The sequence below is a fragment of the Leifsonia aquatica genome (genome assembly GCF_014190775.1).
GTDB classification, from domain to species: domain Bacteria; phylum Actinomycetota; class Actinomycetes; order Actinomycetales; family Microbacteriaceae; genus Leifsonia; species Leifsonia aquatica.
The window spans coordinates 56,350-114,020 of sequence record NZ_JACHVP010000006.1 but is presented as its reverse complement, the minus strand read 5'-3'; the positions used below and the strand labels follow the sequence as shown (position 1 = coordinate 114,020).

At 64.0% G+C, this 57,671-nt stretch carries 53 protein-coding genes and 1 pseudogene (2 of these 54 only partly in view); 33 read left to right on the top strand and 21 right to left on the bottom strand.

Translation table 11 applies throughout. The annotated features are described in order from the left end of the window. The 10 genes from FHX33_RS20330 to FHX33_RS20285 all read left to right on the top strand — a co-directional run. Nucleotides 1-188, top strand: partial view of a hypothetical protein gene (locus FHX33_RS20330; RefSeq protein ID WP_183428914.1) — the 3' portion only. The gene continues 325 nt to the left of window position 1, outside the view; only the last 188 of its 513 coding nucleotides appear in the window; the start codon falls outside the window, past its left edge; it ends in the stop codon at nucleotides 186-188. A gap of 5 nt (nucleotides 189-193) precedes the next feature. Continuing rightward, a complete protein-coding gene (locus tag FHX33_RS20325) occupies nucleotides 194-349 on the top strand; it encodes a hypothetical protein (protein ID WP_021763921.1) in 156 nt (51 codons plus the stop codon). After that, nucleotides 346-669, top strand: a complete 324-nt coding sequence (locus FHX33_RS20320; protein WP_021763920.1) for a hypothetical protein — start codon at nucleotides 346-348, stop codon at nucleotides 667-669. The genes FHX33_RS20325 and FHX33_RS20320 overlap by 4 nt, the downstream gene beginning before the upstream one ends. Beyond that, on the top strand, nucleotides 666-1,718 hold the full coding sequence (locus FHX33_RS20315) for a hypothetical protein (RefSeq protein ID WP_183428913.1): 1,053 nt from the start codon (nucleotides 666-668) through the stop codon (nucleotides 1,716-1,718). The genes FHX33_RS20320 and FHX33_RS20315 overlap by 4 nt, the downstream gene beginning before the upstream one ends. Before the next feature lie 3 nt (nucleotides 1,719-1,721). Then, a complete protein-coding gene (locus tag FHX33_RS20310) occupies nucleotides 1,722-3,254 on the top strand; it encodes an SCO6880 family protein (RefSeq protein ID WP_183428912.1) in 1,533 nt (510 codons plus the stop codon). Between the two features lies 1 nt (nucleotide 3,255). Then, nucleotides 3,256-4,704: a P-loop NTPase family protein gene (locus FHX33_RS20305; protein WP_183428911.1), complete on the top strand. Its 1,449-nt coding sequence runs from the start codon at nucleotides 3,256-3,258 to the stop codon at nucleotides 4,702-4,704. Continuing rightward, on the top strand, nucleotides 4,701-6,506 hold the full coding sequence (locus FHX33_RS20300; RefSeq protein ID WP_246397625.1) for a type IV secretory system conjugative DNA transfer family protein: 1,806 nt from the start codon (nucleotides 4,701-4,703) through the stop codon (nucleotides 6,504-6,506). Before FHX33_RS20305 ends, FHX33_RS20300 begins: the two co-directional genes overlap by 4 nt. After that, nucleotides 6,506-6,910, top strand: coding sequence for a hypothetical protein (locus FHX33_RS20295; protein WP_168688427.1), 405 nt, complete (start codon nucleotides 6,506-6,508; stop codon nucleotides 6,908-6,910). The genes FHX33_RS20300 and FHX33_RS20295 overlap by 1 nt, the downstream gene beginning before the upstream one ends. Then, entirely contained in the window at nucleotides 6,907-7,377 is a 471-nt protein-coding gene (locus FHX33_RS20290) for a hypothetical protein (protein WP_021758340.1), read from the top strand. The genes FHX33_RS20295 and FHX33_RS20290 overlap by 4 nt, the downstream gene beginning before the upstream one ends. 111 nt (nucleotides 7,378-7,488) lie before the next feature. Then, nucleotides 7,489-7,935: a single-stranded DNA-binding protein gene (locus tag FHX33_RS20285; RefSeq protein WP_021758341.1), complete on the top strand. Its 447-nt coding sequence runs from the start codon at nucleotides 7,489-7,491 to the stop codon at nucleotides 7,933-7,935. A 130-nt stretch (nucleotides 7,936-8,065) separates the two neighbouring features. Here FHX33_RS20285 and FHX33_RS22310 read toward each other — a convergent pair whose 3' ends face one another. From FHX33_RS22310 to FHX33_RS22305, 11 genes are all read right to left on the bottom strand, one after another. Continuing rightward, nucleotides 8,066-8,812 (bottom strand): TatD family hydrolase, encoded by a 747-nt coding sequence (locus FHX33_RS22310; protein WP_081703887.1) that lies wholly within the window; start codon nucleotides 8,810-8,812, stop codon nucleotides 8,066-8,068. Further along, a complete protein-coding gene (locus FHX33_RS20275) occupies nucleotides 8,790-10,052 on the bottom strand; it encodes a hypothetical protein (RefSeq protein ID WP_021758343.1) in 1,263 nt (420 codons plus the stop codon). The genes FHX33_RS22310 and FHX33_RS20275 overlap by 23 nt, the downstream gene beginning before the upstream one ends. After that, nucleotides 10,049-10,807, bottom strand: a complete 759-nt coding sequence (locus FHX33_RS20270; RefSeq protein ID WP_155828964.1) for a hypothetical protein — start codon at nucleotides 10,805-10,807, stop codon at nucleotides 10,049-10,051. Before FHX33_RS20270 ends, FHX33_RS20275 begins: the two co-directional genes overlap by 4 nt. Further along, the gene (locus FHX33_RS20265) at nucleotides 10,807-12,549 is read right to left on the bottom strand and encodes a KAP family P-loop NTPase fold protein (RefSeq protein WP_169730317.1); all 1,743 of its coding nucleotides are present in this window, start codon (nucleotides 12,547-12,549) and stop codon (nucleotides 10,807-10,809) included. Before FHX33_RS20265 ends, FHX33_RS20270 begins: the two co-directional genes overlap by 1 nt. 649 nt (nucleotides 12,550-13,198) lie before the next feature. After that, nucleotides 13,199-15,937, bottom strand: coding sequence for an AAA family ATPase (locus FHX33_RS20260; RefSeq protein ID WP_183428910.1), 2,739 nt, complete (start codon nucleotides 15,935-15,937; stop codon nucleotides 13,199-13,201). A gap of 306 nt (nucleotides 15,938-16,243) precedes the next feature. Further along, nucleotides 16,244-17,110: an ArdC-like ssDNA-binding domain-containing protein gene (locus tag FHX33_RS20255; RefSeq protein ID WP_183428909.1), complete on the bottom strand. Its 867-nt coding sequence runs from the start codon at nucleotides 17,108-17,110 to the stop codon at nucleotides 16,244-16,246. Between the two features lie 281 nt (nucleotides 17,111-17,391). Further along, nucleotides 17,392-18,102 (bottom strand): DUF4396 domain-containing protein, encoded by a 711-nt coding sequence (locus FHX33_RS20250; RefSeq protein WP_021763096.1) that lies wholly within the window; start codon nucleotides 18,100-18,102, stop codon nucleotides 17,392-17,394. Between the two features lie 145 nt (nucleotides 18,103-18,247). Continuing rightward, complete coding sequence (locus FHX33_RS20245; RefSeq protein ID WP_021763097.1) at nucleotides 18,248-18,835, bottom strand: DUF305 domain-containing protein; 588 nt, start codon at nucleotides 18,833-18,835, stop codon at nucleotides 18,248-18,250. Nucleotides 18,836-18,926: 91 nt separating this feature from the next. After that, the gene (locus FHX33_RS20240) at nucleotides 18,927-19,391 is read right to left on the bottom strand and encodes a DUF6153 family protein (RefSeq protein ID WP_155829023.1); all 465 of its coding nucleotides are present in this window, start codon (nucleotides 19,389-19,391) and stop codon (nucleotides 18,927-18,929) included. A gap of 84 nt (nucleotides 19,392-19,475) precedes the next feature. Continuing rightward, a complete protein-coding gene (locus FHX33_RS20235) occupies nucleotides 19,476-20,138 on the bottom strand; it encodes a hypothetical protein (protein WP_155829024.1) in 663 nt (220 codons plus the stop codon). 191 nt (nucleotides 20,139-20,329) lie between these two features. After that, entirely contained in the window at nucleotides 20,330-20,680 is a 351-nt protein-coding gene (locus FHX33_RS22305) for a DUF6153 family protein (RefSeq protein ID WP_374222285.1), read from the bottom strand. Between the two features lie 224 nt (nucleotides 20,681-20,904). On the opposite strand from FHX33_RS22305, the gene FHX33_RS20225 reads away from it, so the two are divergent. Beyond that, nucleotides 20,905-21,156: an SHOCT domain-containing protein gene (locus FHX33_RS20225; RefSeq protein ID WP_248616253.1), complete on the top strand. Its 252-nt coding sequence runs from the start codon at nucleotides 20,905-20,907 to the stop codon at nucleotides 21,154-21,156. A gap of 17 nt (nucleotides 21,157-21,173) precedes the next feature. On the opposite strand, the gene FHX33_RS20220 is transcribed toward FHX33_RS20225, so the two are convergent. The 5 genes from FHX33_RS20220 to FHX33_RS20200 form a co-directional block, all read right to left on the bottom strand. Beyond that, entirely contained in the window at nucleotides 21,174-21,491 is a 318-nt protein-coding gene (locus FHX33_RS20220; RefSeq protein ID WP_021763103.1) for a metal-sensitive transcriptional regulator, read from the bottom strand. 17 nt (nucleotides 21,492-21,508) lie between these two features. Next, nucleotides 21,509-23,626, bottom strand: coding sequence for a heavy metal translocating P-type ATPase (locus FHX33_RS20215; protein WP_081703971.1), 2,118 nt, complete (start codon nucleotides 23,624-23,626; stop codon nucleotides 21,509-21,511). Nucleotides 23,627-23,770: 144 nt separating this feature from the next. Beyond that, a complete protein-coding gene (locus FHX33_RS20210; RefSeq protein WP_420870892.1) occupies nucleotides 23,771-24,022 on the bottom strand; it encodes a YHS domain-containing protein in 252 nt (83 codons plus the stop codon). Between the two features lie 23 nt (nucleotides 24,023-24,045). Further along, a complete protein-coding gene (locus FHX33_RS20205; protein ID WP_021763106.1) occupies nucleotides 24,046-26,343 on the bottom strand; it encodes a heavy metal translocating P-type ATPase in 2,298 nt (765 codons plus the stop codon). Between the two features lie 40 nt (nucleotides 26,344-26,383). Then, nucleotides 26,384-26,593, bottom strand: a complete 210-nt coding sequence (locus FHX33_RS20200) for a heavy-metal-associated domain-containing protein (protein WP_021763107.1) — start codon at nucleotides 26,591-26,593, stop codon at nucleotides 26,384-26,386. A gap of 2,144 nt (nucleotides 26,594-28,737) precedes the next feature. Here FHX33_RS20200 and FHX33_RS20195 point away from each other — a divergent pair. From FHX33_RS20195 to FHX33_RS20150, 10 genes are all read left to right on the top strand, one after another. Further along, the gene (locus tag FHX33_RS20195; protein ID WP_169730334.1) at nucleotides 28,738-29,400 is read left to right on the top strand and encodes a M23 family metallopeptidase; all 663 of its coding nucleotides are present in this window, start codon (nucleotides 28,738-28,740) and stop codon (nucleotides 29,398-29,400) included. 107 nt (nucleotides 29,401-29,507) lie between these two features. Further along, nucleotides 29,508-30,320 (top strand): F510_1955 family glycosylhydrolase, encoded by an 813-nt coding sequence (locus FHX33_RS20190; RefSeq protein ID WP_021763109.1) that lies wholly within the window; start codon nucleotides 29,508-29,510, stop codon nucleotides 30,318-30,320. Between the two features lie 62 nt (nucleotides 30,321-30,382). Next, a complete protein-coding gene (locus FHX33_RS20185; protein WP_183428907.1) occupies nucleotides 30,383-31,594 on the top strand; it encodes a peptidoglycan DD-metalloendopeptidase family protein in 1,212 nt (403 codons plus the stop codon). Further along, nucleotides 31,587-32,219: a TlpA family protein disulfide reductase gene (locus FHX33_RS20180; RefSeq protein WP_338042928.1), complete on the top strand. Its 633-nt coding sequence runs from the start codon at nucleotides 31,587-31,589 to the stop codon at nucleotides 32,217-32,219. Before FHX33_RS20185 ends, FHX33_RS20180 begins: the two co-directional genes overlap by 8 nt. A gap of 56 nt (nucleotides 32,220-32,275) precedes the next feature. Then, a complete protein-coding gene (gene lgt, locus FHX33_RS20175) occupies nucleotides 32,276-33,244 on the top strand; it encodes a prolipoprotein diacylglyceryl transferase (protein WP_021763113.1) in 969 nt (322 codons plus the stop codon). Beyond that, entirely contained in the window at nucleotides 33,237-34,934 is a 1,698-nt protein-coding gene (gene resB, locus FHX33_RS20170) for a cytochrome c biogenesis protein ResB (RefSeq protein ID WP_021763114.1), read from the top strand. Before lgt ends, resB begins: the two co-directional genes overlap by 8 nt. Continuing rightward, nucleotides 34,931-35,929: a c-type cytochrome biogenesis protein CcsB gene (gene ccsB, locus FHX33_RS20165; protein WP_021763115.1), complete on the top strand. Its 999-nt coding sequence runs from the start codon at nucleotides 34,931-34,933 to the stop codon at nucleotides 35,927-35,929. Before resB ends, ccsB begins: the two co-directional genes overlap by 4 nt. Nucleotides 35,930-35,975: 46 nt before the next feature. Next, nucleotides 35,976-36,254 carry a hypothetical protein gene (locus FHX33_RS20160; protein ID WP_051336973.1) on the top strand — a complete coding sequence of 93 codons (279 nt, stop codon included), beginning with the start codon at nucleotides 35,976-35,978 and terminating at the stop codon, nucleotides 36,252-36,254. A 46-nt stretch (nucleotides 36,255-36,300) separates the two neighbouring features. Continuing rightward, entirely contained in the window at nucleotides 36,301-37,044 is a 744-nt protein-coding gene (locus FHX33_RS20155; RefSeq protein ID WP_039922287.1) for a cytochrome c biogenesis CcdA family protein, read from the top strand. Between the two features lie 35 nt (nucleotides 37,045-37,079). Then, entirely contained in the window at nucleotides 37,080-37,484 is a 405-nt protein-coding gene (locus tag FHX33_RS20150; protein WP_021763118.1) for a DUF3566 domain-containing protein, read from the top strand. Nucleotides 37,485-38,574: 1,090 nt separating this feature from the next. On the opposite strand, the gene FHX33_RS20145 is transcribed toward FHX33_RS20150, so the two are convergent. Both FHX33_RS20145 and FHX33_RS20140 read right to left on the bottom strand, forming a co-directional pair. Next, a complete protein-coding gene (locus tag FHX33_RS20145) occupies nucleotides 38,575-39,066 on the bottom strand; it encodes a hypothetical protein (RefSeq protein ID WP_183428906.1) in 492 nt (163 codons plus the stop codon). 278 nt (nucleotides 39,067-39,344) lie between these two features. Continuing rightward, nucleotides 39,345-39,749 carry a four-helix bundle copper-binding protein gene (locus FHX33_RS20140; RefSeq protein WP_021763120.1) on the bottom strand — a complete coding sequence of 135 codons (405 nt, stop codon included), beginning with the start codon at nucleotides 39,747-39,749 and terminating at the stop codon, nucleotides 39,345-39,347. Nucleotides 39,750-40,736: 987 nt separating this feature from the next. On the opposite strand from FHX33_RS20140, the gene FHX33_RS20135 reads away from it, so the two are divergent. From FHX33_RS20135 to FHX33_RS20120, 4 genes and pseudogenes are all read left to right on the top strand, one after another. Beyond that, a complete protein-coding gene (locus FHX33_RS20135; RefSeq protein WP_039922298.1) occupies nucleotides 40,737-42,005 on the top strand; it encodes a Mur ligase family protein in 1,269 nt (422 codons plus the stop codon). Continuing rightward, entirely contained in the window at nucleotides 42,002-42,718 is a 717-nt protein-coding gene (locus FHX33_RS20130) for a type 1 glutamine amidotransferase (protein ID WP_021763124.1), read from the top strand. The genes FHX33_RS20135 and FHX33_RS20130 overlap by 4 nt, the downstream gene beginning before the upstream one ends. A gap of 83 nt (nucleotides 42,719-42,801) precedes the next feature. Continuing rightward, nucleotides 42,802-43,686, top strand: a complete 885-nt coding sequence (locus FHX33_RS20125) for a M15 family metallopeptidase (protein WP_081703967.1) — start codon at nucleotides 42,802-42,804, stop codon at nucleotides 43,684-43,686. Between the two features lie 240 nt (nucleotides 43,687-43,926). After that, nucleotides 43,927-45,110 (top strand): annotated as a pseudogene (locus tag FHX33_RS20120) (IS256 family transposase); the annotation flags it as partial. Between the two features lie 63 nt (nucleotides 45,111-45,173). On the opposite strand, the gene FHX33_RS20115 reads toward FHX33_RS20120, so the two are convergent. The 3 genes from FHX33_RS20115 to FHX33_RS20105 form a co-directional block, all read right to left on the bottom strand. Continuing rightward, a complete protein-coding gene (locus FHX33_RS20115; RefSeq protein ID WP_021763128.1) occupies nucleotides 45,174-46,688 on the bottom strand; it encodes a multicopper oxidase family protein in 1,515 nt (504 codons plus the stop codon). A gap of 113 nt (nucleotides 46,689-46,801) precedes the next feature. Then, a complete protein-coding gene (locus tag FHX33_RS20110; protein ID WP_021763129.1) occupies nucleotides 46,802-47,410 on the bottom strand; it encodes a DUF305 domain-containing protein in 609 nt (202 codons plus the stop codon). 83 nt (nucleotides 47,411-47,493) lie between these two features. Next, the gene (locus FHX33_RS20105) at nucleotides 47,494-47,937 is read right to left on the bottom strand and encodes a DUF6153 family protein (RefSeq protein WP_021763130.1); all 444 of its coding nucleotides are present in this window, start codon (nucleotides 47,935-47,937) and stop codon (nucleotides 47,494-47,496) included. 162 nt (nucleotides 47,938-48,099) lie between these two features. Between FHX33_RS20105 and FHX33_RS20100 the strand changes: the two genes are divergently transcribed. From FHX33_RS20100 to FHX33_RS20065, 8 genes are all read left to right on the top strand, one after another. Beyond that, complete coding sequence (locus FHX33_RS20100; RefSeq protein WP_208041044.1) at nucleotides 48,100-48,309, top strand: SHOCT domain-containing protein; 210 nt, start codon at nucleotides 48,100-48,102, stop codon at nucleotides 48,307-48,309. A gap of 450 nt (nucleotides 48,310-48,759) precedes the next feature. After that, nucleotides 48,760-49,512, top strand: coding sequence for a hypothetical protein (locus FHX33_RS20095; protein ID WP_155829027.1), 753 nt, complete (start codon nucleotides 48,760-48,762; stop codon nucleotides 49,510-49,512). 295 nt (nucleotides 49,513-49,807) lie between these two features. Further along, nucleotides 49,808-51,067: a coiled-coil domain-containing protein gene (locus tag FHX33_RS20090; protein ID WP_155829028.1), complete on the top strand. Its 1,260-nt coding sequence runs from the start codon at nucleotides 49,808-49,810 to the stop codon at nucleotides 51,065-51,067. Nucleotides 51,068-51,214: 147 nt separating this feature from the next. Next, entirely contained in the window at nucleotides 51,215-51,514 is a 300-nt protein-coding gene (locus FHX33_RS20085) for a metal-sensitive transcriptional regulator (RefSeq protein ID WP_021763134.1), read from the top strand. Between the two features lie 173 nt (nucleotides 51,515-51,687). Then, on the top strand, nucleotides 51,688-52,035 hold the full coding sequence (locus FHX33_RS20080) for a heavy-metal-associated domain-containing protein (RefSeq protein ID WP_021763135.1): 348 nt from the start codon (nucleotides 51,688-51,690) through the stop codon (nucleotides 52,033-52,035). After that, a complete protein-coding gene (locus tag FHX33_RS20075; RefSeq protein WP_021763136.1) occupies nucleotides 52,032-54,308 on the top strand; it encodes a heavy metal translocating P-type ATPase in 2,277 nt (758 codons plus the stop codon). The genes FHX33_RS20080 and FHX33_RS20075 overlap by 4 nt, the downstream gene beginning before the upstream one ends. A gap of 445 nt (nucleotides 54,309-54,753) precedes the next feature. After that, the gene (locus tag FHX33_RS20070) at nucleotides 54,754-57,207 is read left to right on the top strand and encodes a heavy metal translocating P-type ATPase (protein WP_021763138.1); all 2,454 of its coding nucleotides are present in this window, start codon (nucleotides 54,754-54,756) and stop codon (nucleotides 57,205-57,207) included. Further along, nucleotides 57,204-57,671, top strand: the 5' end (the start) of a protein-coding gene (locus FHX33_RS20065) for an ABC1 kinase family protein (protein WP_246397621.1). 1,197 nt of this gene lie beyond the right edge of the window; the window shows 468 of its 1,665 coding nt (coding positions 1-468); the start codon lies at nucleotides 57,204-57,206; its stop codon lies beyond the right edge, outside the window. Before FHX33_RS20070 ends, FHX33_RS20065 begins: the two co-directional genes overlap by 4 nt.

Genomic DNA, 57,671 nt, shown 5'->3' with positions numbered 1-57,671 from the left:
TCCACGGACAGACGACTTGGACGGTCCCGAACGAGAAGAGCCGATCGTTCGCCGCCGCCTACTACGTCCCCGCCGACGTCGACCAACTCGAACTCACCGTGAACATCCCGTCAGAGGGCAAGGCGAACATCCTCACCGTCCCCCTTCCGGCCTCCGCGACCGGCGCAGCCTCCGCGAGCGGGGAGTGACCGTCATGGACCTGCTGATCAACCTCCTCGGCCTGCTGACTCTGATCTGTATCGCTCTGCTCGGCATCGCCGCCTCCGGCTACCTCGCCGCCCGGCGCATGCGCGAAGCACAAGAACCCGAACCGTCGACCGATCCCACGGAAAGGAACCAAGAATCATGAACACCCTCAACGAAGCCCTCGTCACCGTCCACGCACGCATCATCACCGTGGCGGCGGTGCCGAACCCCAGCCCGGACTTCTCCGGGCCCGGCGTCGGGGCCTTGCAGACGATCGCGAACGTCGTGTTCGCCATCGTGCTCATCCTCGGCGTGATCGGCGGCCTGATCGCCGCCGGGTTTATCGTCGTCGGCCACGTCTCCAGCAACGGCCGTGTGCAGAAGGCTGGGATCATCGGCGTGCTCAGCTGCCTCGCCGGGGTCGCAGTCGCCGGCAGCATCGCCGGACTGATCAACTGGGGCCAGTCGCTCCACGTGGCGTGACCATCATGATCGCCACTGTCGCTTCCGCACCACCGGATCCGTTCGCCCCGAACTACGGCTGCTTTGTCGCCGACTTCGGGTGCCAGGCATCCCAAACGATCGCCCAGTTCATGGGGTCCACCATCAAGAACCTCGGCGACTTCATCGCGACGATGATCGCCGGCTCCTTCAACACGAACATCGACCAGGGCAGCTGGAACATCGCCCACTCGCAGTTCCTGTTCTGGATCGCCGTCACCGCACCCGTCATCTTGATCGTCGCGCTGGTCCAGATCGGCATCGCGATGATCCTTCAGGACTGGTCACGCATCGGCCGCACCGCCGTCGGCGCCGCCCTTGCCATCCCGTTCAGCGCGATCTGCGTGTGGGGGATGCAGAAGGCTTCCGGCATCACCGACGACATCACGCACGCGCTTACCACCGCCGTCCAAGGCGGCGACCTGAGCCAAAGCCTGCTCCGGGTCGTCGGCCTCTTCGACGCCCCGAAGCAGATCCACGGCGCCGTGATGAAGACCATGCAGTTCTCCCAGGACGGCGTGATCTGGGGTATGGCCATCCAAGGGGCACAGGGTCCAGGTTCGGTTGGCGAATACGTGATGGCGTTGCTCATCGTCGGCTTGATGATGATCGCATCGCTGTTCCTGTTCATCGCCATGTCGATCCGCGAGTTCGGACTCCTGGCGCTTGCCGCGATGGCCCCGGTCGGGCTGATGATGATCGGCCAGCCCAAGCTAACCGCCTGGGCCCAACGTTGGCTGAACCTCTCTGTCGGGTTGCTTATCGCCAAGCCCCTCGCCGCCGGTGTGGTCCTTCTGGCTGTAGAGCTGACCAAGGCCAGCCTCAGTATCGGCGTCATCCTCGTCGCCGCCGGCGCGGTGATCGCCGCGTCGTTCAGCCCGTTGTGGGCGACCAAGCTCGTCTCGTTCGCCGGTGCTGAAGTCGGCACCGCGCTCCACCACCGGTTCTCCGTCCGCGATCAGTTCTCCCGGGCGAGCACCGCCGCCGCGCCCGTCCGCACCGCGGCACGAGTCGTCAAGGTTGGGAGATAACTCATGACCACCCTCACCGCTGACCAGATCATCACGGAGGAAGGCGCACCCCGGGTCCGCTTCGCCGCGCGGGAACGCCGCGGGATCTTCCTCGGTCTGACGTTCCTGCAGCTGGTGGTGATCGGCGCCGCCGTCGCGGTCCTGCTCTCCACGCTGTTCATCGACACGAACGCGATCTGGGTGATGATCCCGATCGTTGCCGTCGTGGTGTTCTTCGCGCTCGCCACCTACCGGCGCGAACCCGTGATCGTGATCGTCGCCCAAGCGGCCCGCTACGCGCGCAGGAGCCTGACCGGCCAGACGATCTTCCGTCGCGATGTCTGGCTCCGGGTGAGCGTTGCCTCCCTCAACGTCGGGCACGCGCAGGTCGCCGCGGTCACCCCGGTCGTGACCTCCAAGTTCCTCCTCCCCGGCGCGCTCGGGGACGCGCAGATCGTCCAGATCCCTGGTGCCGGCGGCTTCATCTACAACGCCCGCGGAAGACTCGCCTCCGTCACCGTCAAGGTCGGATCGAAAGCCTGGGCGCTTCGCGACAAGGGCACTCAAGAAGCCGCGTACGACGGGTTCGTGGAATGGCTCAGCTCGCTGGAGAACCTGCCCGGTGTCCGTGAGACCACCATCCGGATCCGCGTCGACCGGGCGTCCTCGAATGAGTTGCGGGACTACTTGGTCGTTAGGGAGAACGAACACGACCCGCAGGTCACCGCCGAGCTGCGCGAGCAGTATTGGGCGCTGACCCAGGCGGCCTCGAAGCGGTCGATGGGGTTCACGAACTACATCACCCTCACCTTCGACACCGCCGCGCTCAACGGCGCTATCCGCGACGCGGGGAAAGGACTCACCGGCCTTGCCGCCGTGCTCAAGGAGCGGGTCGCCGGCATCGAGACGTCCATGGAGCACGCCCGGCTCACCCCGGCCGGATGGCTGACTTCGGACGAGCTCGACGAGCTGAACGCCCTGTCCGCCGACCCCGTGGCCGCAGCGACGCGACGTGAGCAGGACTCCGGGATCGTATCTGCGCCGTCGCCGGTGATGGGGATCGACGAGGGCTGGGATGCGATGCGGGTGGACGAGTCCTGGCACCAGACCTTTTGGGTCGCCGAGTGGCCGCGCACAGACGTCCGCACCGGATTCCTCGAGCCACTTCTCTATACCGGCGATGCGACCAGGGTGATCACCCTGCAGGTGCGGCCGGTGGCGACTCACAAGGCGCTGGCCCAGCTGAATCGGGCCCAGTCGGACATGGAGACCGCAGCGACGATTCGGATGAAGCTGTCGTCGCGGATTCCGCTGACCCATCTGCGGGAGGAGGAGGACCTCGCGGTGCGGGAGCATGACCTTGTCGACGGGTTCGGCGACGTCCAGTACCGCGGGTTCGTGACGATCTCCGCCGAGTCCAAGGACGCTCTCGCCAAGGCGCGCACTGATATCGAGCAGGCCTCGCATCCGGCACGTCTCGTGCTGGCGTCCATGTCAGGGCAGCAGGCAGCCGGGTTCGTCACCGCGGCACTCCCGGTCCCGCTGGAAGGGGAATGACATGAAGCAGTCAGCTGTCATCGGTCGCATCCCGGCGAATGAGAAGCCGGGAGCGAACGGCCGCCACCGCCAGACCGCCACGGCGGAGAAGAACTCGTCCTGGAAGCTGCAGACTGCGGAGTTGCCGGCGTCGAAGATGCCGGCGTGGGGGTGGAAACAGCCGCACAACCTGCGTGGCCCACTGCGCGCCACCCCACCCGCACACCGCTGCTCGTCCAAAGTGCTGGGTGGTGCGTATCCGTTTCTGGCCGAGACCGGGGACATCCTCACCGGCGCGTACATCGGCGAGAACCTGCTCTCCCGGGCTCCGTTCTGCTTCGACCCCTGGGACGCGTACTCCGCCGAAGCCGTCCGCTCCCACTCCGTCGCCATCCTCGGCGTCAAGGGCACCGGCAAGTCGATGCTGGCCAAGTCCTGGTCCTCCCGGCTCGCCCGGCTGGGTCGCAAGATCGCCGTGCCGCACGACCCCAACGGGGAGTGGGTGCGCGTTGCCGCGTACGTTGGCGGCACCTCCATCTCCGTCGGCCCCGGCAAGGCTGCGCGGATCAATCTGCTCGATGAGGGTCCACGGGACCTCTCGTTCTCGGATGAGGACTGGAACCAGAACGTACTCCAATACCGTCGTGCGACGGTGAAGACGATCATCCGCCGGCTCCGCGAGGGCGGGAACCTGGAGCCGGTCGAGCACACGGCCCTCGACGTCGCCCTCGACGCCCTCCGCGGGAACTCCACCGTTACCATCACTCACGTCTACGACCGCCTCGTCGACCCCAACGAAACCATCCCGACAGAGGTCGCGGACGCTGGCCACCGCCTCGCTCACTCGCTGCGTCGAATGGTGTCCGGAGACCTCACCGGCTTCTTCGACGGGCCCTCCACCGTCCGCTTCGACGCGGACGCCCCAATGATGGTCGTCGACACCTCCGCACTGAAGGGCGCGTCGCCGGAAGCGCAGGCGCTCGCTCGGCTGGCGACCGCGAACTGGATCCGCCGCTCCAGCTTGGGCGCGAACCGGCAAGCTCGCGTCATCATCCATGAAGAGGCCGCAGTCGAACTTCTCAACGACGTCTCCGGCGGCGACGGCCTCGCCGACCGCGTGGAGGACGAGAAGGTCGCCCGCCACCTCGGCACCTCCAACTGGTACCTCCTGCATCGAGTCGCCGACCTGGACGCGCTTGGCGACCGCAACAGTGCCCTCCACTCCCGCGCTCTCGGCCTCCTGGCCGACTGCGAGACCCGCATCTCCTACGCGCAACATTCCGGTGAGATCGCGCGGTCGCGGGAGATCCTGGGCTGGAACGACACCCAGGCCGACCTCGTCCGCAAGCTTCATAAGGGTGAAGGGCTGTGGCAGATCGGACAGGACCGGGTAGCGAAGATCCGCAACATCTGCACCGACTACGAACTCGGCATCTTCCGCACCGACGCCATGGGGGGTGAGCGGGCATGAGAACCCATGGCTCCACCTGGACCCAGTTGGCCGTCTACTGCCTCTTCGCCCTCGTCGCCGCCGGCGCCCTCACCACCGGCATCGCCAACGCCACCATCACCATAACCTGCGGCGGGGGAGGCCAGCCTGGGAGCGTCTTCGCCGGCCTCCAACTGGCCATCGGCGGCGACCCCAGCGGCTTCGCCCTCGCTCGCGGATGCGAAGCACCGGTGACCTTGGTCCGAGGGCTCGACCTCCTCGCGGTCTTCCTGCTTCTGAGCCTCGTGGCGGTGGTCGTGGTTTGGTGGCTTCGGTACCGCCAGTCTGATCGGCACTTCATCCACGAGCTCCGCGGCCGTGACGGGCTCGCCAAGCCCGGTGAGGTTCGCATGCACACCTCCGCACGCACGGCGCTCCAGCGTGCCAAGACGCTGCGCCCAGCGTTGGTGAACCCGGATCCGTCGGCTGCGGGGTGGAAGGTTGGCAGCGCTCACGGGCAGGACGTCTACGTGTCGATCGAGGACTCGATCGTCGTGGAAGGCGCGCCCCGCTCTGGAAAGGGCTACCGGTTCATCATCAACGCCATCCTTGACTGGGACGGCCCGCTCATCACCACCTCCACTCGCAACGACAATCTCTCCGCCACTATGCGCGAACGCGCCCGGCTCGGCGAGGTCACGGTGTTCGATCCCCAGGAGCTCACCGGCGTCCGCTCGGCGCTGCGGATCTCGCCGGTCGCCGGGTGCGAAGACCCCCTGGTGGCGGACCAGCGCGGTCAGGCGATCATCGCCGGCACCGCCCTGGGCGCCTCGAAGACCAACCAGGAATGGGCGCAAGTGTCTTCCTCCGTGCTCTCCCGACTGCTCCACGCTGCAGCAGTATCCCAACGTGGCACCGATGCCTTGGCCCGGTGGGGCTCCAACCCGCGCCTCGCACGCGAAGCCGTGAGCGTGCTCGCCAACCAGGGGTCCCCCGGCTGGTCGGAGGACTTGGACGCGATCATCAACGGCGATGAGAAGCTCCTGGCGAACTCCTGGTTCGGCGTCTTCGGCGCGCTCCGACCGCTGTCCATCCCGTCGATCAGGAAGGCGATGACGCCGGGGCCGGGGGAGCAGTTCGACCTCGACGCGTTCCTCGCCGGATCTAACAGCCTCTACCTTGTCGGCACCGGCGCCGGCGCCGGATCCGTCGGCGGGTTCCTCGGCGCGGTCCTCGACGACATCGTCGAGACCGCACGACGGAAAGCTCTTGCCTCGCCCGGGTCGCGGCTGGATCTGCCGCTCGCGCTGGTCCTGGACGAGATCGCGAACATGTTCTCCTGGCCTGCGCTGCCACGGATCATGGCCGATGGTGGCGGCATCGGCATCTCCACCATCGTCGTCCTCCAGGCCCTCTCGCAGGCCGAGACCGCCTGGTCGCGGTCTGAGGCCGACACGATCTGGTCGGCCGCCACCGCCAAGCTCCTCCTCGGCGGCGCATCCGACGTCGACCACCTGCGCGACATCGAATCTCTTCTCGGGACCCGGCGGATCCGGAACACGGGGCACTCCTATAACGACAACGGGTCGTCCACGAACGTGCAGAACGAGAAGGTCCCGGTGATGACAATCGACGAGATCCGCCGCATGCCCGAGACCGTCGGACTGCTCGCCTACCGCAACCGGCGCGGAATCCTGCTTGACCTGCGTGGCTGGACCGACCGCGACGACGCCCGCCAAGTCAGCGCGGGCAAGAAGCTCACCGAGCTCGACCAGCAGGTCGTGTTCGCCGAACAGTACCAAGCCGCGCTCGATCGCCGAGGATCAGCTGGAGAGGGAGACTGATGTCCAACCGTCGCCGTCCCGCCCGGGGCAACACGTACCGCACCAACTACCTGCACTCCGGAGCCTGGTTCGCCCGCCGCGACCGATGGTTCCTCGACGAGCAGACCCGCAACGGCGAAATCCGCTGCGCCCTCTGCCTCGGCGCCGGTGGCTCCCACTCGCTCGAGCTGCACCACCTCGACTACCGCGGCGTCACCCAGACCCCGCACGGATGGACCGCCCACGAGCCGCATGAAGACCTGACCGCGCTGCACCCGCGCTGCCACGAATACGTCCACCAGCTGATCGACCGCGACCGTGCCCTCTCGGGGTTCGTCTCGCGCCGCACCGCTTCCGTCCAGGCGATCGCCCGGCTGCAGGCCAAGATCGCCCACTACATCGAAGCGTCCCTGGAGCAGCCGTGACCGACGACATCCCCCTCGACGACCTCGTCGCCTCCCTCGCCGAGGGATGGGAGAACCAAGCGCCCCGGCAGAGTCCTGGAATGCTCGGCATCCGCGTCATCAACTGGCGCACTCTGGAGGACGAGGACGCCCGACGGGTGTGGACCGACCTGCGGGAGTGGGTGGTCTGGTTCACCCACCGCTACAACATCGCCACGCGGAAGATCCCGCCGTGCTGGTTCAAGCACGGCGCACTCGTCGAAGAACTCTCCGCACTCCACACCGCCTGGCTGGTCTCCTACGACAGCCTCGACGCCGGCTACGGACCCATCGGCTGGCACGAACGCCTCGCCGTCGCCCTCCCACGCCTGGCGACTTGGTACAACGGCGAATGCCACAACGGCCACACCGAACTCACACAAACCGGCGACGACGCCGTCCCGGCGGAGTGGACCGACTGGATCCGCCAAAGCCACGCCAATGCGTGAGAGTCAGGGACGCGATTTGCGCGCTCTCTGCGCGCATTCTCTGCCCTTGAACCGGAAGTTCTAAGTGAAAAGCGACCCAACCCGTGGCCGCCAAATAGAAAGGAAACAACAATGAGCACACGAGTCCCCATCAGTATCGAAGGCAACCTCGTCGCCGACCCTGACTACGGCGAATCACAGAACGGCACCAAGTTCGCCAAGTTCACCGTCGCCGTCACCGACCGCAAGCTCGAAGACGGCAAATGGGTCGACGGAGACACCCAGTACCACCGCACCACCGTCTTCGGCCGCACAGCCGAGAACGTCCGCGCCAGCCTCGCCAAAGGCGACACCGTCATCGTCAACGGCAACCTCGAGTTCCGCCACTGGACCGACCAGGCCACCGGCGAACCCCGAGCCGCCACAGAAGTCGTCGCCGACAGCGTCGGGCCGTCGCTCCGCTACACGACAGCGGAGGTGACCCGTCGCGTCCCAAAAGCTGACGGCCTGGACGCATCCGCGACCGGGCCTAGCTCGGATGCCCGGACACCGCAGGCTGCTTCTGCGACGATCAACTAACCCTTGCCGTCTGGTGGGGCGCGACCTTGTCGGGCCCCATCAGACGCATAGCGGTGGGACGCCGAATTGCTTTCGACAACACCCTCGACGTCCAGTCGCGCTGAGAATGTTGGCCCGTCCGAAAGTGTTCTTAGGCCCTTTCCAAGGCATCAGCCAGCTCTAGCGGTAATCGATGGACCACCTCTGCCTGGAGCGACAGCCTTCGCAGATTGCGATACCAAAGCTCGCGCACTTCGCCAACGTCCTTACGAGTAAGGCGGGCAACAGTCTTTTCCAAGGCACGGACGTCGCCCGGGACACGAGCCCCGGTTCGCGTTCGCGACGAAGGAAAGTCTGTTTCTGGTAGCACCCGGTCGAGAGGCAGCGCAGTCAGTTGAGCGTCCGACATCGCGGCGTTAACTGAAAAGAAGCACCCCAACGCCGCAGCCCGCGAAACCTCCTGGGGGTTTCCGAGGAACCAATGAAGAATTACTCCCGGGTGGCTATTCTTCTCGAGTGCATTAATGACCTCGCGCGTTCGTCCGGTCGAATGCACAGAGATGAGCGAGGCGCCCGCATTGACGAGAACTTCGCGGAATATGCGAGCTTGGGCCTCCAGGTCTCCACGACGATCGAGTCCCACCTCCCCGATTATCGGAGATAGCTTCGCAAGTCGGCGGAAGCGGTCTCCGGACCATTGGTTGAGAGACGATGCGTTGGCGGGATGAGTGCCGATTGCCCACACCAGCCCACGCTGACGATTGCTAGTCGCAGCATGGAACTCGTTTAGGGAACGAGTCATCGCGAAGATGATGGCGCCTTCGAGGGACTTCACCTGAGCCTGGGTCACGTCGTGAGCGACGTGAGCATGGCAATCAAGGGCTGGGAAGTTGTACATGTCCAATTTCTGCGAGACCGCGTCTTACGAGGTCCATTACGCCGGCGAAGTCGGTGTCGCGCGGCCACCGAGCGGAACTCAACACAAGCTCTTCGGGGATCCCGAATTCTGCAGCCTCACGAAGGCTCACGATATCGCGCCACCGTTGCTTCAACAGCCCGTCCAAGTCACTGCCGTCAAGGAGCTCGCAGTCATAATCGCTCGGATCCTCGATTCCCGCGCCCAAGAAGGCGCCGCGCCTTACGACGCAAGCGACACATAGACCGCAATTGTGGTTGGAATCGCCTCCGTGAAATTGTGTTCCCCCCTTTGCGCAAGAGAAGGAGGACTTGAGGGCATCGGCAAACTTGGGCGTTGCAAGGTCCGGGAGAGCGGCAGCGACCAGTTCCCCCTTGGTCATCGACGTGAATGGATTCGTGATTTCCACACCGATGCCCAAAGTCTCCAACAGGGACGACACGAGAAGGAACGTGTATGGATGAGTCGAGCGAGTTGTTAGCGTTCCACCTCGACCCGCATCCAACGGCGGGTTGATGCTCGTGAATCCGTTCTCTGGTACCCATAGCGTGCTGGCACCGTGTGAGTGAGCAGACATCGCTCCAAGGGCCATGAACATCAACGATCGCGATCGGGGACCGTGGTTCTTTCGCCGCGAGGTATCTCGCAGGTAGAACTCGAATCGGTCGTAGGGCACGTCCCCAATTGCGTCATCAATGAGCCGCTGCGCGTGTCGAACCGCGCGTGATGCGTCGCGGTGTCCCACAAAACGGATGCTCGATTCGTCTCTGAGGCCAATGGCGGCTCCGCAGAGCGAGTCGAGCCCTCCCGAAAGCAGCTGGATTCGGTCAGCTGGCTCGGCAACTTGGAGCGGCAGCCGTGCGTCCTCCGGGTTCAGAATGAAGGCCCACGAATCGCCAGTGAGCCAGTGAAGCAAGTCGGCAAGATCGGTCAGAGCCCCGGCCTCCCAGGGCTGCGGATCCTCGACAAATGTGGTTACGCGGAGCTGCCGATGAAGCGAGACGGCTGGCTTCGACACGGCGCTATCTGCCAGATACGCTGCTGCCGCAATTCGATAGAAGTCGCGCGCCGCGGGACTGGCAGCGGCAAATTGTTCGAGATCCCAAGACAAATTGGAAATCACGTTTGCGTCTACATCGCCTTCGCGTGGCCAAACGAGCGGGATCTGGTCTGAATCAACTTCCATGCCCGCGGGTGCGACTGTTACCGAGTGACTTGTCACTTGTCGTCTCCTCGACCAAACAATCGACAGGCTTTGGCAGCCAGCTTGGAAGCGTAATCGGCGACGGTTTGAGGCGTCGCATTCACTAGCTGTCCAGTGACCTGCTGGACCTTTCCGCTGATATAGGTCCTCACGCGTTCCTCCAGACGACGCATTGAAGACCCGATCGCCGAGACTCGGCGCTGGCTAGTGGTTAACTGAACCACAGTCCTCCGCCAAGCCAGCTCACTGACGAACCGTCCGATGGTTTCGGCCAAGGTCCCGGCCGCTTGCTTCTCGGAAGATCGCATCGTGGCGATTAGTGCTTGTTGGAGGGCCGCGTCATCTGGATGTGACGGCGGACCGAGGATCAATCCGATCAGCTCCGTTAGCAGCTTCAGACCGCTTAAGCCCTCGAGCGACGTGAAGTCGACCCCGTACTCGACTAGGTGTGGGATTTCGCCATTTTCGATTGACGCTAGAGCGTCAAGGACCAGCGACCCGCGCGCTGCTTCCCTGGTGAAGGGAGCGCCACCACTATCTCTTCCGTCGCCAGAGCTCGACGCTCCAGCGATCCCACGGCCGCCGAGCAAATCACTGACGTCGTACGACTTGCCGCGTCGGTCGCCTCTTGCCAACGATCGTCCAAGCGTGGCCATCACGGTGGTAGCGATTGGGGCCTCGTTATCGGAACCCAGCGCGTCGGCACTGTCGTATAGCGAATCAACTGTGTCGGACCATGCTCCGGAACCACCGAATGCCCCCGAGGTGCCCATTAGAACGGATTCTCCTGTAGCTCTTCGCTGATTGCGGTACGCAGGTCCTCGGTCGTAGAGTCGCGGTCCCGGAGGGCAAGAAGCACCTCGCGGAATGGGCCGCTAAGCCAAGGAAGATGTTCAGCGCCGATCGCGTTCAGCACGTAGTCGTCCAGGAGCGATTCGACAATGAATTGCTTCAGATCTGGACGAGCATGCGCAAGGGCCTGGAGAGACGGCAACGCCGCACTCTCGCGGTCACCGACGATCGCAGTCGCAAGGTGACGAGCTACGTCCTCGTCGCCAGTTGTAGGCGCATCCTGCATTCGCTGAATCGCTCCGGTCCGGGTCAGCTCGGATACATCAAGCAGGTCTGCGAGAAGCGCGGCCTGGGCGGCGTCAAGGGCCGCAGAGGATTGCAAAGTGGCCACTACAGCCGTCGCAAACGAAACGTACCGATCGACCCACTCAGCTGCGAGCGAGGCGGCAGGAGCCTCCTGTGCCCATGAGGCGATCTCGACAGGCGTGGTGTCGGATCCCTCTTCCCAGGCGCGAAGGAGTTTTGCCCTTCCGTCGGCGCTCGCTCCAACGAGGTCGCGAAAGTAGTGAGGATAGTTCTGTTCAAGGAGCCAGAGCTTCATCAACACGTCAATTGGAAAGCCATCGAATTGAGCCCCCAACATCTCAGCCCTAACGGCGAAATTGTTCAAGAATCGCTTGAGCTGTCGTGGGGTTTCCCGTCGGGAGCTACTCATCCCTCGCACGATCTGATTCGCGAGGCGTAGGTGCTCCTCTGTTGGCATATCACCGGCGGCATTCACCACGGCATATGGAACTTCACCGTTTGCTCGTCGCTGGGTTGCCCGTTCAGCCACTGCAATGGCTGCGGCTTCGCCCTGTTCAGCCTGGACGAAAAGTGCGGCCAAATACGCGACGGCGTCCTGTGATGCGAGGCGCGGCAGCGTAAAGGGCAACTGTACGATCTTCTCGGTGTATCGGTCGGCGAATTGACCTCGGGACCCACCGTTGCGGTCGAGCGCATTGCGCAGGCTCTCTCTGATGAAGTCGTCGTCTGCGGCGATTACGAAAGCCATGCCTTTGACGCTGAGAAATAGTTTGATTGCCTCCAATGCGCCTAGAACGTCATCGGGGAGAGATCTGTCTAGGTCGTCGATAAGGACAACGACTCTGGCGATGTCAGGAATCTCGGCGAGCAATGCGCCGAAGTCCTCACGAAAGGCACGCATTCCCTTTGAGGGTGTCTCAGCTTCAGGCGCGGGCGTTAGTGCGTCCACCATCCCCGAGATGTCCGGTGTGAGAGTAAGTGCAGACTTAATGGCGACCTGTGCAACCTTGCTCCAGGAGACCCTCTTGCGCAACGCATTGAGCCGGTCTATTGCGTCCTGCGCAAACGATGCGATCTTGCTTTCCTCTTTCGCGCGCGCGTTATCCGCGCGAAGTTGTATCTCAACTGCGATTCCCTCCAGCACTCGAGCAATTAGAGTGCCGCGAGGATCCCCTGAGTCAACGAACTCCCATGGGTCTATCTCAACAACCACCGTCGACGGCCGGCTTCTCAATTCGACGCCAACGAGATTCAGCGCGGTGCTCTTGCCTCCTCCCCATGGGGAGTTGAGACCGACAGTCACTGTTTCAAATCGTTCGTCGACGACAACGTTCGCAATCGTCTGCGCGACTGTTCTTAAGCCCGTCAAATCCTGCGTCGCAGGATTGTCGTCGAACAGGTATTGCGAAGCCCCCACGAATACTCCCGAAAACGTTCCACGCTCAAACCATGAAGGGCTCTCGCGGCTGGCGATCGTCTAGGCCCAAGCGACCTGGGTAGGCGAACCGACCCTCTCGGTGCGATCCTGGCTGTCAGGCGTCGCCCGAATACTGGTGTCTGAAGCGTAGCCTCACTGGTTGGCCCAACGACCCTTTTCGGTTGCCCCAGTTTGGATGACATTATCGGCGCGAGGTTGACTGATGCACACTTGGGAGATGGCAGTAGAGTCGCCTGCTCCAATCCCTTCTGGTGTGTCACGTGAAGGCGCCGTCAAACTGTGCCGTGAATGGATGGTGTATCTCGGCGCGGCCGACACCGTCATCGCGTCTCCGGACGTTCGCTCGACGTGTGATCTCTACAGCCATAGGTTCGTCGCGTGGGTCGATCATCATCGCGGAAACTTGGAGCCTGAGTTTGTCGAGCGTGCGGCAAGAATCTCCTCGGCGGACGGACGTCGCCCCCTCATCTTCGCCCGGGGAGGTGTACTTCCGGACGCCCAACGGCGAGCCGATGCTCTCGAAGTTGCCCTCTTTTGTTACGTGGCGATCGACGGTTCCCTTGAGGGCGCAAATATGCTCGGCTACCAGCTCCGCGCTGGCGGTTTGAGTTAGCGGGCTGCGCAATCGTCAACGCTGAATTGACGCCGCGCGTCCGCGTTGGTCCGGGGAAGACTGGGCCGGACCGGTCGCCGACGGATGAAGCGTCGCAGCGCGGCGGAACTCCTGACTCGCTGCAGAACGCGACTTCTCGAGTGTCTCCTCGATCGGCTGTCGCTGCATCATCTCCACTAGCTCGGAGTGGGCAGCTGATGGCGTGGGAGCCACGAGGACGATGTCATTGCGTTGGCGTCCGCGAGTCAGCCCTACATACAGGCCCGCCGCGTCAACTCCCGGACCGACCAGCGACCTGTCCGTCGTTTCGCCCTGCACGCCGTAGACGGTCGATGCATAGCCCAAGTGCACGTGGTCGGCAGCGTAAGACGTACTGATTCTCCGAACGTCTGACGAGTCTTCTGCGGCCGCAAGAACGACGTAGCCGTCATCAGTGATCTTTTTCACCGTCCAGGACTGGCGATTATCGACGCCGGTCGTCGAGTCGTTGCGCCGCGTCTGAACGATGTCACCGATTCCGATGACCTGTCCTGCTTGTCCGATGAACTTTCGTCTTGTCGAAACCTGACCGGCTGCGAGTCGACGGGCTTGGATTGCCTCGCTGATGGTTTGCGATTCGGCATGAGTCGCCGTGATGAGCGCGATCGTTTCCCCAACCCCATTGGCCTGAAACCACGCATCGACCATCGCAAGACCCGCACCGGCATCGTTGTCCGTTAGTACGACATGTCCCTTCTCAATCAGTTCATTGGCGATCGCGTGCATGTCTTCAGAGCTGTCCGGCTCCCGGAGTCTCAAGCTCAGCTGTGCCCACTCAGGATCACGGAAGCGATGGATGGTGGTGAGTTCTACGCGACGTGGCGACCGTCTCCAGAACAGTGCCATTGCGCCGGAATGTCCGACCGGAAGGGCTTGGCGTTGATCACCAACCAAGGCGACCCCTGCTCCAGTTCGCCCGATAACGTCGAGAAGCGCGTTGGCAGCCTCGAGCTCGAGCATCCCTGCTTCGTCGACAACGATCCTGTCACCCGCACTAACTTCGCGGACAGGGCCTCGATAGGTGACCCCAGAATCCGCATCTACGTCCCCCGGACTCAACTTGATCCAGTCGACGCTGCCCGCTTCGTTTACCCTCCAGCGCCACCCGTAGTCGTGAAGGAGTTGGTGAAGGGAGGACGACGAGCTGTTCGCCTCTCTGCCCGCAACAGACGACGCCTTCTTTGTTGGCGCGACGATGATCATCTTTCGACCGCTCTGCCGGAGCGCAGCGCCCGCGACCTTTAGCATGGTCGTCTTGCCGGCCCCAGCCGCGCCGCTAACGCAAACGATTCCGGCGGTTCCCGCAAGCGATGACGCACCCGCAAGCTGATCGCTGTTAAGCTCTCGGTCAGGTTCGATGAGAGCGGCGATTGCGACGATTTCGTTTGGCGCTCGGTCATCTCCGTTGTAGGAGAGCCGGTCGATTCTGAGGGCGACCGTGGTCTTCAAGGCTGCTGTCGATGTCGCCATTCGGTGCTTGACGTGATGCGGAATCTCCGCAGCGTCGATCAGAGTAACGGTGTGTGATCGTTCAGCGAGCTTGATGACCTTGTCGACGATGATTTCGAGTTCCGCCCGGCTGGCTCGCACCCCAGTACCCGCGAGTGCGCGGATCGCTCCGGCCCGGATGTCCATATCGCTGAACCGTCCACCCGTTCCAGTCGATCGGGCATCCGCATCCACGACCGTCTTCGCAGCAAGCAGGTCGATATCGAGATCATCGAGTACCGCTGATCGTGCCACGAGCTCGCTTCGAGGTTGGCGCAGTTTCGGATCGGCTCGCAGGAGCTCGGCCATGACGATGGACGCCCAATCCTCCTCGTTCAACTGCCTCGGCTTGTTCGGACGACCAGCCGCCCATGCCCACTGATCGATTTGGGCTAGCACCGCGAACGAAGGCTCATCACCCGGGTGCTCCTGTTTCCACTGAAGGAGATGCGCCGCCTTGTTCGATTCGATCTGAGCGGAGCGCTTCGACAGCGGCCGCACAAGATGCTGTAGCTCCGCGATCTCCCCGTCCGAGTTCAAGGTGAAGCCCTTGGCAGCCAGCGCGGCGATCCAGGCGGGGTCGGTCCGGGCGGCCAGGTCGCCTTCGGCATTCACGACATTCTGGAACCGCAGTGCCACACGGGTGTCGACGTTGGACCACTTCCCGTCGAGGCCCTGGACCTTGACGTTCAGCCACAAGTGACGGTGCTTGTGCGGGTCCAGCGAGCGGGACCGTTCGTGCTGCAGCTCGACTACTTCGATGCGGGCGAGGTCTTCTCGGATGGCGCCCTGCTTGCCGCGGCGGGCATTGAGCTCGGCCTGCCATAGCTTGATAATCCGGTCCCGCAACCGGTCCTGCAGATCCTCGTACGCCGCCGCCACCTCCGGATCCAACATTGCGGCGATCGAGAAGGACTTTGGGGCGTTGATCGTCGCATCCAGAATCAGATCCGCAACCGGCGACTCCAGGTCCCGGCCTCGGCGTTCACCGGTGAGCGGGTCCACGCCGTCGACCCAATCCTTCAGCTGGGAGCGGGTGAGCAGGTCATCGCGGATGGCGCCGTTCTCGACGATATAGCGGGTCATCACGGCGTCCGCGTAACCGGCCGCCGCGACAGCGCCCTCAGTGGTCTTGGCCGTCAGGGTGGCGTCGCAGACGCCTCCGAAGGCGTAGTGAACCGCCTGCTTGACCCCTTGGGCCGCCTGCCCGCGCTTCCAGCGCGCCACTCCACCTCTCACACTTAGAACTTCCGGTTGCGCGCGCTTTTTGGCGCGCACGGCGCGCGCACACTCGAAGAGTGCCTACGTGCATTCGCTCTTTCGCTTTGTCCTTTCGTCGTGTGTTCGTTTCCTCCCTCGTCGTTCCTTCTCTTGGCTTTCTCTCCTTCTGTCCGTTCGCTCTCTCTCTTTCCTGTTCTCCGGTTTCTGTTTTTCGCTTCGGTTGTCACGTGTGTCGACCCATAGGCCGCAACCGTCGCCGCGCGCGAAAGAACCCCAGCCACGCGGGTCGGGGTTCCTCTCCTGGCTGATCAGCTATTCGCGGTTCTCAAGGATTTCCGCGATCGTGTGGGCGGCCTGCAGTACTCGCTTTGCTGTCTCTCGGATGACGGTGACGTCTTCTTCTGCCCAGCCGGCGATGTAGCCGATGCTGTACGCGCTGGTATCGAAGCCGGCCAGACCGGCGACGATATAGGCGACGGATTCGGCTTCCACCTCCAACCTCCCGCGATGAGTGCGGTACTCGTCGAGGTCATCGATGTGGTGCAGTTCGATGTGAGCTGTCTCGTGGAGGAGGGTCTTGGCGGACTGCTCGGTCGCGAGGTTTTCCGCCAGGCTAACCTTCTTCGTTTCAGGGTCGGTGTGACCATTCGCGCGCGTCAGGAGTACCAGGTGGACGCTCCATCCGTGTGTCTCTAGGTGAGCCGTCAGCGGGCGGATCACGCCGTGGTCGTCGTCGCCGGTCAGTCGTCGGGTGGGGTCTTCCGGCAGTGGGTCCGCTCCTTCGATCGGATCTGTCTGCGTGATGTCGAACACCGAGAGGGTGGGGAAGTACCGCACTGTGTGCTCTTCGGCCGGGGTCTCGGAACCGGATTCAGTCGTGCTCTCGGTCTTCTTCTCGCGGAACCCGAAGATCTTGATCGACTTCTCGCCCTTGCGGACCTGACGCCCCTTCGCTTGCCACTGTCGGAAGCCCGCGACCATCGTCGCTTCGGGCTTTTGGGCGAGAATCAGCAGGAGGTTGTTGAGGCTGTAGTTGTGGAAGGAGCGGGCGAACTCCAGGAATGCCCGCCATTGGCCGCTTTCGGCGAGTCGCTGGACCTGCTCCACGATTGACGCGTGCAGTGCCTCCGCTTCTGCATGGCGTTCCTGCGGATTCCGGGTGATGACCTTACCGCTCATGATTCCCTACCTCCCTCATCGTTCTTTGGCCGATTTCGGCGCTGTGCGCCGTCGCGCGGTCGGCCCGGAGGGCGGGGGTTCCGGCATCCCCATCACACAAGAGTCTGGGATCGCAGGTGCGGAGCACCTTCCCCAGCCAAAGGCAGAAGTCAGGTTGACGGGTTCATCGGCCGCAGGGTCGAGCGTGCGTAAGCTCTAGGAGCGAAATCAGCGAACCGGCCCGCGTCCGGTTCAGGTTCCGTTGGGGTTAGACACGTACGGCGAGGCGCCGATGGTCGACGTCACATCCGTTCTTTGATCCCGACGTGGATGAGTAGCCAGTTGACTGGGTATGCGGTAGAGAATCCGAGCAGCATCGCCCATTGCATCGCGAACCAGAACTCGGGCGAGTTCACAGGGGCGCGGCCGCCGAACAGTGCCGGGAAGAGCAGGAGTTGGATCAGCGCCATCGCCCCGTACATTCCGATCTGCCATGACGTGATGGAGGCGGCGTCCGCTTTGAGAGCTTCGATCAGGCCTTGGTGTAGGTTCAGCCCACGCATGGGGGCGATGGCGAAGTATTGGAAGATGATTCCGAGGCCGAAGGCGAGGATGAAGTCGAGGATCCAGACGGCGAACATCTTATCTTTGAAGAGCCACCCCCACCCGAAGACGACGGCGACCGCGGGAATCAGGAAGGCCACCCATTCTGCGACGAGGTCGCCGAGAGCGCAGCCGGCCCCGCAGTGGTTTGTTCCGGTCGCGACCGCGACAGGCATCGGCGTCTTCTCGTCGTTCTGAGAGCGAGTGCGGCCCCAACGGAGGTAGCCTCCGAACCAGAGGAGACCGCCGAACAGCATGGAGGCGGGCCAGACCACGTTCATCACGGCCATCTTCTGGGGCCGCCGGATGACGTCGATTGTCACGATCAGAGCGCACGCGACGCCGACGCTGATCGAGGTCCACGCAAGAACGTTCAGCCAACTGGGGAAGGATCCAAGGGCGGGGGTCACAATCCACCGTTACCCGGAACGAAGCGCCGAGTGTAGCCGGTTGACTCCGCAGCTGTCTCTGTCCAGTGCAGCCAGAAGGCGAAGGGGCGGGTGCCGCCGTTAGGGGGGTGGGGGAGTGACGGCACCCGCCGTCAGTGGGACGGTTTCAGAGGCTGCTGAGCATGCTCTTCATCGTGGCGATCTCGGCGGTCTGATCGGTGGCGATCTTCTTTGCCAGAGCCACGGCATCCGTGTTCTTTCCCGTCTTGATTTCCTCGTTCGCCATCTCGATGGCTCCCTGGTGATGCGTGATCATCTGGGTGAGGAACAGCTTTCCGGCTTCCGCTCCGGAGGCGTCCTTCAGTTCGCTCATGTCGGATTCGGACATCATGCCGCCCATGTCGTGGGACATTCCGGTGGACGCATTCCAGGTCTTCAACCAGCCGTTCATTGTGTCGATCTCCGGCTGCTGAGCATCCTTGATCTTCTGCGCGAGCTCGGTGACCTTTGGATTCACGTCGCTCTTGTTGAGGACCATGTCGGACATCTCGATGGCTTGCTGGTGATGCATGACCATGTTCTGCGCGAACGACACGTCGGCGTCGTTATGCTCACTGGTCGCGCGGCTCGTGGAGGAGCTGCCCATACCCATGTCCATGTCGGAGTGACCGGCTGTCGGAGTGCCCGAGCAGCCGGTGAGGATGAGCGCGGTGGCCAAGGCGCCGGAGGCGAGCGCCATCGTCTTGAACTTCATGCGTAATGCTTCTCTCTTGCTCGATTGACTGTTCGTGTGGGCCCACCGGATGGCAGGCCGGACTGTCCGGTGCGTGCCGGAACGGTACGAATCAGGTTCGGCTGATCGAGAGGACGAGAAGCGATGGAGGTGATGGCGGCGCCGGGGCGGCTGGGTGCGCGGCCGGGAGAGCGGCGACGAGTCGATGCAGGTCGTTGCCGCGCCGAGTAACGATCACCCGCAGGGTAAGGATCAGTGTGAGGACAAGCAGGGCGAGCAGGCACACCATGTCCGCCATGTTGTGGCCTGACCCGCAGGTCCCGTTGCAGTCCTCACCCGCGTGAGCGAGACCGCTGGATGAAGCAGGCACCATAGCGGCCGTGTCCGCTGCGGCCGGAGCCGACATGACGCCGTCGTGGTGTGCCAGCGCGTCGACGTGGTGCGCGCTGTGGTCGCCGACGACCGCGGTCAGGGTGTGCATGGCGAGCAGTCCGACAACGATTCCGGTCACCGCCAGAAGGAGAACGACCAGGCGTTGCAGCGCGGTCAGTCGCTGCAGGCGGAAGCTCTTGCTCACCACGACACCTCCCCGCGTTCCCCGGACGCGACCAGGATAACGTGCTGCCGCGAAACGAACCTGTACACCCGAGTCGCCGTCCGACTAACCTGCTGCTGCCCAGTCGAACGGGGCGGGCGCAGTTGCCTTCCGTCCGTGGCTGGTGACGACGATATCGATGTCTTGGCGGTCCGCCAGACGGAGGGCTGGGAGCGGCGTATCGCTTCGCTTCCCGTCGACGAAGAGGGTGACGCGGCGGTCGTCTGCTCCGTCCACGTACGGTCCGATCGTGTGCGCCTTGAGGCGGACGCCCCATTCCGTGAAGAGTTGACCCAGGGTGAAGGGCCGTTGGGTGGCCGACTCCACGTGGATGATCCCCGACGTGTCGTGTGTGTGCAGGGCGGACATCGTTCCCTGGAGTGGATCCACGCCGAGGTTGGCTGGAACCGTGACCGCGCTTCCATCGATGGTTATGGACAGATGCTGGTGGATGTGAAGCACGTCGCCTTCCATTGTTGCGACCTCCAGTCCGGCTTGTTTCGCCCGGCTCTCCGGGTCTGCCGGCGCCGCCCAGGGTGGTGCGCTTGCTGTGGCGCGTGGAGCGGTTGTCGTTCCTGATGCGACCGCTGCCACGGTGATGCCGGTCCCGATCGCGAGCACGGCAACGGCTGCGCCGGTTGTCGTCCAGATCAGTCGTCGCTTACGCCTCTTTCGTTCGGCGGCCGCGCGCTCGGATGCTTTGATTCTTGCTGATTCTCGATGATTCATGGTCGTTGTCCTGTGCGGTTCGAAGTGCGGGCTGAGATGTTCTCAAGGGGCAGAGGCGTCGTTTGACGTTGGCGCGCGTCCTGGGCGCAAGATGACGACGTCTGGACAGTCGCTGCCCCCTGCGGGGCCATTACCGACGGCCGTGATCCGGTCCGGATGGTTCGCCGACGTGATGGACGGCGTCGCCTGACTCAGGTTCGACTGATGGAGAGAACGTGCAAGGACGGCCCACCTCGAGGTGGGGAAGCCGTAGTTGCCTGGAATACCGCGACCGGTGGGGGGCCCTGAACAGCTTCGCTTCTGCTGATTCCGAGGGTCGCCAACGGACCAGGCACGGTGGTCGTCAGCAAGGCGAGCATGCACAGCGTGTCGCTCATGCTCTTCCCTGTACCGCTCATCCCGTCGCACGTGCCGGTTGTCGCGGTCCCATCGCTGCGGGATATCAAGGTCGCGGCGTGGGCCGACGGCATTCCGGACGTGGTGCTCATGGCCGGCGCAGTCTGAGCGGCTTGTGCCGCGGAGGTGGGGGCTACGGCGTGCATGGCGAGCAGGCCGACCAGTATGCCGATCACGCCGAGCAGGAGAACGATGCTCCGACGTGGTCCGCTCAGTCGTGGCACACGCAAGCTATTGCTGACCACGACACCTCCTGCGTCTTCTATCGGATGCCCGATCAGGGTAGCGCGTCCGGCTGAATGGGACTAAAGCCCCGGCTCGCAGGACCAGGAGCAGCGCATACTGAGCGTGATCACTGGAGGAGGCAGACGTGTACGGGTGGATGATGGGCGGCATGGGGGCGTGGTGGATCATTTGGCTGATCGTGCCGTTGCTGATCATCGCGGTTGTGATCGTGTTGGTGGTCACTCTCAACCGGCGTGGTCCGTCCGCCGGAAGTGGTGCGGTTCAGCAGGGGCGTCCGTCGCCTCGGGAGATTCTCGATGAACGGTACGCCCGTGGCGAGATCGACCACGACGAGTACGCCAGGCGTCGGGACGAGTTGGGTCGTTCTGGAAGCTGAGCCGACGGCTCGTCATCTTATGAACGCACGAGTCGCGCGATAGCGTCACTGGCTTCCTGGAGCTTGGCCTGCCCTTCCTCCCCGCCTATCAGCACGGCGTCGGCGACGCAGTGTTTGAGGTGGTCATCGACCAGGCCGAGTGCCACGCTCTTCAGCGCGGAAGTGAGCGCCGAGATCTGGGTGAGGATGTCGATGCAGTACTGCTCTTCGTCGACCATCCGGGCGATCCCGCGGGCTTGTCCCTCGATGCGGCTCATGCGCCGTATGTATCCGGCTTTGTCGGTGATGTAGCCGTGCTGGTGTTCGTGCTCGGTGGTGGCGGTGGACTCGTTCATGATGGCTCCAGGGGAGGTCAGCTTCGGGATGCGGGTGTCGGCGTCGCCGGTTGGGTGCGGGATCGGTCGAGGGCAACGCGGGCGCTGGTCGCTGGCCGCAGGTCCAGCCGGCGCAGAAGTTGGGCGTTGAGGGCGACGACGATCGTGGACAGGGACATGAGGATCGCGCCGACCGACATGGGGAGGACGAAGCCGATGGGTGCGAGGACGCCGGCTGCGAGTGGTACGGAGATGAGGTTGTACCCGGCTGCCCACCACAGGTTCTGCTTCATCTTGCGGTAGCTGGCCCGGGAGAGCTCGATCACGGACAGCACGGAACGTGGGTCGTCGCTGGCGAGGATGACCCCGGCGGAGGCGATCGCGACGTCGGTTCCGGCGCCGATTGCGATGCCGACGTCGGCCTGGGCGAGAGCGGGGGCGTCGTTGACGCCGTCACCGACCATGGCCACCTTGCGGCCCTCGGTCTGGAGCTCCTTGACCTTGGCGGACTTGTCTTCCGGCCGTACCCCGGCGAAGTACCGGTCGATGCCGAGCTCGTTGGCGACCGATCTGGCGACGGCGTCGGCATCGCCGGTGATCATCACGACCTGCACGTTCTGGGCGTGCAGGGCATCGACCGCCTGCCGCGACTCCTCGCGGATCTCGTCGGCCAGCTTGAGCGCACCAGCCACCTTTCCGTCGACCAGGATGTGCAGGATGATCGCGCCGTCCTCTCGCCAGGAGTCGGCGATCCGGAGTTCGTCCACTCCAGCTTCGTGCAGCAGGTTCGGACCGCCGACCTGGACGTGGTGGCCGTCGACCGTCGCCGACACTCCCACCGCGGGAGAGGATTCGAAGCCCGTCGCCGGAACGACCGTCACATTGTGAGCGGCGGCGGCGTTGACGATGGCCCGCGCCAGCGGATGCTCGGAGTCCGCCTCGGCCGCGGCGGCCAGAGCCAACAGGCGATCGGAGCTGGTGCCGTCGGTGGTCTCGATGGCGGTGACGGTCGGCTCGCCCTTGGTGAGCGTGCCGGTCTTGTCGAACAGCACTGTGTCGATGGTGCGCATGCTCTCCAGGGCGAGACGATCCTTGATCAGCACTCCGCCGCGGGCGGCGCGCTCGGTCGAGATGGCGACGACCAGCGGGATGGCCAGACCGAGTGCGTGTGGGCAGGCGATGACCAGAACCGTGATGGTGCGCACGACGGCCTCATCCGGCAGACCGAGCATGGTCCAGACGACCGCGGTGATGACCGCCGCGCCGAGGGCGAACCAGAACAGCCACCCGGCCGCTGTGTCGGCGATCCGCTGGGCGCGGGACGAGGAGTTCTGGGCGTCGCTGACCAGGCGTTGGATACCGGCGAGAGCGGTGTCGTCGCCGACAGCGGTGATCTGAACGCGCAGACCGGAGTCGGTCGCGACAGTGCCCGCGACGACGGCGTCGCCGACGTCGCGGCGGACGGTGCGGGATTCGCCGGTGATCATCGACTCGTCCATGCTCGCCGACCCGGCGACGAGGCGCCCGTCGGCGGGGATACGGCCGCCGGGGCGGACGACGACGACATCGCCGACCTCGAGGTCGGCCGGAGCGACCTGTACGGTGCCATCACCCTCGACGCGTTCGGCCTCGTCGGGCAGCAGCGCTGCCAGCGAGTCGAGGGCGGAGGTGGTCTGGGCCAGCGACCGCATCTCGATCCAGTGGCCCAGCAGCATGATCACGATGAGGAGCGCGAGCTCCCACCAGAAGTCGAGTTCGTGGTCCAGGATCCCCAGACTCGCGCCCCAAGACGCCAGGAACGCGACCGTGATCGCCAACGCGATCAGCAGCATCATGCCGGGCTTGAGCGCTCGCAGTTCGCTGACGGCGCCGGTGAGGAACGGACGACCACCCCACACGTACATGACCGTGCCAAGGACCGGCGATATCCACGCCACCCAGGCGGCGTCCGACAGCGGGTACCCCAGGATCATGGCGAACATCGAGGAGAAACCGACGACGGGGACGGCGATGATGAGCATGATCCAGAACAACCGACGGAACTGGGCGACATGGTCACCGTGTCCCGCGTGCCCGGCCATCCCGCCGTGTCCCGCGTGCCCAGCCATGTCATGCCCGCTGTGCCCGGCCATGTCGTGTCCGGTGTGCTCGCCCATATCGTGGTTCTCGTGGTTTTCGGCGGTCTCCGTCGAGGTGGTGTGGGCGCGGTGGTCGCGCCCGTCGTGCTCGGTGTGGTCGTTCAATGTGTAGCCCTTCACCTGGGTGATGTGCTGGTGTCCGCCGGTACCGCGCGGTGGCGGTTATGCGGTGATGTATGCCGTGGGGTCGGCGTCGAAACGCGGTGCGCAGCCGGCACAGCAGAACCAGTACCGCTCGCCGTTGTAGTCGCGGTAGAGGCCTTGTGCCTCTGCCTTCGCCTTGCTGACGGTGCTGCCCTTCATCACGACGCACTCGGTGAGATCGTCGGCGCCTGTCCCGCCGAGGAGGTTGGTGCTTCCGGTCGGCATGGTGGCGGCGTGGTGGTGGTTGGTGTTGCAGCAGCTGTCGCTCATGGAGCGCTCCTTCTCGTGAGTGGTCATGCGGTTTCGAGGACGGACGCCGGTATGCCGGTGTCCGTTGGGGTCGTGGAGTTCTTGGAGCGGAAGCCGCGTAGGCGGAGGCTGTTGCTCACCACGAACACGCTGGAGAACGCCATGGCCGCTCCGGCGATCATCGGGTTGAGCAGCCCGAACGCCGCCAGTGGAATCGCTGCGACGTTGTAGGCGAATGCCCAGAACAGGTTGGTCTTGATGGTGCCCAGAGTGCTCCGGGCCAGCCGGACGGCGTCCGCGGCGGCTCGGAGGTCACCCCGGACCAAGGTGATGTCTGCTGCTTCGATAGCGACGTCGGTGCCGGTTCCCATTGCCAGTCCCAGGTCGGCGGTTGCCAGGGCGGCGGCGTCGTTGACGCCGTCGCCGACCATCGCAACGGTCTTGCCTTCGGCCTGCAGTCGGCGCACGGTGTCGGCCTTGTCCTGGGGGAGCACCTCGGCGATGACGGTGTCGATGCCCACGGCGTGGGCGACCTCGCGAGCGACGGTCGCGTTGTCTCCGGTGAGGAGGATGGGGGTGAGCCCGAGCTGTTTGAACGCGTCCACGGCTTCTCGGCTGGTCGGCTTGATCGCGTCCGCCACGACGAGCAGTCCTCGCGCTTTCCCGTCCCAGGCCACGCAGACCACGGTCTGCCCGGCGGCTTCAGCGGTGTTCTTGGCCGTTGCGAGGCTGTCGTTGAGAACGATGGACCAGTCCTTTAGCAGCGACTGTCGGCCCACGAGCGTCAGGTGGCCGTCGACGATGCCCTGTACGCCGCGACCTTCGATGTTCACGAAGGATTCCGGGTTGGGGAGGGTTCCGCTGCGGTCGGCGGCCGCGGCCGCGATGGCCCGGGCGATCGGATGCTCGGACGCGGCTTCAACGGCGCCGGCCATCCGGAGCAGCACCGACTCGTCGACGTCGGGCGCGGTGATGACCTGGACCAACGTCATCTTCCCAGCTGTGACCGTACCGGTCTTGTCCAGGACGATGGTGTCGACGGTCCGGGTGGACTCGAGTACTTCGGGTCCTTTGATCAGAATGCCGAGCTGCGCTCCACGTCCGGTTCCGACCAGGAGTGCCGTCGGGGTGGCCAGTCCAAGAGCGCAGGGGCACGCGATGATCAGCACCGCCACGGCGGCAGTGAACGCTGCAGCCGCCGGGTGACCGGTGACCAACCAAGCGACCAGGGTGAGCGCGGCGATGCCCAGGACGATCGGGACGAAGACGCCGGAGATGCGGTCGGCGAGACGCTGCACCTCCGCTTTCCCGGATTGGGCGTCCTCGACGAGCTTGGCCATCTGCGCCAGCTGGGTGTCGCTGCCGACGCGGGTGGCGCGCACCAGGAGGCGGCCGCCGGAGTTCACGGTGGCGCCGGCGACGGCGTCGCCCGCCGTGACCTCGACGGGCACGGATTCGCCGGTCAGCAGTGACATGTCGATCGCGCTGGAACCGTCGACCACGATCCCATCGGTGGCGATCTTCTCGCCGGGCCGGACCACGAACTCGTCACCGGTCCGCAGCGTCTCGATCGGGATGCGCGCCTCCAGGCCGTCGCGGATGACCGCTACATCCTTGGCGCCGAGTTCAAGGAGCGCCCGCAGGGCCGCGCCGGCCTGCCGCTTCGATCGCTTCTCGAAATAGCGTCCGGCGAGCACGAAGGTGGTGACTCCGGCGGCGACCTCGAGGTAGATGTTGCCCGCGCCGTCCGAGGCGGCCACCGTGAAGCTGAACCCGTGAGTCATCCCCGGCATCCCCGCCGTTCCGAAGAACAGGGCGTACAGCGACCACGCGAACGCGGCCAGGGTCCCGATCGACACCAGGGTGTCCATAGTGGCCGCTCCGTGGCGGGCGTTGATGAACGCGGCCTTGTGGAACGGCCACGCACCCCACACCACCACCGGCGCCGCCAGTGTGAGTGACAGCCACTGCCAGTAGGTGAACTGCAGTGCTGGGATCATCGCCAGTGCGATGACCGGAATGGACAGTGCGACGCTGCCGATCAGGCGGTTCCGCAGTCCCAGGAGTTCCGGGTCGGCGTCTTTCGTGTCGGTCTCGGGGTCCTCGGCTGGGAGAGCGGCGGTGTAACCCGTCTTCTCCACCTCGGCGATCACGGTGGACACATCCATGCCCTCCGGCATGGACACTCGCGCCTTTTCGGTCGCATAGTTCACCGTTGCGGTGACGCCGTCCAGCCGGTTCAACTTCTTCTCGATCCGCATAGCGCACGACGCGCAGGTCATCCCACCGACCTCGAGCTCGAGGGTGGCGCCGCTTGCGGCGGGCGAGGGAGATGCTGTCATGTCGTGGTGCTCCTCAGATTGGAACGGCCGTGCGGGTTTCCTACTTGCGGACGGCGGCGTAGCCGGCCTCGTCGACCGCGGCGAGTACGGCGGCGTCATCCACGCCGGTTCCGGTGGTGACGTGCAGAATGCCGTCGGTTGCGGACACCTTCACGTTGTCGACGCCGGCGACCTGGGCCACCTCGGTGGACACTGCCCGCTCGCAGTGCTCGCACGTCATTCCGGTCACCTGGTAGTCGATCGTTTCCATCAGTCCTCCATGATTGCTGGGATACCCTCGGAGGGTATCGAGGTCTGACAACATGATACCCCTGGATGGTATTCCCAAACCCGGGATGCCGGTTCGTGGTAGCGGGCTCCTTTCGTGGTGCCAGCTCTTTGCTCGGTTCCTTGCAAGCCCTGCCGCGAGTTCTCGATGCCCCTTGTAGTCCGAATCCTTACTTGCTTGGCGGTGTGGCATAGGCAACCTCATGTTCGAGCAATACGCAGCGCTTTGGAAGGCCGGCCAAGCAATCGCCGCCTGCCAGCCGACCTCGTCACGGCATCCGGGTTACTCCTCGCAATCTCCGTCCTTGGCCCCCGCCGTTGTGGGTCATCGGCCGACAGCCGCCGCGTGCATCGTAGCCACTGGGATCACCAGTTCCAGCAGCTTCGCGAATCCCGCCGATATCGTCGGCCTGACCACCGTGCGAGCGTTTGCCTTTGTGTCGGAGCCGCAGACTGTGCCGCGCTTGAGCACGCCCGCGGTCCCGCGGTCCGCTCCTCTCGACCTCGTCGATCCGCCTCATGGGTCTCAGTCTCATGCGACGGAACAGCGCTCGAACCGTCTGACCACGGTGGACGCGTTCTCGTCTCGACGGGAGAGACACGCGTTCGAAGGCCACTGAATGGAGGTGGAACTTCCCACGAGCGGACGTAGACGAGCCGTCCGCACCGAATCCTCCCCCGTCCACCCGAAGCCCGCGGAAGGTCGTTTTGTTACTGGATTTGGTGTGGACAATCGCGTGCTGCAGGCAATGAAGTCGCATTAGTGAACTTCAATACCGTCGGTCTGAGTGACATCAATCGAAGGTGCACCGGCCGGATCGAATGTTCCTGTAGTGCGTCCTCGCATTACGCCAACGGCGGAGGTCATGCAGTGGACTTCTATCTCCCGAATGGTCGTCCGCTCACCGGTGGAGATCCAGGGTCGCTGAAACTCATTCGCGCGCTAGACCCTCTGGCGCCGACGGATACAGATTTGAGACAGATCGGCTGCCGGGCGAGCGTGGCTGTCACCAACTTCCTGCCGTTCAACGACACCTGGGATCGCCTCCACATCGATTTTCGGCAGCGCAAGGAACCACGCTCAAGCTCTCCACCTGGCCTGCAAATGCAGACAGATCATCCGGTCTGCTGCTCCGACCCAGCACAGCTCGCTATGATGCGGGTTGCCCCTACCCGTCAACCCAGGACTGAAACATGACGCTCACGCGACTTGACCCGAAACGGGGCGTTGCTGCGCGTCGGCGTCGGGTATTGCTCGCGCTGCTTTCCTTGTTGGCGTTGGCGGTCGGGATGTTTGTGATGACATCCATGAACTCGACTCACCCGCATGAGGTCGTCGCAGCTTCGGCTGGCAGCCATTCCAGTGCCCGCTCCGTTGCAACTCACCCACACGGTGAGGCGCCCGCTGTTCCGGTTTCTCGATCCGCAAGTGCGCTGTTGAGCCTTCAGGGCTCTCCTGGACCGCAGTGCGACACGGTCTGCGAGCTGAGTTGTGCGATCGCGGGCGCTGCGTGCGTTCTGATCGTGATTGCGGTTGCCGTCTCGCTTTTCGCGATAAGCAGAGGGCTCGCGCTTGTTGACCTTGAGCATCGAATCGTGGCTGTCCCCATGTCGTCGATTACGACTGTGCGAGCGCATGGTCCGTCGTTAGTCGCACTCTCGGTAAGCCGCACCTAGACCGGCACCTCTGGACCCCACGGCGAAACGCCGACCTGACTAGCAAAGCACTAGCGGTTGGCTGGCCTGGGCTTTTGCGCTCCACTGCTGTGACGTGATCGACGCTTCTCTTCGGATGGTCTCCGTCACACACCCTCCCCAGTTAATCGGCGACGAATGTGGCCTCCGGTCGGCATGTCTCGTCGTCACCCTTCCGAGCCGACCTACGGGTCTTCTCACGCCAAAACGTCGGAGCCTTTCGCCACGATGCCCGCACACTCTCGCCATCGACAAAGCGCGAACGCGCTTCCCGCGACCGCGCTTCCCGCGACCGCCTACCAGCACGAGTCACGCCGCGCCCGACGCGCCGCCAAGCGGCGTCGACCGGTCACCCGTCCCGCGGCAAACACTCGGCAACGACGTACCCGCAAACGATGGGCGCCGATTGCTGCGCTGGCGCTAGCCGGAACCTTGTTCGGAACCTACGCCCTCCCGGCCTATGCGATCGTGCCCGGCGAACGGCAACAGATCGCAACGGCACGACCGGGAGAGCTGCAGACGGTAACAGTCGCCGCTACCGACCCGGCAGCCGTCACACGCGAAGAAGTTGCTGTGACCGCGCCGCCGCCGCCGCCGAAACCGAAACCAAAAGCCACCGTCACTACCCCGAACACCTTCCTGCGGACAGCGAACACGTTCACAAACGACCCCGCCTCCCCGATCCAGTGGCCATTCGATGTCGGCGTGCCCATCAGCGACGGATTCGGCTACCGAGTCGCGCCCTGCTCTGGTTGCTCCTCCTATCACGAGGGCATCGATATGAATCCGGGCGCCGGAACCCCGATCCAGGCGATAGCGGACGGCGTCGTCCGCGAGGTGGGCAATCCGTCCGGAAGCCTGGGCGTGTACGCCATCATCGACCACCAAATCGAGGGACAAACCGTCAGCAGCCTCTACGCCCACATGGCCTACGGTTCGCTCGCGCTCAGTGTGGGACAAACCGTCAAGGTCCGACAACTGGTCGGCCTGGTCGGCAGCACAGGGGCCAGCACCGGCGCCCATCTGCATCTCGGCATTTCCGTCAACGGAACCCCGGTCGACCCCTATGCGTGGCTTACGCAGAAAGTGAAATAAGCATGCCATCGCGCACCCGTCGGCACACCTCGGCCCTCATCGTCAGCACCGTCGCGGTCACTGTCCTGCTCAGCGGTTGCAGCGCCGCAACACCGGCGGCTCCGAGAATGAACGAGCTCGGACACGTGCATGGCCTGGATGCCACGCACGGTCGCATCTTTGCCGCGACCCACCAGGGGGTGTGGGCAATCGACGCGGCGAAACTAGGAGATGGTTTCGCCACCGAAACCACCGCCCGGGTCGGCGTTAGTAGCCAGGACACAATGGGGTTCACGATCGCCCGTTCTGGCGTCATGTTCGCATCCGGGCACCCCGACCCCGGCAACAACCCGCAGCAGTTACCCGCGAACCTGGGTCTAGTCCAAAGCCTCGACGCCGCACAAACCTGGAAGACCGTTTCCCTTTCTGGCCACACCGACTTCCACGACCTCGTTACCGCCACAACAAGCGATGCCCGGGTACGGATCTACGGCTACGACGCGGGCCAACAACGCGTCCGGATCAGCGATGATGGCGGTCACACCTGGCACGATGGCGCGACCCTCTCGTTGCGGAAGCTCGCGGTCAACCCAAACGCACCGGACACGCTCCTTGCCACAACCCAGGCCGGCGTGCAGATCAGCCGGGACGCTGGCATGACCTTCTCTGCCTTGCCCGGCGGACCGCTCCTGTACTTGGTCGCCCCGGTGGATGCCGCAGCGGGAGCATTCATCGGCGTCGACGTCAACAAGAAGATCTGGGCAACCACAGACGACGGTTCCACCTGGGCGCAGAAGGGAACGTTCGACTCTCTGCCCGAATCGCTGACAACAGTGCAGGGCACCTCCAAACTCTGGATCCTCGGTGCCGATGCCCGCGGAATCGTCGCGACCGCCGATCACGGCGCCACCTGGGTCACCCTGATCGAAGGCGCCCCATGAACGCAACACGGGGCTCGACGAAGAGCACGCGTCGAGTCCGACCAATTCGAGTGCGGTGGCCAGTGGCTGTGCTGATCCTGACCGTTCTACTCAGCAGCCAGCTGATGGCAGCAGGCCCGGCACGAGGCGCCGACTATCCGTCCTGGGCGGAGGTTGAAGCTGCACGCTCAAGCGAGAGTGCGAAAGCAACCGAAATCAATCGGATCACCAACCTTCTGCGCACACTGGAAGACAACGTCCGCACCGCCCAGGCGGCAGCAGCCGACCGTGGCAGCGACTACGAGACGGCGCAAGTACGACTCGATCTAGCAAATTACCGCGCACAAACGCTGCGTGCTTCGGCCAATGCGGAGCAGGCGAGCGCGAACGCATCCCAGGCACGCGCCGGCCAACTTGTCGCCCAACTTGCACGTTTCGGCAACGGCGACCCGACCGCGCTGCTTCTGCTGAACGGGCAACGAGCGGAGACGCTGCTGTTCCGACTCGGCACCATGAGCCAACTCACGCAACGCTCCAATCGGGCCTTAGCCGCCGCCACCACCAGTGCAAACACCGTCCGATCACTTACCCGCCAGGCCGATGCCGCCCAAGCCGCTCTGGCGAATCTTAGCCGCGCTGCCGAAAAGGCACTGCAGGACGCCGTCGCTGCCAGCCGTACTGCAGCGAACCAGCTGGCTGAACAGCAACAGACACAAGGAACCCTGCAAGCCCAACTGGCAGTGCTCGTCGAGAACCGCAAGACGACCGAAGCCGACTACCGCAAAGGGGAAGAGGCCCGACGTCAGCAAGAAGCGGCCGCCGCAGCTGCCGCGGCTGCGGCTGCACCGGTTCCGTCGGGGGGCGGCGGGCAACTCGGTGGACAAGGTTGGGCGAAACCGGTGTCTGGATGGATCAGCGACCGGTTCGGACCGCGCCCGGACAAACCGGTCGCCAGCTCGAGCGCATTCCACTACGGCACAGATCTTGCCGCCGGTTGCGGCACCGCGATCTTCGCCGCCGCCTCCGGACGCGTCGTCTACGCAGGCTGGCTTGGAACCTACGGCAACTGGATTCTCCTGGACCACGGCACCGGGGTGATGACCGGGTATGCGCACATCCGCGAGGGCGGAGTCCTGGTCAATATTGGCCAAACCATCCAAGCCGGTCAGAACATCGCCCAGGTCGGAACGACGGGCGGCTCCTCCGGGTGCCACCTGCACTTTGAAGTCCGTGTCAACGCTAACCGGATCGACCCGCAACCATTTATGAGCGCGAGAGGAATCACCCTTGGCTAACCGCATCATGCGAACCATCAGGCTGCGTACCGCCCTCACCTCGGTGGCCGCAGCTGTCATGCTCGTCGTCACGCTGGCCGGGTGCAGCAGCAACAACGACGCCCTCGCTCAGCAGTACAAAGACGGATCCGGCAAGAACTATGTCGCCGGCGACGGCACCATCACCGAAATCAAACCCCAGAATCGTGCGGTACCCGTCCCATTCACGGGAAAGCTCGAAGACGGCAAACCGACCACTTCAGCGATGTACGCCGGGAAAGTTCTGGTCCTCAATTTCTGGTACGCCGGATGCGCGCCCTGCCGGGCGGAGGCGCCCGCACTCGAAAAGACGTACCAAAAATTCGCTGGACAGGGTGTCGAATTCCTTGGCGTCAACGTCAGGGACCAAGTCGACACCGCCCGCGCTTTCGCCCGCACCTATGGAGTGACCTACCCCAGCGTGCTCGACGCCTCGGACGGTGCCATGCAACTGGCGTTCAGCGGGATTGTCGCCCCCAACGCGGTCCCCACCACACTCGTCGTCGACAAGGACGGACGCGTCGCCGCTCGCATCCTTGGCCAACTGCCGGACGCGTCCGTGCTCAGCGCACTAATCAGCACCGTTCTGACAGAACAGGGACCGTGACACCTTCCGCGACGTTAGGAGCCCCCACCCGCACACCCCTCACCGAAAGCCCTTTCATGAACCGCCACCTCAGCATTCCCAGCCCCGATCCCGTGCTCGCCCAGTTCACGCTGGGTCCGCTTACCATCCACACCTATGCGCTGTGCATTCTCGCCGGAATCGTCGCAGCCACGTTGATCACATCCAAACGACTCGCTCAGCGGGGCGCCCGCGGCCCCGTTGTTCTCGACATCATTCTCTGGGCGGTGCCGTTAGGCATCGTCGGCGCCCGGTTCTACCACGTCTTCACCCACACCGGCGACTACTTCTACCCCGGCGCGAACCTGTGGAACGTGTTCGCCATCTGGGACGGCGGAAACGCCCTCTATGGATCCCTCATCGGCGGAGCCGTCGGCGCCTACATCGGGTGCCGGCAAACCAAAATCCGGTTCTGGTCCTTCGCAGACGCGCTGGCACCGGCCCTGCTCGTCGCACAATCGCTTGGACGGTTCGGCAACTACTTCAACCACGAACTCTTCGGTCTCCCCACCACGTTGCCGTGGGGTCTGCAGATCGAAGCGAGCAATCCCAAATTCCCTGTCGGCCTCCCTGCTGGATCGCTCTTCCACCCGTTGTTCCTCTACGAGATCATCTGGAACCTCATCGGGGTCGGCATCATCCTGCTGCTGGAACGCCGCCTCAATCTGCGATGGGGGCGAGCATTCGCCGTGTACCTGATCTGGTACGGCCTGGGCCGCAGCTGGCTGGAAGCCATTCGTATCGACCCCACCAGCAACACGCTCCTCGGTATCCCCGCCAACGTGTGGGCCTCCTTCGTCCTGGTCGCGCTCGGCGCGGCGCTCTTCCTCGTGCAAACCAAACGCCACCCCGAACCCGAAGACTCGCCGTACCGTGACGGGCACCAACCCACACCCTTCGACGACCCGAACCCCGCCGTCGCCACCACCCCAGCCGTCGACGATGCTGCAGGAGCCCCCGAAGACGTACCCCGGTCGAACTCGATGCGAAAGCGGTCCGATGTCTAGGCCCTTGGACCACATCGACGTCGACGTCAGACCTCCCGACCCGGGCAAGATCACCGAACCGGCGCTCGGGTTCACCGGATGGATGCGCTGGATGTGGCGACAGCTGACCAGCATGCGCGTCGCCCTGTTCCTGCTGCTGCTGCTCGCTCTGGCCGCCGTCCCCGGATCCCTGGTCCCGCAACGCAGCTCCGACCCCAACGGTGTCGTCCAATACTTCAAAAACAACCCCGGCCTTGCCCCAATGCTGGACAGACTCCAAGCCTTCGACGCCTACACCTCGTTCTGGTTCTCCAGCATCTACCTGCTGCTGTTCATCTCCCTGATCGGCTGCGTCCTGCCGCGCACGATCCACCACCTCCGCTCCCTGCGCGCGACACCACCAAAAACGCCCGCCCGATTATCACGGATGAGCGGTTACACCACCATCGAATTGTCAAGTCGCCCGGGGGCCGCCACCTCCGCGGCCACGGCCGCCACGGCAATCACCACGGCGGCAACAATTCTCCGCAAACGCGGATACCGGGTTGCCGCCTTCACCGGCGAGCAGACCGCTCAGCGGCGCGAGCTGTCAGTCAGCGCCGAACGGGGCTACCTGCGCGAAGCAGGCAACCTGACCTTCCACATCGCCTTGATCGGGGTCCTGATCACAGTGGGGATCGGTGGCGGATTCGGTTTCAACGGCAACCGGGTGGTTGTCGAGGGTCAAAGCATGATCAACACCCTCGCCGCCTACGATTCATTCAACCCCGGCCGCTTCTTCAGCCCCGCAGAGCTGGCCCCCTACTCGCTCACCCTCAACAAGCTCGCGGTCACCTACGAAACCCAGAGCAAGCGGGCACGCGGACTCCCGACCGACTACACCGCGACCGTCACCACCCAAACCCAAGGCTCGCCAGACAAGACGCGCAGGACGATCAAAGTCAACGAACCGCTGGCGATCGGCGGCACCGACGTCTATCTGCTCGGAAATGGGTACGCGCCCCGGATCACGGTCCGCGACCCGCAAGGCCACGCCGTGTTCAGCGACTTCATCCCCTTCCTCCCACAAGACGCGAACCTCACCTCTCTCGGTGTCGTGAAAGTCCCCGACGGACTTGTCAAACAAGTCGGTTTGATCGGGTTCTTCTACCCCACGAAATCCGCCGCAAACACCGGCGCGTTCTATTCCTCATACCCGGATCTCACCAACCCCGTGCTGACCTTGAACGCATACTCCGGCGACCTTGGCATCAACACCGGGGCACCCAAATCGGTGTACGCGCTCGACACTACGAAGCTCACCCAACTCACCGGCGGCGCGACCGGTGTCCGGTCGATCGAGCTCAAACCAGGTCAGACGCAGCAACTGCCTGACGGTCTCGGCTCGATCACGCTGGAGGGCGTGTCCCGGTTCGCGTCCTTTGAAATCCATCATGACCCGGCTCAGGGGTGGGTGCTGTTCTTCGCCATCGCGGCGCTCGGTGGTCTTCTGATCTCCCTGTTCGTGCCACGCCGACGCCTGTGGGTGAAAGCGATCGTCGAAGAAAACAAACCCGTCCGTATCGAGTACGCCGGACTCGCTCGCGGCGACGACCCCCACCTGCAGGACGCAGTAGCCGACTTGGCGTCCGCCCACCAAGCAGCCTTCCGCACCACCCGTGAAGCCGATCAGGACTCACAACGAAACACCGACCCGAAGGGAACACCGTGACCGAATCACTGTCACAGATCTCCGTCATCCTGCTCATCTGCTCGATGGTCCTTTACGCGGCAGCGTTCATTGCTTTCGCAATGGACCTCGCCCGGCGCAGCGCTCACGCGACCGCCTCCGTCCCTAGCGCCGTCGCTCGGCGCGCACAAGAAGTGGCGGCCAGCAACACGCCCGGGTCGGCGCACACGACAACCCTTATCCGCGGATCCGTGGACCAGGCCGGCTCCCCGATGGCCGGGTCGGTCAGCTTGCGCACCGGCTACTCACTCACTGTTCTCGCCTTCATCGTTGAGCTCGGCGCCGACATCTTCCGTGGCATCGCCGCAGGTCGCGTGCCATGGGCAAACATGTATGAATTCTCGATGACCGGCACCTTGCTCATCGTCGGCGTCTTCCTCGTTGTCACGCTCCGGTACGACCTACGATTCCTCGGCTCCTTCGTCACCGGGCTTGTGCTGATCCTTCTGGGGATCTCCAGCATGCGCTACTACGTCGAGGTCGCACCGCTACCGCCTGCGCTGCAGTCATACTGGCTCGTCATTCACGTCATGGTCGCGATCATCGCTACCGGCTTCTTCGCGATCGGCTTCGCGCTCTCCGCCGTACAACTGCTGCAGACACGCAGAGAGACACAGATCGCCGACAGTCGACCAGCATCGCTGAGGTTCCTGGCAACCCTTCCCAGCTCCGGCACCCTGGAGAACCTGGCGTACCGGATCAACATCGTCGGTTTCATCCTCTGGACCTTCACGCTAATGGCTGGCGCGATCTGGGCAGAAAGGGCCTGGGGGCGCTACTGGGGGTGGGACACCAAGGAAGTGTGGACCTTCATCATCTGGGTCGTCTTCGCCGGCTACATCCACGCGCGCGCCACCCGCGGCTGGCGCGGATCCCGCTCGGCCTGGCTGGCGATCATCGGCTTCTCCGCCGTGATGTTCAACTTCGGCATCGTCAACGTCTTCTTCAAAGGCCTGCACTCATACAGCGGCCTCTGAAACCAACCACCCCCATCAACCACAAACAGCAACAGAAAGGCAAACCATGGCTCGCAAGAACGCAGAACCCCCTCGACGACGTTCCACTCACGAGGAAGCCAAACCAACCCCGGAGCAATTGCGTGCCCGCTACCTACGCAAACGCCGGTTCCTGCGCGTCGGCCAACTCATCATGCTGATCGGATTCCTGGTCGGCCTGCAGCATTGGCTCGCCCACCTCGGCGTCTTCGGCACACAGCCCCCCGGCTGGGTGGACCTCGCCGCCGGATACCCGATGGCCGCAGCCCTCATTCTCGCCGGTGCCATCACTGCTGGCCAGAAATGACCAGACCCCTCCCGCAACCCAGCTGGCGCCGATCGGCGGCGACCTAGTGGGCGCACAATTCGCCTCCATCATCGCCAACGGTGGATTGCTTCTGGCAATTCCGATCGCCATTTTCGCCGGCCTGGTTTCGTTCGCCTCCCCATGCGTGCTCCCGTTGGTGCCCGGGTATCTGGCCTACGTCGGAGGAGTCACCGGGTCCACGGGGCACGTCAGCAGGCGTCGAACCGCCACCGGAGTCGCGCTTTTCGTCCTCGGCTTCGCCATCGTGTTCATCGCCTACGGTGCCCTGTTCGGCGCCTTCGGATCCTGGCTAGTGCGCTGGCAAGACCTCATCACCCGTCTGCTCGGCCTTCTAGTGATCGTGATGGGCCTGGCCTTTATCGGCACCTTCTCGTTCTTCCAACGCACCCTGAAATTGCCCATCCGCCCCTCGACCGGGATCATCGGCGCACCCCTGCTCGGAATCGTCTTCGGGCTCGGCTGGACACCCTGCATGGGACCCACCCTCGCCGCCGTCCTCTCGCTCAGCCTGTCCAGCCAATCCGCCGCGCGCGGCGCCATCCTGACTGGCTTCTACTCAATCGGCCTCGGCATTCCCTTTGTCCTCCTCGCCCTCGGAATCGGTTGGGCGACGGGCGCCATCAGCTTCCTGCGCCGACACATCCGAGCCATCAACATCGCCGGCGGCACCGTCCTGATCGTGATCGGCCTCCTCATGGTCACCGGAGTCTGGACCGCGTGGATCTACAGCCTCCAAGCCCTCATCGGTGGGGTCACGCTCCCGATCTGATCAACCCGCCCGACAAATGCTCCGAAGGAGTCCCTATGAACAGACAACACAACATCGGCGAAAGCGCCGAACGCAACGACGCCCGACTTCACCTTGTCTACACGGGTGTGTGGTCGATGGCGAAGGTGTCCCTCCTAGTCGGCCTGATCATGGCCGCAGTCACCGTACTTGCCAGCGCCCTCCTCTGGACGATCCTTGACCAAATCGGCGCGTTCCAACAAATCGATTCCCTCCTTTCCGGCCCGGCGGGTGAAACCACGGCGTCCTCCGCCTCAAGCGTTGCCAAAGTAATCAACTTCGGAACCGCGCTCGTCGGGTCGGTCGCGGTAGGGCTCGTCGGTGCGCTCGCCACCATGGTGGGCGGGATGCTTATCGCTCTGCTTTACGATCTCAGTTCCAAAGCGACCGGCGGACTCTTCATCGGATTTAGACACGACTGACGCCCCAGGGCGCCGCCACGCAGCTCGGCAGGAAGGAGAAAAGTGCCAGACGATCAAAATGAGCGGCCCTGGTGGGAAACCGGAGCTGCACCTGAACCCGTGCTCCCGGCGAAGGCCCGTAGATATCGCCTCCTTATCGGCGGTGCCGTAGTCCTTGTCGCCGTTAGCGCGCTCTACCTCTTCCTCTCTATGTTTTCAATGAGAATGTGACGACACAGTGCGCTTCCGCGGACACCGCAGAACAACGGTACGTCGTGTCGATGGTCAGGTGCCATCACGGGCCTACTCGACCCCGTGGTGGTGGTGCGGTGATTGAGCTGGCAGCAAATCAACCAGGCAATCATGGGGGAGGGCCGCTCGTGTAAGACCGCCGCGTGGCTCCCGAGGTCGGGACTCGGCGTACGCAGACGATCAACCAGACCACGAGCACCGCTCCGATCGCGACAAGTGACAGGGCACAGAGGTATTGCGGCGGGGACCATTCACGAGTTTCCGTCGTTTGATATAGCGCCCGAGTTCGGTTGATGGTTCCAGTGAAGTCCTGGGAGATCGGAAGCCACACCTCAAGCTTCCCGAAAGAGGATGAAACGTCGGCGTAGACGAACCACAGGCCTGGATGTGGAAGTGAGATTCGACCGGTCGCCCGACCGGACCTGTTCACCGACCCGGCCGCCAGCGGTGCCGTAATCGTTTGGCCGGCCCGCCGGGCAACCAGCTACGTCCGACCCGCTATTGCCGCCGTGGCGCGGAAGTCGTCCACGGTAACGGCAAGTTCGCCCCACCCGTCACCCTGGACCGAAAAGGCCGCCGTTCCGAAGGACGACCCCTGCCCAGGATCATGCGCGCTAGCCGGCACCGGAGCAGCGCAAAACTCAGCCCGAGCAGGAGAACGGTCGTCGCTGTAACAGCGCGATTCCTGACGCCGACCACAAAGACAGCGCCGAGAGCCGCGCCCACCACTGCCATCGTCCACGGCAGAATCGACCCTATCTCCACACTGCTGAGCCCGATCGCAGAGAAGAGGGATTCAAGGACGACCACGATGCTGGCGGCGACCAAGCATCGCAACCGTGGCAGGCACTGAAGAAGATCAACGGTCGCCAGCCCGAAAAGCGCAAGCGGCAGATACGGCGCCAACCAGCCCGCCCCGGTTAGCCCGATGGTCAGCGCCGCGCGCAACAGGATGTAAACGACGATCGCCGCTATGGGCGAATGAAAACCTAGTCGTGCGAATGATCACCCACCCAGCGCTCAGCAGCGAGAGCAGGGCAACAGGCAGATAGAGCGTCTCGCTGAACTGGGGGACGTCCGTGTCGTACTCCATCACAAGAATCTGAGCTGCAGCCAGCACGACGGCGAATAGCCCGATCTGCAACTGGCGCCACGGTCGATCGGAAACGCTGACCAGCATCGCACCCAAGAGGACCGTCGTTGAAATTACCGACAGCAGGTGCGGAGGCGACCGCAAGACTGCGTCACGCCCAAAAGTGCTGTGCCAAAAGGCATCAGCGGGAGCGGCGATCGCTGTGGCAGCAGCGCTTGCCGCGGCGAGGATGAACCCCGGCGCGCGACCCAGGGGCATTCAGGGATCGAGTATCGCGAAGTATCCGCACCGCCCAGAGACTCAAAGTGACGCCAACCGCGACGATTGATGCATACAACAGTAAGGTGCGGAGGAATCAGGGCACTATCTCGGCCGAGGGTGGAATGCCAGGAGTCGTCCCAATACGCCGACGCGAGCCCCAGCCCGCTCGCCACGACAATCATCACCCACTCGGGCGCCCAACACCACTCGGCAAGGAGAGATCCATAATGGGATGGTATACCCTCCCAGGGTATGCGGGAAGACGGGCCGACGGGTTAGAGACCGGCGATGAGATCGGCGCAGGCCCGTTCGCAGCGCCGGCACACATCGGTGCAAATGCGGCAGTGTTCGTGCATGCTGGCGTGCTTGTCGCATTCGTCTGCGCACGCACCGCAGGCCGCGCGGCACGATTCCAGTGCCGCTCGGGTGACGTTTGCGTCGTAGCCGGTGTGTCGGGAAAGCACGTTGGCGGTGGAGGCGCAGATGTCGGCGCAGTCGAGGTCAGTGCGTACGCACTTGACCAGGTCCGCGACCATCTCTTCGCTGAGACAGGCGTCGGCGCAGGCGGTACAGGTTTGCGCGCACTCGATACACGCCTCGATGCAGGCCACGAGCTTCTGCCGGTCGACGTCTCCGAGATCGGCCGGGTAGCTGTCAAGCATTTGTTCAACGGCGGACATAGTGCTTCTCCTTCACGATCAGCATCCCCATGCATAGGCGAGGGTACGCCGAAAGTGCAGGCCGCACGATCTGCATCGACGCGATTCCTTCCGATCTATTTTCGGGCATCAGAACGAGGGTGCAGGCGCAAGGCTGCACCCACGTACCCATAGCGGCAACCGATCCCCCACAGACGGACCCTTTGTGAGCGGCAAGCCGCGACGCCCACCAAGATGAACGCAACGTCCTGATCAGCGGTGTAGTGCAGGCGACGGCTCCACGAGCTTGGGGAGAAGCCGGGCATATGGATCACTCAACTTCTTCCGAGAATGCCCGCTCGGTCGTTTTTCGGCACCGCTCCGGATCCTCGCCGGCAACCGCAACGCCAGCGCAGCGCGGGCGAAGCGACCGTTCAGGACCGTTTGCGAGAATGCTCCTGATCGAGATCAGTAAGGGATGAACATGATTCGCGTACACGATGCCAATGGGCATCCTCGCACGCGCGCGTTTCTGCTGGCATTGGCCATGTTGTTCGTCGCAGTTCTGGTGACCATGGCGTGGGTCCATTCAAGTCCTCGCCATGCCGTCGGCGGCTTCCCTGCGGATGCCGTGGTGGCGGCGCAGCCAAGCCCGGTTGACGCTGTGCATGAACCGTCCGAAAGCCACAGTGACAATAGCTCCTCCGCGGAATCAGAGGACCATTCGTACCTCCGTTCTCGCCACAGCGACACACCTCTCCCCCTAGCCAACATGTTGGCCGCTCGAAGCACGGCCACGGCGCCCATCGAGCTCAGGCACGTTCCGACGCGTGCACCCAATGAACGACTAGTCGCTCCGCCGGACTGGTCTGTCGCAGTGGTCAAGATTTCAGTGAGTCGAACCTAGGAATCATCTTCTCGGGACCGTCGCGTCCCGATCCGATGTACCTACTAGCCGCCAGACGCGGCATGTTCTCGCGCGCCATCCCCTGCGCGCCACGGTTCGCCGACTCATTGAAAGCCCCAACCATGAAACACTTCCTCCCCATTTGTCTAGGAAAGACCGTTCGATCTTTGCTGCGACTCGCCCGCCGCGGATCTGCGCTCCCCGGCCTGATCATCGAACGAATCGATGTTGCGCTCCTCCCGGACGTGCTTGGCTCCCTACCCCGCGGCGTGGTGGTGGTCGCCGGAACTAACGGGAAGACCACTACAACAAAACTCATCGTTGAAGTTCTTCGAGCGCACGACCTGAAAGTCTTCTCGAACCCGAGCGGCAGCAATTACAGCCGCGGCATCCTCTCGTCGCTTTTGGGGCAAATCTCGTTCTCAGGCCGACTCGACGCAGACATTGCCGTGCTTGAACTCGACGAGGGACACGCGGCCGCGTTCGTGAGCGCGGTGCCGCCACGACACTCGCTCATTTTGAATGTGATGCGAGATCAAATGGATCGATATGGCGAGATCGACCACACGACGAGCCTGCTGCATCAAGTCGCTGTGGCAACTACTCGCGATGTCATCGTCAACGATCTGGATCCCCGGCTGCACAGTGAACGCTTTCTGCAAGGTGTCGACGCTGCTGTATCAGCCTTCAGCGCATCCCCTGAACTTCAACCCCTATTTCCCGGGGACGACGAGCTGCTTGAGACGGATCAACGGGCAAACATCGCAATCTTCGACCAGACCACGCTTGAGCGGATTGAGCCAACTCCTGTCGCATCATTTGACGGCGCTTCGCTTCCATTCACGCTCTCATTCGGAGGTTCGTTCAACTCCCTCAACGCGGTCGCTGCCCTGTCGATCAGTCGCGCGGTTCTAGGTAGCGATTTCGATCCACACCGCGCTTCCGAAGCACTAGCCCATGCAGCGCCCGCGTTTGGGCGCGGCGAACTCATCACGTTCAAAGGACAGACGATCCACCTGGTCTTGGTTAAGAATCCCGGCGCATTCCGGGCAGCGTTGGAATCGTACTCGGGCGACGGCGCTCACACGATGATCGCGCTCAATGATCATGACGCCGACGGGAAAGACGTCTCCTGGATTTGGGATGTCGACTTCGCCCCCCTCAAATCCGACAAAGTGCAGCTCGTGACCGGAACACGCGCGCCCGATCTTGAGTTGCGGCTTCACTACGACGACATAGCGGTGGCCATCCGCGAACCTGATATTCGACGCGCATTGGACCTCTTCATTAAGACTCCAACGCCGACTCTCAAGCGCATCTACTGCACGTACACGGCGATGCTCGCGGTCAGACGCACGCTCCGTCCCGGAATCCTTGGAGAAGCAGCATGAAGCGCACGCTCACAATCCTGTCGCTTTACCCCTCGCAGATGAACGTCTACGGCGACCGCGGCAATGTGCTCGTCCTCCGGCGTCGCCTGGAGTGGCGAGGCTACCGAGCCAACGTTCTCGAACTCGATCCCGGCGAAACGCTCCCCCGAGACGTCGATCTCGTTGTCGGTGGAGGCGGGCAGGACCGCGGACAGGTTGCAATTCAACCGGACCTTCTTCGACACCGTCACGACTTGCGGGCAATGGCCGAAGACGGCACCCCCATGCTGCTGGTGTGCGGACTGTACCAGTTGTTCGGCCATTCCTTGCAAGTAACCGACGGCACCCGACTGGCAGGGATCGGGATCCTAGACCTGGAGACCCAGCCGGCACCCCAGCGAAGCATCGGCAACATCTCCGCCGAAACGTCGAATTTTGGAACGCTCGTCGGTTACGAAAACCACGCCGGAGCGACCACTCTCGGCCCAGAGGCGCAACCCCTGGGCACGGTTGCGGCCGGCCAAGGCAACAACGGCATCGACCGCACAGAAGGCGCGCGCAGGTGGGCCACCTTCGGCACGTACCTCCACGGGCCCCTCCTTCCACGCAATCCCTTCTTCGCCGATCACCTGATCCGGGTCGCGCTCGAACGTCGCTTCGGCCAGGTCGAGCTGGCCGATCTCAGTCACGCTGCCGAGCAGCTGGCGCGGGCCTCCGGAAGTCGGCGTCGGTGACGCCCCGACATGCCCGAGGGTTGGAAACTCGAATCGCGCAAGCCCGAAGGGGTAGCCGCGAAACGTTCGCTCTGCTGCGCTCGATGTGGGCTGACTATACGCATTTGCGGCCGCTGGCGCGAAGGCCCTACCAGGAGCGCCTGACCTTCGCGTGGTCAACAGTTATCGGCGCAATTCTCATCGCAGCAGTGACGGTGAGCCTTGGAGCGGTCTACGGCATCATCGCTCCTGCCGGCACTATCGACCGCGGCCGCGGCGAACCTGCGACCGCTATCTCTCCCCCAGAGACGCGACCGGTACCCAGCATCGTGCCCACGCCGGTGCAGCCGGGGGTGTACTCGCTGACAGACCCCAGCAGCCCCTGGTTCCTCGTCAACAAGCTCCGCCCCATCCCCGGCGCTGCGACCTACGAACCCAGTGACCTGACAACCCTCCCCCCGGATATTCCCAACCCAAATGGTCAAACCCTTCGCCGGGCTGCTGCAGCAGCATTCGTCCGGCTCGCCGCAGTCGCGAAAGCCGAAACCGGAGCGACTCTCGTCGCCCAAAGCGGATACCGCTCCTACAAATACCAGACCAATGTCTACGCCTCCTACACAAAGTCCGATGGCGGAGCTGCGAACGCGGACACAACGAGCGCACGACCCGGTTACAGCGAACATCAGACGGGGATGGCTGTCGACATCCTCGACACACAAAGCGGTTGCGGGCTCGAGGACGATTGTTTTGGAAGGTCGTCCACGGGGGTGTGGCTTGCTGCCAACGCCTACCGATACGGATGGGTCCTTCGCTACCCGCCCAACAAATCGACGGTCACGGGGTTCGCTTACGAGCCATGGCACTTTCGGTGGGTCGGCACAGCGTTGGCGTCCCAGCTCCGCGACAGCGGAAAGCAGACATTGGAAGAGCTCTTTGGGCTTGCTCCCGCGCCCAACTATTCTGACCAACCCGAAAGGACCGCACGCTAGCTGAACGGTCGCCCGCTCCCTTCGACCCGAGGAACAGCCACCCGCGCGAGTAGGGTCTGCTGTGACTACCACCAGGCAGCCTTCCGGGACTGTCTCAATAACGGTGTGTGAGGGCTCGGCTTGATCCGAAAGGAGATGGCCGTGTCGGACACGACCGAGATTGAGTTGCATGCGATGGTCGATCCCGTGACAGGAGAGATCATTGATCAGAAGGACCTCGCGGAGCGGCTGCTCGTGTAGGCGAAAGAACAGGGCGTCAGCCTGGTTGGCCCGGGAGGGCTGCTGAACCAGCTCACCAAGAACGTCCTCGAGGCGGCGCTGGAAGCGGAGCTGACCGAGCACCTCGGCCACGAGCATGGTGGGGTTCCGATGCGGCGAACATGCGCAACGGGACCCGGGTGAAGACGGTGCTGACAGAGATCGGCCCGGTCCAGATCGAGGTCCCGCGGGATCGAGATGGGTCGTTCGAGCCGGTGATCGTGCCCAAGCGGAAACGACGCCTGGACGGCATCGACCAGATCGTGCTCTCCCTGTCGGCGCGAGGGCTGACCACCGGAGAGATCGCGGCGCACTTCGACGAGGTCTATGGGGCGACGGTGTCTAAGGACACCATCAGCCGGATCACCGAGAAAGTCGCCGGCGAGCTGGCGGAATGGGCGTCCCGGCCGCTGGATGCGATCAATCCGGTAATCTTCGTCGACGCGATCGTGGTCAAGGTCCGCGACGGGCAGGTGCGCAACACCCCGTTCTATGTCGTGATGGGCGTCACCACCGCCGGTGAGCGGGAGATCCTGGGCATCTGGGCCGGGGACGGCGCCGAGGGCGCCCGGTTCTGGTTGCAGGTGTTCAGCGAGCTGAAGAACCGCGGCGTCGAGGATGCCCTGATCGCCGTCTGTGACGGGTTGAAGGGGCCGCCGGAGGCGATCACCACGACTTGGGAGCACACGATCGTCGAGCAGTCCGTGGTCCACCTGATCCGCAACTCGTTCCGCTGTGCCGGCCTGCAGCACCGCGACGGGATCGTGAAAGCCCTCAAGCCGGTCTATACCGCCCCATCCGAGCAGGCTGCCAGGGAACGGTTCGCTGAGTTCGCCGCTGAGTGGGGTAGCCGGTATCCGGCGATCGTGAAGCTCTAGAAGAGTGCGTGGGCCGAGTTCGTGCCCTTCCTCGAATACGACGTCGAGATCAGGCGGGTGATCTGCACGACCAACGCGATCGAGTCGATCAACGCCCGTTACCGGCGGGCGGTGAGAGCGCGCGGGCACTTCCCGAACGAGGCCGCCGCGCTGAAGTGTCTGTACCTCGTCACCCGGTCACTTGACCCCACCGGCGGCGGCAGGGCACGCTGGGTGATCAGGTGGAAACCCGCCCTCAACGCGTTCGCGATCACCTTCGCGGGCCGGTTCGAGAGAACCGTTTATTGAAAACCGCCGAGCCCCACACACCGTTTATCGGACAGACCCGCGGTTGGGCCGGACGCCGTCGGGTCATTTGCTCTCGTACCCGAGGACGGCCATCATGCCGGATTCGGCGTGGTAGATGTTGTGGCAGTGGGTCATCCAGAGGCCGGGGTTGTCGGCGTCGAGAAGCACTGTGGTTGACTGGTGTGGCAGCACAATGGTGGTGTCTTTGCGGGCGCCGCCGTCGAGTTGGAAGGTGTGGCCATGGATGTGGAACGGGTGCCACATCATGGTCTGGTTGGCGATGGTGAGACGGACGCGCTCTCCCTGGCGAACGGAGTAGGCGCCGTCGAGGGGGTTGTTCATGTCGAACGCTTTGCCGTTGATGCCCCAGTCGTACTTCATCATTCCGCCGGTGAGGGCGATGTCGATGCGGCGATCGACGCTGCGCTGTCGCAGGGTGTCGGCAGTGGTGGCGCTGAGGACCGACGCGGTGATCGGCGGCGTGTTCGGCACTGCTGAGCCATCTGAACTGGGCGTAGGGCTGCTGGCGTTGGAGCGGAGGACGGCGAACCCGCGGGCGGCCTTGCCGACGGCTTCCGCGATGATCGGGAAGGCGCCGTCGGCGATGGTGATGATCGCGTCGTAGCGTTCGCCCATCCCGAGCAAGATGCTGTCGCCCTCAACCGGGTTCACCGCGTAGCCGTCGGTGTGGGTGACCGTCAGCCGGTGGCCGCCGACAGAGAACCGGAACGCAGTGTCGCCGCCGGCATTGATGATCCGCAACCGTGCCCGCTGTCCAGGCTTGGCGGTGAAGGTCGATGGGTCTCCTGCTGGGCGCCCGTTGATCAGGTAATAGGGGTAGTAGACGTCTCCGGAGTCGCCGCCGAGAAGGCTGGAGCCGGTGTTTGTGAGCAGGTTGCCATTGCGGGTGGGGGCGCCGCCTTGGCTGCCGCCCATCATCCCGCCCATGCCGCCCATTCCCTTCTTGAGGTCGGCGAGGACCTGGTCAGGAGTTGCGGTGACGCCGTCGAGCCAGTCATCGAGGACGAGTACCCAGTCGTAGTCATAGCTGAGCGGTTCGTTCGGGTCTTCGATGATGAGCGGTCCTTGAAGTCCGCGGTCGAGTTGCGGGCCGACGTGCGGGTGGAACCAGTAGGTTCCAGGAGCGTCGGCAGTGAAGTCGTAGTCGAACGACGCTCCGGGGCCGATCGGCTGCTGCGTGATGGGTGGGACACCATCCATGTCGTTGCGTAGCGCGATGCCGTGCCAGTGCACAGTGGTGTCGTCCGGCAGGTGGTTGACCACATGAGCCCGGATGGTGTCCCCCGCAGTGGCGCGGATGGTTGGTCCAGGGACCTGCCCGTTGTAGGCCCACGTGGAGGCGGTGCGGCCTGCCAGATCGATGTCGGTATTTCCGGCGGTCAATTGGACGCGGGTGATGTGTCCGGTGCGTCGGCGTGCTTTCTCAGCATCGGTGACGGGGTTGCTGGTCGCGGTGAGGAGGTTCGGGCCACCGGTGCAGGCGGCGAGGGCGAACGCGGTGGCGGCGCCGGCGCCGCCGAGGAGGAGGCTGCGGCGGGTGAGGTTCGGGTTGTTCATCAGATGTCCTGTGAGAAAGGGGCGACCCGGAGGGGTCGAGAGAAAAGGGGAGGGGCGGGCGTCGCCACGGAGGGGAGGGGTGACGACGCCCGCGCCTGGTTCACCGGGAAGGGTCAGAGACTCGCGAGGAGCTGTCTCATTGTGGCGATCTCGGTGGTCTGTGCTGTGGCGATCTTCTTCGCCAACGCGACGGCGTCGGTCGCCTGCCCTTTCGCGCTCTCGGTGGTGGCCATGGTGATGGCACCCTGGTGGTGCTGGATCATCTGGGTGAGGAACAGCTTGGAGGCCTCGGCGCCGGACGCGTTCTTCAGCGCGTCCATATCCTGTTGCGACATCATGCCGTCGCCGCCCATGTTCATCCCGCCCATGTCGGTCTTCTGCCCCCATGTGGTGAGCCAGCCGTTCATGGTGTCGATCTCCGGCTGCTGGGCCGTTTTGATCTTCTGGGCGAGCTCGGTGACGCGGGCGTCGACACCCTGCTTGGCCAGGAGAGTGTCGGACATTTCGATGGCTTGCTGATGGTGGGAGACCATGTCCATGGCGAACGTGACGTCGGCCTGGTTGTGATCGGACGTCGCCGTCTCGGTGCTCGAGCTGCTGTGGTCCATTCCGGGCATTTTGCCCATCCCTGAACCGCCGCCGGAGGCGCCAGCAGTGCAACCGGCGAGGGCTGCGGCCGTCAGCAGCACCCCGGAAGTGAGCGCAATCAGTTTGATGTTCATCGGTGTGGTCTCTTTCGTTGTGTGAATCGGCGGATGGTGGGCAGGCTGAAGCACCTCCGCGCTTGCGCGGGGTGCAGCGTGCGTCATCTGCGATCGACGGAAAGAGCCAGAAGCGAGGGTGGCGGTGGTGGCCCGATGGTGCGGGCGATCGTGCGAGCCAGGCTCGTGGGTGCGGCGCGCGAGCCGAGACTGAGCAGTGCCCGTCCGAGTGCGGGCGCGATCAGGAGGATGGTCGCTGCAAGGAGCGCAAGGGTGCAGACCATCGCGGTCATATCGTGAATCGGATCGCAGCTTCCGGTGGCGCACCCGGCTGGGTCGGTGCCGGCCCCGGCGTCGGTTGGAGCGGTCTGCTGAAGGGGGGCGTGCGCAGCGGCCGCCGGCGCCATGTTCATCTGTTGATGACCAGCCGCCGCCGTATCGACAACGTGCATAGCGAGCAGACCGACGAGGACGCCGATGACAGCGCCCAGGACGAGAAGGAGGCAGCGCCAGGTGGGGGTACGCGTGAACATACAGTTGGCGAACATATGCCCTCCTTCCGGCCTGAGGATACCGCGGCCAGCCTGAATACCCGCCGGGGGTGATTCGACAGGACCAATGGCCTGTCTTGGTGTCATACCGAGGGTCATGCTTTTTGCAGAGCTCTACGGAGGGGTCGGGATGTACGGGATGATGGACGGATTCGGCGGGTGGTGGATCCTGTGGATGGTGGTGCCCGTTCTCGCGGTTGCTGTAGCAGTGATTGTCGCCGTGCTGTTGGCGCGCCGACCGGGGCCCCGACCGGTGGCCGCCCGGTTACTGCTCTGGAGCTCCTGGACCGTCGATACGCGGCGGGAGAGATCGACGACGAAGACTATCGTCGCCGTCGTGACCAGCTGACCAGTAAGCCGTCGCGCTGAGTGGGCGTGAGTATCGCCGCTCGAGATCCCCACGAGTGGCGACTCTTGAGGATGAGTTCGTCATCGACAGCCAGCTGATTGAACCGAACACAGGCCGGTTCTCGGCTGAAAGGAGGCGGCGGCGCGGCGAGTTGGCTCGCACCAGCGGCTTGCGTGGACGCGGCAGCTTCCGGCGAATATGACAATTCGGTAACGACTGGATACCATTACCCGGTATCCCCCGTAAGCCAGTAACGCGGCGCACTGTTGGCGCGTTTCGACGAAGGGTTTCGAGTGACCGAACCTGAGCCCTCACGTGGCGCATTCTCCAGCCGCCGCGAGAGGCACGCGTTCGAGAGCATCGCGACCGCTCACAGACGGTCCCCCCGGAACCGCAACCGCTCTGTACGTGGTAGAGCCACGTTGATAGCGCCGCTTATCCGGGTGCGAGAGGCGCCGAAGCCGAGCCGTTTGCGTAACCCGTGGGCGAAGCTTCTTGTTGTCGTCGCAGCCAGCGGTCTGATCGGAACGACCGCGCTTCCGGCTTACGCCACGACGGCGGACGAGGCGGCGACTGTCTCCCGCGCACGCATTGCTGTGCAGACACTTCTCGGCGGTGGCGCTGCTACCCCGGCGGCAACGAGGGACGATGTCGCAATCGCGGAAGACACCACGAAGCTGGATTCGACGCTAGAGCCGACAGTGTCGCCGACCGTGCAGCGACTGGCGCAGACCCTCATGGCAGCCGTCGCTCAGGGGCGACTGACCGGGTACACGCCCAACCATATTCCTGAGATCGCCAACCTCGCCGACGGTCGCGTCGTACGAGGGTGCGGCATCGACTATCGAGTCTTGCAGACCATTCAGGTCGCCTTGGCCACCTTCAATTCTGTCGGAGTGAGCGACATCAACCGGCGATGCACTGGACAGATCGAAGGTGCGGGCAGCGCATCATCGCACTACGCCGACGGGGGAGGGCACGCGGTGGACTTCTACCTCCTCAACGGGCGCCCTCTGACCGGCGGCGACCCGGAATCGGTCAAGCTGATCCGAGCACTGGACTCCGTCATGCCAGCCGACACCAACCTCGGTCAGGTGGGTTGCCGGGCCAGTATTGCCGTATCCAACTTCATCCCGTTCGACGACACCTGCGACCACCTCCACATCGACTTCCGACAAGCGAAGGGAACCACCCTGCGAGTTTCCGAATTTGCGAGCAGCTAAGCGCGTCGAGCTCCGGATCCACTGTGACGCGGCTAACGCGAGCGGCCGTACACGCCGGCGCGCGATTGGGATCACCCTCCGGGTCTGACAGCGCGACCCTCGCATCATGCGGGGCGGCGTGTTCGGGGCCTCATTCCTCGGGTCCCGGGTTAACGTCATGGGGCCGAAGCCTTGCGATCGAGCCTCCACCGCACCCCCCAAAAAGAACGAAATCGGGCAGACCTTGTCACTTCGCTACGCCACATCCTTCCGCGGAGCCCGCGGGAAGGTCGCGGCTGCCCTTCTCGTCCTGATCATGATCAGCAGTGTCCTTGTGGTGCAGGCCAGCCCGGCGCAAGCCGACAACTATCCTTCCTGGAACGACGTCCTCGCCGCACGCGCGACTGAAGCCGGCAAGAAGGCGCAGGTCGCCGCGATCACTGCCCTCATTTCGGGCCTCAAGGAGAAAGTAAAAGCCGCGGAGGATGAAGCCGCCTCTCGCGAACGGGACAATGAGCGCGCGCAGGCGGCATTCACCGCTGGGCAGGATCGGGCTACCCGTCTGGCCACGAATGCTGCTTCCCTGCAAACGCAAGCAGACGCTTCGGGGAAGCACGCAGCGGCCGTGGCGGCGAAGTTCGTCCGCACCGGAAGCGGGAATCTGACGGGCACGCTCCTGGTCAGCACGACTTCGAATCGCGCTGGGTTGCTATATCGGCTAAGCGTCCTGGGAAAGCTCTCGTCGACCGTCGACAAGCTATATAGTCAGGCTGCACGAGACAGCAACCTCGCGAAGGCTGCGAGTGACCAGGCGAACTCGGCAAGGGACGCGCTCGCATCGCTTGCCGCTGCTGCGAAGTCTGCTCTCGCCAACGCGGTTAAAGCTCAGCAGAGCTTGATCTCCTCTCTTTCCGCCCAGACAGCACATGAGGGCGAGTTGGAGGCTCAGCTCGCGTCTCTTTCCTCAGCTACAGCTGTGACCGAACAGCAGTATCAGGCGGGCGTGGCGGCGCGCGCGGCAGCAGCGGCGGCCGCGGCCCGTGCCGCAGCCGAGGCGGCACGTCAGGCCGGACCCAACGCTCCAGTAGCTTCGGACGCGCGCGCGCTTGCGCAAGAGCTAATGGGGTACGTCGCGGCAGGCCAGCTCTCGGGCTCCTACCCCGATCACATCATGGAGATCCGGTGGATCGCGGAGGGCCGCTCGGTACCGAACTGCGGGATCGATACGCAGGTGCTGCAGGCGATCGTCATAGCCATGCACACCTTCTCGAACGTGGGCGTGAGCGACATCAACCGCAAGTGCACTGGTCAGATCGAAGGCGCCGGGATCTACTCTCAACACTACGCGGGCGGGGGCGGCCACGCGGTGGACTTCTACAGCCTTGGCGGTCGCGCGTCTACCGGAGCCGATGCCAATTCGCTCGCCTTGATCGGCATCCTGGATCCGAGAATGCCGTTCGGTTCGGGCCTAGGTCAGAGCAATTGTCGTGCGCAAGCGGGCAACGAGCCGCGGCTTCGCAACTTTCAGGACTTCTACGACACCTGCAACCACCTCCATATCAACGATCCGATGTGACACCGGCAGGGCGCTCCAGCGTTTGCCGCGGAATAAGCAACAACGCGTGACGGTTCAGACTGGGAGGGAATTCCGACGAGATCGGCAGGCCGATCCCGAGACGTACGATGGCCTAGGCGATGTCGCAAGAACCCGAAGGAACCGGCTATGAGCAGCCACGAAACCGTGCATGGATATATCACCGACAAGGATCGGTATCTCAATCGTCTGAAGCGCATCGAGGGGCAGGCGCGCGGCGTCTACCGAATGGTGGATGAGGAGCAGTATTGCATCGATATCCTCACCCAGATTTCGGCGCTGACCTCCGCACTTCAGTCAGTGGCGCTCGGCCTCGTTGACGACCACCTGAAGCACTGCGTGAGTGATGCAGTGCGACTGGGCGGTGAAGAGGGCGAGGCGAAGATCAAAGAAGCCTCGGATGCTATCGCGAGGCTGGTGCGTTCGTAGTATCGGCCGAGCGTGCCGGTCTCGTGTGACCTGTAGCCCCCATTGCCCCATACCCCTGCTGGGTATATCCTGGTTTGCGAGGGTGAGAATGACCCACGGTTGGAACGCTTGCAACCCGACCCCCGTCGACGCTTACCGCGCACATCGACTCATGCTCGTGAAAGGAGCCACTCGTGGCCACGCAGAATTTTCAGGACCTCGGCCTGCAGGACGCGAACAGTGGCTGCGCGTGCTGCGCTCCTGCTCACGCCAAGGCAGACCTGGACGTTGTGAACGCATCGAGCGCGTCGCCCGTGAACGCGCTCGCAACGCAGTTCCTCGTCGAAGGAATGACGTGCGAGCATTGCGTGCGCAGCGTCACCGAGGAGGTCTCGGCGATCGAGGGCGTGTCCGGAGTGGACATCGACCTCAAAGCTGGGGGAGTCTCAACCGTCGTGGTCTCTAGCGAGAGCCCTGTTGATCCCGCGCGGGTTCGCGAGGCCGTCGAGGAGGCTGGGTACTCGCTCGCTGGAGTGTCATGAGCGCTGTGGATGTCGATCTCGACATCACGGGCATGACCTGCGCGTCGTGCGCGAATCGCATTGAGCGCAAGCTGAACAAGCTCCCCGGTGTCGAGGCGACGGTTAACTTTGCGACGGAGAAGGCTCGTGTTCGCTCAGACGACGTGCTGGTAAGCGATTTGATCGCGGCCGTTGAAGCTGCCGGGTATGGCGCTAGCGTTCCTGCGCCCGTCTCGGCGGAGTCCCTCGACCAGGTCGCGCCGGAAGACGTGGAACTCGCCTCGTTGCGACAGCGTCTGCTGGTTTCCGCGGTGCTGGCGACTCCCGTGGCTGTACTCTCGATGATTCCGGCATTGCAGTTCACGAATTGGCAGTGGCTCGCTCTGACGCTTGCAGCCCCGGTCGCTGTCTGGGGGGCCTGGCCCTTTCACACGGCTGCAGCGATCAACGCTCGGCACGGCTCTGCGACGATGGACACGCTTATCAGCGTCGGGGTGTTGGCGGCATTCGGATGGTCGCTCTATGCGTTGTTCTTCGGTGGGGCGGGGATGCCCGGAATGCGTATGAGCGTCTCTCTGCTCGGCGCCCCGGCGTCGAGCGGCCATGAGATCTATCTTGAGGTCGCCTCCCTGGTGACAGTGTTCATCCTCACTGGTCGCTATCTCGAGGTCCGTGCGAAGCGTCGGTCCGGTGAAGCCTTGCGTGCTTTGCTCGAGCTCGGTGCGAAGGATGCAATGGTGCTGCGCGGCGCTCACGAGCAGCGCGTCCCGGTCGGTCAGCTGATTCCAGGCGACACCGTGGTGGTACGCCCGGGCGAGAAGATCCCCGCGGATGGTGTGATCGTCGAGGGTGTTTCTGCGGTCGACGAGTCGATGCTGACTGGTGAGTCGATTCCGGTCGAAGTCGGGCCAGGATCCAGGGCGGTTGGAGCGACCGTGAACACCGGTGGGCGTTTGCTGATCGAGGTTACCCGGGTGGGCGCGGACACGGAGCTGGCACGTGTGGCGCGGCTTGTCGAGGAGGCCCAGACGGGGAAGGCCCAGGTTCAGCGACTGGCCGACAGGGTGTCGGCGGTTTTCGTGCCCACTGTGATCGGGCTGGCCGTTGTGGCCTTCGCGGCCTGGTCGCTTTTCGGCGCTGGGGCGGAACTCGCGTTCACCGCCGCCGTGACAACGCTCATCATCGCGTGCCCGTGCGCCCTCGGACTTGCGACGCCGACGGCCCTGCTGGTCGGGACAGGACGAGGCGCCCAGCTGGGGATCCTGATTCGGGGGCCCCAGGTTCTGGAGCAGACTCGCCGCATCGACACGGTCGTGCTGGATAAGACAGGCACCGTTACAGCCGGGATCATGACGGTGACCGCGGTGCACACTGCGGCGGGCACCGAACGAGATGCGCTGCTTCGGATTGCTGCTGCGATCGAGCACGGATCGGAGCATCCCATCGGACGCGCCATCGCTGCGGCCGCCGCTGTTGAGCCCGAACCCGCCGAGAACTTCGCGGCTGAACCGGGGCAGGGGGTACGCGGTATCGTTGACGGCCGCATGGTCGTCGCCGGCCGGAGTTCATGGGTGACCGGTAGCTGGGCGCTCCCCATACCCGAGGACCTTGCAATGCGGGTTGCGGCCGACGAGGCCGCAGGTTCGACGGTCACCGTGGTCGCTTGGGACGGCACGGTGCGCGGGGCAATCAGTGTCGCGGACACCATCAAGCCCACCAGCCACGAAGCCGTCGTTCGACTACGCAACCTTGGCCTCACACCGATCCTGCTCACCGGGGACAACCCGGGTGCAGCTCGAGCGATCGCAGAGCAGGCTGGAATTGAAGACGTCCGGGCCGGCGTCACCCCGCAGGGAAAGCTGGAGGTGGTTCGGCAGCTGCAGGCTTCCGGCAAGGTCGTTGCCATGGTTGGCGACGGCGTCAACGATGCGGCCGCGTTGGCTGCCGCGGATCTCGGGATCGCCATGGGTACCGGCACGGATGCGGCTATCACTGCCAGCGATCTCACCATCGTTTCCGGTGACCTGTTGGTGGTCCCCGACGCGATTCGGCTTGCGCGACGGACCTTGGGCACCATCAAGGGGAACATGTTCTGGGCTTTCGCGTACAACATCGCCGCTCTGCCCGTTGCCATGCTGGCTCTTCTCAACCCGGTGCTGGCCGGAGCAGCCATGGCCTTCAGCAGCGTTTTCGTGGTGACGAACAGCCTCAGGCTGCGGCGTTTTCAGACCCTACCCGGTCTGGCGCGCGAAGACATCCCGGCCCCGCATACAGCTGCCGTCATTGCAAGCTGATCGCATCGGAATCATTCTCCCGGAGGAACGCATGACCGAACCCGTCGGGCCCGTCCACCACCACACGAAGAGCGCCCCTTCTGGACATGATCACGGTCCGCATGGACACCAGCATCCCGCGCCTTCGGGGGTAGCAGGCTTGGTTGCGTGCCCGGTGATGCCCTCCAATCGAGTCGATCCAGCCTGGGCGGAGGCACGCGGCCTCTTCCGTGACTACGAAGGCACCCGCTATTGGTTCTGTTGCGCGGACTGCGGGCCTTTGTTCGACGCGGACCCGGGTAGCTACGCGAAGGCGAGATGAGGGGGTTGTGTCTCCTGCTGGTAGGACTGATGGCCCACTGTGTTGTCCCTCGGTTGGTGACCATAGGCGGTGGCGAGTGTTGTTTCGGCCAAAGCGGCCCGAAGTGACCTGGAGCGAATGCCCCGGCGGCCAGAAGGAGATGTGATGACCGATCGCATACAGACAGTGGTTCTGGAGGTCTCTGGCGTGCAGTGGGCGTCCGAGAAGTCGATTACCGAGTCCGTACTGTCACGTCGGCCAGGCGTAAAGGCGGTCGAGGCTAACCCCGTCGCTCAGACTGCGACGGTCACTTACGATCCGGCCCAGACTTCTGTAAGTCTGTTGCGGCAGTGGATCGTCGACTGCGGGTACCACTGCGCGGGTCAATCGGTCCCTGATCATATCTGCGATCCCGCTGTCGAGCCGGTCGGCGGCGATCATCAGCATCCCTCGGTCAGTGCGGCCAGCACCCTGGCCGAGCAGCCGCCGAATGGCACTACGTCCGAGCTGTATGACAGTAAACAGCGGGAAGCGCCGAGCGAGCACAGCGCCCAGGAAATGATGGGGCACGGTGGCCATCACGCGGGCATGTCGATGAACGCCATGGTTCGTGACATGCGGAACCGCTTCCTGGTCGCGTTGATCCTGTCTATTCCGATCACCCTGTGGTCGCCGATCGGGCGAAAGGTGCTTGGCTTCGAGGTCCCTGCGCCGTTTGGTTTACGCGACGATGTGTTCGCCCTGATTCTTTCGCTGCCGGTCATCTTCTATTCGGCGTGGATTTTCTTCGATGGCGCTTACCGGGCGCTTCGGGCGCGGACACTGGACATGATGGTGCTGGTCGCCGTTGGGGTGGGAACCGGCTGGCTTTACAGCCTGGTTGTCACGCTCAGTGGCGGCGGGGAGGTCTTCTTCGAGGCCGCGACAGTGCTTGCCACCTTCGTCCTTCTGGGACATTGGGTTGAAATGCGTGCGCGCGGTGGCGCGAACGATGCAATCCGGCGGCTTCTCGAACTGGCTCCCGCTCGCGCCGTCGTCATTCGCGATGGTGCCGAGGTCGAGGTGCCGACGGCCGAGGTCGTCCCTGGGGACCTGCTTCTGGTGCGCCCAGGTGCGAAGGTTCCCACCGATGGGCAGGTCGAGGACGGCGCCTCCGAAGTGGATGAATCCATGGTGACCGGCGAGTCCATGCCGGTCGAGAAATCTCCCGGTTCGGAGGTGATCGGCGCCACAGTCAACACTGTGGGCACCTTGCGCGTCCGCGCCACGCGAGTCGGCGCCGACACAGCCCTCGCGCAGATCGTCAAACTCGTTCAAGAGGCTCAGAACTCCAAAGCTCCCGGACAGCGCCTGGCAGACCGGGCCGCATTCTGGCTTGTTCTGGTCGCACTCGTCGGCGGGACGCTCACCTTCTTGGTGTGGTGGCTGGCCAGCGCCGATGTTCCCACGGCAATCTTGTTCGCCATCACCGTTGTCGTGATCACCTGCCCGGACGCCCTCGGACTGGCGACCCCGACTGCGATCATGGTGGGGACCGGGCTCGGAGCCAAACGGGGCGTGTTGTTCAAGAATGCTGCCGGAATCGAAACAGCCGCCCGCATCGATACCGTCGTGCTCGATAAGACCGGCACCCTCACGCGTGGAGAGCCGGAGGTCACCGACTACATTCCAAACGGGATGGACGACTTGGAGTTGCTCTCGTTTGTCGCGGCACTGGAGCGCGAGTCGGAGCACCCGTTGGCGAAGGCGATCGTGGCTTACGCCGACATGCGCGGTGCCCCCCATCGAGGCGCCAGCGGGTTCCGCAACATCACCGGCCAAGGCGCCGTCGCCACCGTCGACGGGCGAGGGGTTGTGGTGGGCAACTCCCGTCTGCTGAGCGCGCAGGGTATCGATCTGAGCTCGGTGGCGTCGGTGCAGGCCGAACTCGCCGGCGGAGGACGAACAGCTATCCTCGTGGCGGTCGATGGCCGCGCTGCCGGTGTAATCGCGCTGGCCGACGCGCCGCGCGACACAGCAAAAGCCGCGATCGATGCCCTGCATGAGCAGGGTGTCTCCGTCGCGATGCTCACCGGTGACAACAGGCCCACGGCCGAACGAATCGCTGCACTGCTGGGGATCGACGCCGTGATTGCCGACGTGCTGCCGCAAGACAAGTCCGCCAAGATCGCCGATTTGCAGGCCGACGGACGCAAGGTCGCCATGGTCGGTGACGGTGTGAATGATGCGCCCGCGCTCGCGCAGGCCGACCTTGGAATCGCAATCGGTGCGGGAACTGACGTCGCCATCGAAACCGCTGACGTGGTCCTGATGAGGTCGGATCCGCTGGACGTCGCGATCGCCCTGAAAATCGGCAAGGGCACCTTGCGGAAGATGAGACAGAACCTGGGATGGGCGATCGGCTACAACTCGATCGCTTTGCCAATCGCTGCGGGCGTCTTCTACCCTGCCTTCGGGATCATGCTCACGCCAGAGATCGCGGCGATCAGCATGTCAGGCTCCTCCGTGATCGTCGCCGTCAATGCGCTGCTTTTGAAACGCCTCCGCCTGCCTGCGCCCATCGAGCCGACACCACGGGTCGCTGCCGAGGCCGCCCTCCTCCCCGACGACGTGGCTTGACAGCCGGGCTGCTGATGACCCCGAGTCGGAACCGCTATCGGTTGATCGCGTCAGTCTTGGAACGCCATGGCTTGGGTCTTCTCGTCGGTGCGCTTGGACTGCAGTCCTGGGTTCCCTTCAACCGCGGGATCCTGGGGCATGAGCGTCGCGACGACCCCTACACCAACCCGGAGCACCTGCGACTGGCGTTAGAAGATCTCGGCCCGACATTCATCAAGCTGGGTCAGCTGCTGTCAACTCGTACCGACTTATTGCCGTCCGCCTATACGCAAGAGTTGGTAAAGCTGCAGGACGCCGCGCCCCCCGTGCGCTGGGAAGAGATCGGGGCCGTGATCCAGGAGGAACTCGGGGCTCCCGCGGAGGAGTTGTTCGAGACGTTCGACACCGAACCACTGGCGGCCGCGTCGATTGGTCAAGCCCATGCCGCCACTCTTCACGGCGGGACACAAGTTGTTGTGAAGGTC

Excerpts from the sequence above, each read along its gene's own strand:
- FHX33_RS20325 (WP_021763921.1), top strand. The coding sequence starts at position 194 with ATGGACCTGCTGATCAACCTCCTCGGCCTGCTGACTCTGATCTGTATC.
- FHX33_RS20320 (WP_021763920.1), top strand. The coding sequence starts at position 346 with ATGAACACCCTCAACGAAGCCCTCGTCACCGTCCACGCACGCATCATC.
- FHX33_RS20310 (WP_183428912.1), top strand. The coding sequence starts at position 1,722 with ATGACCACCCTCACCGCTGACCAGATCATCACGGAGGAAGGCGCACCC.
- FHX33_RS20305 (WP_183428911.1), top strand. The coding sequence starts at position 3,256 with ATGAAGCAGTCAGCTGTCATCGGTCGCATCCCGGCGAATGAGAAGCCG.
- FHX33_RS20300 (WP_246397625.1), top strand. The coding sequence starts at position 4,701 with ATGAGAACCCATGGCTCCACCTGGACCCAGTTGGCCGTCTACTGCCTC.
- FHX33_RS20295 (WP_168688427.1), top strand. The coding sequence starts at position 6,506 with ATGTCCAACCGTCGCCGTCCCGCCCGGGGCAACACGTACCGCACCAAC.
- FHX33_RS20285 (WP_021758341.1), top strand. The coding sequence starts at position 7,489 with ATGAGCACACGAGTCCCCATCAGTATCGAAGGCAACCTCGTCGCCGAC.
- FHX33_RS22310 (WP_081703887.1), bottom strand. The coding sequence starts at position 8,812 with ATGTACAACTTCCCAGCCCTTGATTGCCATGCTCACGTCGCTCACGAC.
- FHX33_RS20270 (WP_155828964.1), bottom strand. The coding sequence starts at position 10,807 with ATGGGCACCTCGGGGGCATTCGGTGGTTCCGGAGCATGGTCCGACACA.
- FHX33_RS20255 (WP_183428909.1), bottom strand. The coding sequence starts at position 17,110 with ATGAGCGGTAAGGTCATCACCCGGAATCCGCAGGAACGCCATGCAGAA.
- FHX33_RS20245 (WP_021763097.1), bottom strand. The coding sequence starts at position 18,835 with ATGAAGTTCAAGACGATGGCGCTCGCCTCCGGCGCCTTGGCCACCGCG.
- FHX33_RS20235 (WP_155829024.1), bottom strand. The coding sequence starts at position 20,138 with ATGAATCATCGAGAATCAGCAAGAATCAAAGCATCCGAGCGCGCGGCC.
- FHX33_RS22305 (WP_374222285.1), bottom strand. The coding sequence starts at position 20,680 with ATGCACGCCGTAGCCCCCACCTCCGCGGCACAAGCCGCTCAGACTGCG.
- FHX33_RS20220 (WP_021763103.1), bottom strand. The coding sequence starts at position 21,491 with ATGAACGAGTCCACCGCCACCACCGAGCACGAACACCAGCACGGCTAC.
- FHX33_RS20215 (WP_081703971.1), bottom strand. The coding sequence starts at position 23,626 with ATGGGCGAGCACACCGGACACGACATGGCCGGGCACAGCGGGCATGAC.
- FHX33_RS20210 (WP_420870892.1), bottom strand. The coding sequence starts at position 24,022 with ATGAGCGACAGCTGCTGCAACACCAACCACCACCACGCCGCCACCATG.
- FHX33_RS20205 (WP_021763106.1), bottom strand. The coding sequence starts at position 26,343 with ATGACAGCATCTCCCTCGCCCGCCGCAAGCGGCGCCACCCTCGAGCTC.
- FHX33_RS20200 (WP_021763107.1), bottom strand. The coding sequence starts at position 26,593 with ATGGAAACGATCGACTACCAGGTGACCGGAATGACGTGCGAGCACTGC.
- FHX33_RS20190 (WP_021763109.1), top strand. The coding sequence starts at position 29,508 with ATGAACGAGCTCGGACACGTGCATGGCCTGGATGCCACGCACGGTCGC.
- lgt (WP_021763113.1), top strand. The coding sequence starts at position 32,276 with ATGAACCGCCACCTCAGCATTCCCAGCCCCGATCCCGTGCTCGCCCAG.
- resB (WP_021763114.1), top strand. The coding sequence starts at position 33,237 with ATGTCTAGGCCCTTGGACCACATCGACGTCGACGTCAGACCTCCCGAC.
- FHX33_RS20160 (WP_051336973.1), top strand. The coding sequence starts at position 35,976 with ATGGCTCGCAAGAACGCAGAACCCCCTCGACGACGTTCCACTCACGAG.
- FHX33_RS20150 (WP_021763118.1), top strand. The coding sequence starts at position 37,080 with ATGAACAGACAACACAACATCGGCGAAAGCGCCGAACGCAACGACGCC.
- FHX33_RS20145 (WP_183428906.1), bottom strand. The coding sequence starts at position 39,066 with ATGCCCCTGGGTCGCGCGCCGGGGTTCATCCTCGCCGCGGCAAGCGCT.
- FHX33_RS20140 (WP_021763120.1), bottom strand. The coding sequence starts at position 39,749 with ATGTCCGCCGTTGAACAAATGCTTGACAGCTACCCGGCCGATCTCGGA.
- FHX33_RS20135 (WP_039922298.1), top strand. The coding sequence starts at position 40,737 with ATGAAACACTTCCTCCCCATTTGTCTAGGAAAGACCGTTCGATCTTTG.
- FHX33_RS20130 (WP_021763124.1), top strand. The coding sequence starts at position 42,002 with ATGAAGCGCACGCTCACAATCCTGTCGCTTTACCCCTCGCAGATGAAC.
- FHX33_RS20125 (WP_081703967.1), top strand. The coding sequence starts at position 42,802 with ATGTGGGCTGACTATACGCATTTGCGGCCGCTGGCGCGAAGGCCCTAC.
- FHX33_RS20115 (WP_021763128.1), bottom strand. The coding sequence starts at position 46,688 with ATGAACAACCCGAACCTCACCCGCCGCAGCCTCCTCCTCGGCGGCGCC.
- FHX33_RS20110 (WP_021763129.1), bottom strand. The coding sequence starts at position 47,410 with ATGAACATCAAACTGATTGCGCTCACTTCCGGGGTGCTGCTGACGGCC.
- FHX33_RS20105 (WP_021763130.1), bottom strand. The coding sequence starts at position 47,937 with ATGTTCGCCAACTGTATGTTCACGCGTACCCCCACCTGGCGCTGCCTC.
- FHX33_RS20090 (WP_155829028.1), top strand. The coding sequence starts at position 49,808 with ATGATCAGCAGTGTCCTTGTGGTGCAGGCCAGCCCGGCGCAAGCCGAC.
- FHX33_RS20085 (WP_021763134.1), top strand. The coding sequence starts at position 51,215 with ATGAGCAGCCACGAAACCGTGCATGGATATATCACCGACAAGGATCGG.
- FHX33_RS20075 (WP_021763136.1), top strand. The coding sequence starts at position 52,032 with ATGAGCGCTGTGGATGTCGATCTCGACATCACGGGCATGACCTGCGCG.
- FHX33_RS20070 (WP_021763138.1), top strand. The coding sequence starts at position 54,754 with ATGACCGATCGCATACAGACAGTGGTTCTGGAGGTCTCTGGCGTGCAG.